Genomic DNA, 55,065 nt, shown 5'->3' with positions numbered 1-55,065 from the left:
TTGCAACCGCAGGTTTGTCACCGGGTCTTGCTGCCTTGCTTGTCGGCGGCGTGCTGATTGCGGCAGCCGCGTGCCTGCTGGCTGCGGCCAGAGCACGTCTGAATGGCAAGGCGCTTCTGCCCACGCGCACCATCCGCAGCGTCCAACGGGATGCAGCCAGCATTAAGGAGGCCACTCATGACCGGCACTGACAGGCTCGAACAGCAGGCCGAAGAAAACAGGCGCCGCTTGGCAGCTTCTCTGTCCGGGCTGACCGGCGCCTTGTCGCCTCGCCATGTCACAGACCAGCTAGCAGCAACGGCCCATGGGTATGGCGGCCAGCTGGGTCAGGAGGCAATGTCTGCCGCCAAACGCAACCCGGCCGCGCTGCTGCTTACCGGCGCTGGACTTGCGCTGATGTTCACGGGCACGGGCAGCCGCCCGCAGGCGGCGGCCTCAGAAACCTCTGCGGTTCCGCCGGAAAAAGCGTTCACCGGCTTCGATGACCGTGTTGCCGCGGCGGATGCCGCCATGAAACAGGAGATGACAGGGATGAGCGACGAAAACGTCCGCAGCAGCAAGATGCGTGAGACTTTGCATGCTGGGCTGGATGCCCTGCCCGATGCCGCCCGCAAACGCGTTCTCAAGGCGCGCACCGCCGCATTGCACGCCCAGGAAAAGATCGAAGCACAGGCCGCCCGCGCAGCTGCTCAGGGCCGGACCTTCTATGACCGGAACCCGCTGGCCGCCGGTGCCATTGCGCTTGGCCTGGGTGCGCTGATCGGTTCGCTCCTGCCGCCGACCCGCCGCGAAGACGAACTGCTGGGGTCACACCGGGATGCCCTGGCAGCCAAGGCAGAAGCGGCCCTGCGGGAGGAGATGGACAAATTGTATCACAAAGCTAGCGCCAAGCTGGATGGAGAAGACAGCGGGCTACCGCGGCAGACCGCTGCACGCTGACGGTCATGCCCGGGTTCCTGAAAACTGCCCTAAGCGGCCGGGGGGTCCGCGTGATGCTGATGATCCTGACGGTCATCAGCATCACCGCTGCCTTGCAACTGGCACAGCAGATCCTCGCACCGATGAGCTTTGCGCTTGTGCTGGGTGTAGTGGTGTCACCGCTTGCGGACAAGCTGGCGCGCGCCGGTGTGCCGCGGCTGGCCATTGCTTTGACGCTGCTTCTGCTGTGCACGCTGTTTGTGGCGGTCATCCTTCTTTTGATCGAACCTTTGATCAACGTGCTGATCGACGAATTGCCCCGCATAAAGTCGGTTATGGCCGGGTTGATCGACCGCGCCTCTTCTCTGCTGCGGGGCATTGAAACAATCAGCCAGGAAATCGAAGAAAGCGTTGGCGCCGAAGCTGTGGAACCGCAAACTGCGATCCCTTCGGTCGGCGATGCGCTGTGGCTGGCACCGAGCTTTGTCTCCCAGGTGTTCATCTTTGTGGGCACGTTGTTTTTCTTCACGCTGACCCGCAACGATCTCTACCGGCTGACAGGATCGATGGCGCCCCGGCTGAAGCACGCGGATACCGTTGTTGCACGCTACTTTGCCGCAATCACGCTGGTGAACACTGGACTGGGGGCGGTCACGGCAGCCGCAATGATGGCTCTTGGTGTTGAATATGCTCTTCTGTGGGGTTTGGCGGCAGGGCTGCTGAACTATGTTCTGTACCTGGGCCCGCTGCTGATAACTGTGAGCCTGGCCATTGCCGGGATGCTCCAGTTCCATGGCATCTATGCCATCCTGCCGCCGGCAGCTTTCTTGCTGATCAATCTGGCAGAGGCCAATATTGTGACGCCCTTGGTCGTGGGCCAGCGCATGGCGATCAATCCCCTGCTGATCTTCGTGGCAATTGTCTTCGGCTTGTGGCTGTGGGGGCCGGTTGGCGCCTTCGTGACTTTGCCGCTGCTTCTTTGGCTTGGCGTTCTGCTGGAACCGCAGCCGGAGGAGAAAGGACGCGCCGAAGAAGATCCGCTCCGCGAAGTCCTGTAAAACCATACATTGCCCGCGCAGTTTGCGTGTCTGCTGTCACTCCACCTGCTGCTGATCGTCCAGCAGGTTCTCTCCGCCATCGAGCCCCTTGCGTTCCCGTTCCGCAGCCTCTGCACCGGCAGGTTCTGACCTTGCGGGATCCGCGGCCTCTGGCAAATCGGCGGGTTCGGGTTTGGCCGGGCGTCTTGTGTCAACCGGCTCCTCGGAGGACGGTACAGCCGCCTGAGCACCATCAAGACGCACACGGTAGATCGGCTCCGGCAGACCGAAGCCAGCAGCCTCCAGCGCCAGCTTGGCGGACCGGATCGCTTCGCCCCGCGCCTTGGCAAAATCCACCTTGGTCTGATCCACCCAGCCGGTGAAGGTCAGGACCACGTTGGAATCCCCGACCTCGCTGATCCAGGCACCGACTTCCGGCTCCTTCAGCACAAAGGGCTGCGCCTCCAGCGCGGCAACGGCCGTGGCCAGCGCCGCCGCCAGATCCGCATCCGCGTCGACCCCCAGGTTAAATCCGAAACGGCGCCGGGGATCACGGGTGAAATTCACGATACGGCCCTTGTACACGGTGGCATTCGGAATGCGGATGTGGTTGCCCTCGGGCGAGATCAGGATGGTCGCACGCGACGTCAGCCGGGCGACTGTCCCCTGGTCCCCCTGGATGTCCACAAAGTCATTGGGCCTGAACGGCTGGCGCAGGCTAAGCAGGATGGACGCAATGAAGTTCTCCACCGTGTCGCGCACCGCAAAGCCAAGTGCCAGCCCAACAACACCAGCAGCGCCCAAAACAGCGCCGATCAGCGCGGTTGCGTTGAGAATATCCAGAGCCAGCACCAGCCCCGTCAGGATGAACAGGATGCGCGCCACGGCCCGGTAGACATCAGCGATAAAGGCGTTGGGAGCCAGCCGGGTCCAAATACCGATCCGCGTGGTCAGTAGCCAGCCCCCCGCCGCGACCACAAGAAAAGCCGTCAGCGCCACAAGAAAAATCGGTCCGTTTGCCAGCAGGTTACGTGTCCTTGCTGCGATCCGTTCCATCGCCGGGGCCAGCCGTTCCTCCAGGGATCCGCTGATCTCAGTCTCATTTTCGATCGCAACCACGCCCTCTACCCGGTTGATGATCTGGTTCAGCCTGTCCTGCGCTGCATTGTCGATCACGTGCCCGGTAATCCTGACAACACCTTCAGAAACCGACACGTTCACGGCGGCGAAACCATCAATCTGCGCCAGAAGCTTTTCGATCCGGTTGAGGATCTCACTATCGCGCACGGCCTCGGCGCCCACTTCGATCTGGCCGTCTGTCTGAACCGGACCGTCTGCGGATTGCGCCAGACTGCCGGCAGCAGTGAAAGAAAGCACCGCGGCTGCCATCACAGCTAGAACCGAACGCAACAGAACGCGGCTTAGGCTTGCAGTTCTCTCTGTTCCCCGTTCCTGCCCCAACTCAACTTCCTCCTCAGAGCAATAGCGGCGTCAAAACACGCGGCCTGTAGTGCAACCAATACCCCGGTTAACGCGGCTGAACATTCCTTAAAGCAGAATAGCGGGGTTGAATATGCAGGGTGACACATCTCTGCTCCATTGAAACCGTTCGCGGAGGGATCACAATGACTGTCCGCCCTGACCGTTTCACTGGTTCTGGTCAAGAATTTCAGCGTGCCTCGGCAGGGACATTTAATCTGTGACAACTCACCAGCCAAATCATGAGGTCAGCGAAACAGTACGAAAACGGCACTTGCTCAGCTTCTGCCCTCGGCAGGTCACAACATTTGACCATCTGTAATGCTTTAAAAAACAGCAACTTAACAAGGACCATCTCGGTTCCGCGAACCGGCCCTGACAGGGCAAGATTTATTTCCGGAAACTGCAAGCTGGTATGTCATAGTTAAATGCAGTTTGGCTGGCCAAGTGGCATGGCTCCTTTTAAAACTAAGGAGACTTTATGGGCACTGAACCATGTGGTGCAGACGCACCAATTCTTATTCTGACGGAAAACGCGTTCGAAGCCCTCGACATCAGCGACTACTTGGTGCGCCGGGGACTGGGGAGCGTTGTCAGCGAAACCAAGATCGAGCACTGCGATACATTCCTGGACGACAGCGCGACGCCTCCGCGGCTGGTGTTCTTTGCGTTCTCCCTCAGTGTTCCTGCCGCGCGGAACTGGCTTCTTGCCGCGCGTGACAGGGGCTGGCGTATCATTCTGGTCAACGGGAAAACCACAGACCCGGATGTGAAAGACCTGCCAATGCTGACCCGGCCATTTGCGACCTCCCATCTGGACGCAGTCATGGACCAAATCGGGGAGTAGCCACTGCGGAACCCGTCAAGCACGTCGCCGGAAGCAGAAAGGGCCTGATGGCCCTTTCTCACTTCGCTTCCAGAGTGCAGGGCGACTTGCTCTGGCGGTCTTTTCAGAAACGAAAGGGCTTTGTCTTCGGCCTTCAGGCATCCAGCTCCGTATCCCAGTACAGGAAATCCATCCAGCTTTCATGCAGGTGGTTCGGAGGGAACTTGCGCCCGGTATTCCGCAATTCCTCAGCTCCGGGCCGGCGCGGCGGCTTGCGCAGCGACATCCCAGCCCGGTGCAGCGACTTTGACCCTTTCTTGAGGTTGCAGGGGCTGCAGGCGGCAACGACATTTTCCCAGCTGGTCACACCGCCGGCCGCCCGCGGCACCACGTGGTCAAACGTCAGCTCCCCTTTGCTGCCGCAATACTGGCAGCAGAATTCATCCCGCAAAAACAAATTAAAGCGCGTGAAGGCCACGCGCTTTTGAGGTTTCACATAATCTTTCAGAACCACCACAGACGGTATTCGGATCTCTGTACTCGGACTGTGCACCACTTCGTCATATTCCGCCACGATGGCCACCCGGTCGAGCCAGGCTGCCTTGACCGCGTCCTGCCACGACCAAAGAGACAGCGGATAATAGGAAAGCGGCCGGTAATCCGCATTCAAAACCAGTGCCGGGTGCTGTTTTAGCGCCCCCGGAGATCTGACAAACTCTGCTCTGAAATCGCCATCCATCTTTGAACGTCTTCCTCGCCCTGATCTTCCGTTTCCCGGAACCAGAGCGGGGAACCCGCCCCAGCCTAGATTTGACTATATATCGTGGTTGGCACCTGACAAGCCCCAATGACCCACAATATGTCGGGAGCAAGCTGCGCTGATTCCATGACAGGCCCATGACAGTTATCCACAGGCTGTAACAGGGACAGCCTCTTGCCCTGCCGCCCCAGTCCGCCTATTGCGCAGCCATGACCCGCCTGATCCGCTTCAACAAACCTTTTGACGTTCTGCCGCAATTCACCGACAGCGGCAGCCAGGACAGCCCGCGGCCGACGCTCAGCCGGTATATTGATTGCCCCGGCGTCTATGCGGCAGGCCGCCTTGACCGCGACAGCGAAGGCTTGATGCTGCTGACGGACGATGGCCGCCTGCAATCCTGGATCACCGACCCCAAGCACAAGATGGACAAGACCTATTGGGTCCAGGTAGAGGGCATTCCCAGCGCCGATGCACTCAGGCTGCTGGCGGAAGGCGTTGATCTGAAGGACGGCAAGACCCGGCCCGCCAAGGTGCAGGTGATCCCGGAACCGCCCGGGCTCTGGGCGCGTACACCGCCCGTCCGGGTGCGCAAGACCGTTCCAGATAGCTGGATCGCGCTCACCATCCGCGAAGGCCGCAACCGGCAGGTGCGGCGCATGACTGCCGCTGTCGGGCATCCAACCTTGAGGCTGATCCGCTACAGCATTGGCGCCTGGACACTGGACGGGCTGGCGCAGGGCGCCTGGGAGGACCTGGAGCCACCGCGTGTGCCCGGCCCGCCCAAACCCTCGCAAAAGCCGCCGCGCAGGCCCAAGGCGGCATCACCGCGCCCGGCAAAAGGTGACAGGCCCCGGCGCCGCTGATAGCCTGTCTTCATGCTGCCTCAAGCCCCTGCCCCCGATGCCATTCTGGAAGCGTCGCTTTATGTCGACAATCTGGACGCGGCTGAAGAGTTCTACGGCAGCCTGCTGGGGCTCGAATGCATCCAGCGGGTCGGCAACCGGCATGTGTTTTTCCGCTGCGGCAGTGCCGTCGTGCTGCTTTTCAATGCTGCCGAGACCGTGAAGCCGCCCGGAAATCCGCGATTGCCGGTGCCGCCGCATGGCGCCCGCGGGCCGGGGCATCTGTGTTTCTCCCAGCCGAGGGAAGCGCTGCTCCTGATGCGCGCCCGGCTGCTGGCGGCCGGCGTGGAGATCGAATCCGAATTTGACTGGCCCAGCGGCGCGCGGTCGGTCTATTTCCGCGATCCCGCCGGAAACTCGCTCGAGATTGCCGAGCCGCATCTGTGGGCCTATTGACCCACAGAACAATCCAGCTTCAATTCAGCGGCTTACAGGCTCAGCTTGTCCCGCATGAAGGCCAAGGCAACGCTCAGGCCATCCGGCGCGATTCCATGGGCAGTGCCCTTCTGGATGTGTGCAAAGACATCCTGAAAACCCGCCTCTTGCAGCGCTTCGGCGGCCTCAGGCAGTGACTGCACCGGCACCACGTCGTCCTGATCGCCATGCACCAGTAGAACCGGCATTTTGGACACCGCCTCATCCTTCAGCAGCTCCGGCGCCAGCAGACGGCCGGAAAATGCGACAATCCCGGATATTGCGTCCTCTCGCCGAGGTGCCACGTGCAGGCTCATCATCGTGCCCTGGCTGAACCCGAAGAGAACCACCTGCTCTGGCAGCACGTCCTCGTCGACCATAAGCGCATCCAGGAAAGCATTCAGGTCCTCGACCGCGGCCTGCATCCCGCGCATGCTTTCCTCTTCCGAGGAACCGTCGATCCATGGAATAGGGAACCACTGGAAGCCGAACGGCGCACCGGCGCAGGCCTCTGGCGCATCGGGTGCGACAAACAGCGTATCCGGCAGATGTTCGCCCAGCGGATCGGCCAGCCCCAGCAGGTCCGCGCCATTGGCGCCATAGCCATGCAGGAACACCACAACGGAGCGGGTTTCGCCGGAGAGCGGCTCCTTGCGGCCGGCATTCAGTACACGAGTCATCGGATTCCTTCCCTGTCCTTCGCCACCCGGTAATAGGCCCACAGAATGCGCGCCGCAACCGACCGCCACGGTGACCAGGCTTCCGCGATTTGCCGCATCTCCCGCTCCTTGGGGCGTTCAGGCAGACTGAACAGGACCCGCGCCGCCTCCTGCAGGGCCAGGTCGCCATGGGCAAACACGTCTGCGCGGCCCAGCGAAAACATCGCGTAAATCTCCGCCGTCCAGACGCCGATCCCTGGCACCTGCACCAGCGTAGCGATTACCTCCGCATCAGGAGCATTGCGCAACGCGTTGAAATCAATACGCGCCTCAGAAAGTGCCCGGGCATAGCGTATCTTCTGACGGCTGAGACCGGCTGCACGCAGATCATCGTCCGTTGCCCGCAGGATCTTGCGCGGCCCTGTCAGCTTGGCGTCCTTCATCCGTTTCCAGATCGCATTTGCAGAAGCAACGCTCACCTGCTGGCTGACAATAGCGCTCAGCAGTTCAGCGAACCCTTCGGGCTTGCGCCGCAAGGGCAGCGGACCGGTCAGTTCCAGCGCGTCGGCAAACCGGAGGTCCTGTGCCGCCAGCCATTCAGCACCCTCGGAGACGCAGTCGCCGCATTGAATGATCCGGCCCGCACCCGGCAGAAACTTCGGCTGTTCTGACGCCACGTCACCCCCCTTGGCCGCGGCAAATGGGCGGCCCTCCAGCGCGGCAAGCGTCTTGCCCCGCATGCGGTTCACCGCTACGCATCCCATATGAGCATGACCATGACCACCCCCAGCGACACGGTCGCCAAGAAAAACGTTGCCATCCTGGTGCTGGCCCAGGCAATCCTCGGTGCGCAGATGCCGATGATCTTCATCATTGGCGGTCTTGCCGGCCAATCGCTGGCCTCCAACCCCTGCTTTGCAACGCTGCCCATCTCGCTGATCGTGGGCGGCTCGATGCTGGCGGCCACGCCTATCTCAGCCATCATGCAGCGCTGGGGCCGCCGCGCCGGTTTCTTCACCGGCGCCGCCTTTGGCGCAATGGGGGGCCTGGTCGGCGCCTACGGGCTCTATCTCGGCTCCTTCCCGGTCTTCCTGCTCGGCAGCCTGATGACCGGCGTCTACATGAGCGCACATGGCTTCTATCGTTTCGCAGCCGCGGACACCGCCTCTGAAGCATTCCGCCCCAAGGCGATTTCCTATGTGATGGCCGGAGGCCTTGCAGCTGCGCTGATCGGCCCGCAACTGGTCAAGCTGACCAGCCAAGCTTTTGTTATTCCGTTTCTTGGCACTTATCTGACCGTGATTGCCGTCAATGTGTTCGGCGCAGCGCTGTTTCTGCTTTTGGATATTCCCAAACCACCAGCGCCCAGTCATGACAGCCCCAAAGGGCGCAGCCGTCTCGAACTGCTGAAAACGCCAGTTATTGCCGTCTCGGTAATCTGTGCAATGGTTTCCTACGCATTGATGAACCTAGTCATGACATCGACCCCGCTGGCCGTGGTAGGGTGCGGTTTCACTCAGGGCAATGCCTCCGATGTGGTGATGTTCCACGTTTTAGCGATGTATGTGCCGTCCTTTTTTACCGGGCACCTGATTGCCCGCTTCGGCGTGGAAAAGATCGTCGCCGCAGGTCTGGTCATTCTTGCCGGCGCCGGCGCCGTTGCGCTGCAAGGCGTTGATCTGGAAAACTTCTTCATCGCGCTTGTATTGCTCGGCCTTGGTTGGAACTTCGGTTTCATTGGTGCAACCACCATGCTGGCCGGCGCCCATGACAGCCACGAAAAAGGCCGGATGCAGGGATTGAACGACCTGCTGGTATTTGGCGGCGTCACCATGGCGTCACTGGCCTCCGGCGGGTTGATGAACTGCTCCGGCGGCAATCCGGTGGACGGCTGGAACGCGGTCAACATGGCGATGGCGCCGTTCCTGGTGCTGGCAGGCGGAGCGCTGATGTGGCTGGTGATGCGGCCCAAGGAAGCCTGACCGTTTCTGCTTGAAAGCTAGAGTAACAAAGGCGCCCAAACGGGCGCCTTTGTTGTTTCATCGAAGTACTTTACCAGCGCCCGGTGACTGCACGCCGCATCAGCCCCATCCGGCGCCGGAACTCACTTTGACCAAGAGCACCCTGCGCCACCCGGTCAGGCTGCCGGATGGCCTGTTTCAGAACCGCCTCAGCCTGCCATCCCGCCAGCAAAGCAACTCCTGCAGCTTTCGAAACATCGGCTCTTCGCACTCTCGCTTTACTCAGCTTTTCCAGCCCCTTGCGCGCCAAAGCTTGCACACCTTCCAAGGTGCCGTCGAGCAGCGGGATCCGTTTCTGCGCTTCCAGTTCAGGGATTGCGCGCAGCCAGCTGGCAATACCTGCGCCATAGCCGAAGTCCCGGACCACAGACTCATCCGCCTCCCCCAAAGACCTTGCTGCCATCCACATCAGCGATCCGCTGGTCCGGTCGATATAGCCGTCAAACTCCGCCTGATCCTCAAAGGGATCCTTGTAAATATCCCAACGCCGCGCCTCGGCCATACCGTCGATACAGGCCGCCAGTTCAGGCTTCAGCAGCTTGGAAAGCGGCGTCGCAACATAGTGGCGGCGGACCGGCTTGACCTCGGCGATCTCCGCCCCCACGTCGCGCCACCATTGCACCCGCATTTCGGCAATCATGCTTTCCTGGCTGGCCCACGGCGCCCGCGCCAGCTCGACATTGAAGGCATAAAGCGCAAACAGCAGCGGCCGCGCCTGGACCGGCGCCGCCATGGTCGACAGAAAACGGTCCGGGTCGCTCTTCTGAACCAGCTCCGCGCAGGCCGTCAGGTCGGCGTCAAACTGCATCCGCCTGCCCGGCCCCGCTATCATGGATCAGTTTCCAGCGGATGGCGTCCAGCAGAGCCTCGAAGGAGGCGTCGATTATGTTCGCGCTGACCCCGACAGTGGACCAGCGATGGCCCTGGCTGTCTTCGCTGTCGATGATGACCCGGGTAACGGCCTCGGTACCGCCCTGGGTGATCCGCACCTTAAAGTCCACAAGCCGCATGTCCTCCAGCTGCGCGGAGTAGCGCCCCAGATCCTTGCTCAGCGCCCGCGCCAGCGCGTTGACCGGGCCGCGGTCGCTGCCGGTTTCGTCCAGCGATTCACTGACCGACAGGCGTTTCTCGCCGTCAACCTTCACCACCACCACAGCCTCGGACAGGCTGACCATGCGGTTGTACTTATTCTTGCGCCGCTCGACGGTCACCTTGTAGCGCTTGACCTCGAAAAAGTCCGGCAGCTGCCCCAGTTCCTTGCGCGCCAGCAGCTCAAACGACGCCTGCGCGGTGTCATAGGAATATCCTTCGGCTTCGCGGTCCTTGATCCGCTCCAGGATCCGCGCCAGCGCCGGGTTGCCGTTTTCAACACTCAGCCCCGCATCGGTCAGGCGCTTGCGCAGGTTCGACTGCCCGGCCTGGTTCGACATCGGGATCACCCGCGCATTGCCGACCGTGCCCGGCTCGATGTGTTCATATGTGGCCGGATCCTTCAGGATCGCGCTGGCGTGCAGACCCGCCTTGTGGGCAAAAGCCGAAGCGCCCACATAAGCCGCCTGCCGCACCGGTACCCGGTTCAGGATGTCGTCCAGCATCCGGCTGGTCCGGGTCAGACCCGCCAGTGCCTCCAGGCTCACCCCGGTCTCGAACGTGCTGGCATAGGGCTCTTTCAGCAGAAGTGTCGGGATCAGTGCGGTCAGGTTGGCGTTGCCGCAGCGCTCCCCCAAACCATTCAGCGTGCCCTGGATCTGCCGTGCTCCGGCGTCGACTGCTGCCAATGAACAAGCTACGGCATTTTCCGTGTCATTGTGAGTGTGTATGCCCAGTTTCTCACCCGGAATTCCGGCCGCAACAACTTCACTGACGATCCGATGAACCTCTGCCGGAAGCGCGCCGCCATTGGTGTCGCACAGCACCACCCAGCGCGCACCAGCCTCCAGCGCCGCGCGGCAGGCGGCCAATGCATAGTCCGGATTGTCCTTGTAGCCGTCAAAGAAATGCTCCGCGTCAAACAAAGCTTCCCGCCTCTGCGCAACGATATGGGCGACCGAGGCGCGGATGTTTTCGAGGTTTTCCTCCAGTGTGATCCCCAGCGCATGAGTCACATGGTAGTCATGGCTCTTGCCGACCAGGCAGACGGCTTGGGTGCCCGCGTTCATCACCGCTGCCAGCACTTCGTCATTTTCCGCCGAGCGGCCCGCCCGCTTGGTCATTCCGAAGGCGGTCATGGTGGCGCGGGTGTCCGGCGCCTCCCCGAAAAAGGCGCTGTCGGTTGGGTTGGCGCCCGGCCAGCCGCCCTCGATGTAGTCGACGCCCAGCCTGTCCAGCGCCAGCGCGATCTGCTTCTTCTCTTCAGAGGAGAACTGCACCCCCTGGGTCTGCTGCCCGTCCCGCAGGGTTGTGTCATAAAGATAGAGGCGTTCCTTTTGCATCAGGCTAGCTCTCTTTCTGCATAGGACAGAAATCGTTCTTGAATTCCAGAAGGTTCCCCGGAACAAATCACGTTGCGCCAGTACCCCTTCGCGTCTAGCTCAAATTCTAGGTTGCGAGCATCGGCTTCGCTGTTCAACTCAGCTACGCTCATGGTTAGCTTTCCATCCAGAACTGGACGGGATAAGGCCAGCCAGCCGAGAGCTTCATGCTCAAAACTTACACGCCAATCAGTTCCTTGCCCATCTTCCACCACAACGCCGGCCATATTCAAAAACCCGCGAATAGCATCGGCTTTTGCCCATTCTTTCTGTGCACGTGCAGTCATTCTGGCAGAGACGAGGCTGTTGATACGTTCCTCGAATTCCTCGTCGGCTTCAGGTTGAGTTGCCCATGCACCCATCTCTTCCCTTAGCAGGCCCATCATCTGGGCCGAGGACAGCAGCCCGGCAGCATCGCCGGATGCCGCCAGCTTGTGCAGCTCAGAAATCGCTCCGGCAGAATTCAGGTCATCCGCCAGCGCGTCCAGGACCGCGGCAGCAGCGCTGGGCGCGGGTTCGATGCCCGCGGTCAGCGCCCGCCACTTGCGCAGCGTGGCTTCGGCTTCCTTGGCCTTCTTGTCGGTCCAATCCATCGGCTTGCGGTAATGGGTCTGCAGGAACACCAACCGGATCACCTCACCCGGATAGCCCTGATCGAGCAGATCGCGGACAGTAAAGAAGTTGCCCAGGGACTTGGACATCTTCTTGCCCTCCACCTGCAGCATCTCATTGTGCAGCCAGAAACGCGCAAAAGTATCATCGCCATTGGCGCAGCAGCTTTGCGCAATTTCGTTTTCATGGTGCGGGAACATCAGGTCGTTGCCGCCGCCGTGGATATCGAAGGTCTCGCCCAGCAATTCGTAAGACATCGCCGAGCATTCGATATGCCAGCCCGGCCGCCCGCGGCCCCAGGGGCTGTCCCAGCCCGGCAGATCATCGCTGGAGGGCTTCCACAGCACAAAATCCATCGGGTTCTTCTTATAAGGCGCAACCTCGACCCGGGCGCCTGCAATCATGTCATCAACCGACCGGCCCGACAGCTTGCCATACAGCTCTTTCCAGCTGTCGACCGCAAACAGCACGTGGCCTTCGGCGGCATAGGCGTGGCCCTTGGCAATCAGCTCCTCGATCATCGCCACCATCTGCGGGATGTACTGGGTCGCGCGCGGCATGTGGTTGGGCTCCAGCGCGCCAAGCTCGCCCATGTCATCCAGGAACCATTGCGTCGTCTCAGCGGTAATATCGCCAATCGGCCGGCCGCTCTCCGCCGCGCGGGCGTTGATCTTGTCATCTACGTCGGTGAAGTTCCGGGCGTAAGTCACTTTATCTGCGCCATAAACCTCGCGCAGAAGCCTGTAGAGAACATCAAACACCACCACAGGGCGTGCATTGCCCAGATGCGCCCGGTCGTAAACCGTGGGGCCGCAGACATACATCCGCACGTTTTCGGCGTCGATCGGCTTAAAGACCTCTTTCTTGCGGGTCTTCGTGTTCTGCAGCTTGATCACTCTGTCCATGGTTCCCATGCCCGGTTCCTTTCGCATGCCCAGCCAACAGCGGCAGGCACTACCCTTTGCGCGCAGCGCGGGCTTAGCAACTTGTCAGGAAAATGAAAACGACAGAAACCAGCCCGCTGATATGTCAGCAGGTAATGCAGCAGATAATGGTGGCGCATTTTTGGTTCATGCAGGCTGCTTAGCACGCAGATGCTGGTCCGCCAAGCATTTTGGCGGCTGCAAACAGCAAAAGCCGCCCGGTTTGCCTTGGGTGCAGACCGGGCGGCCAGCAGCGCGGCGGAACAGGCGGGCCGCGCTGGTACTCATATCAGTTTAGAACTTGTCAGTTTAGAACTTGAAGGACGCGCGCAGCGACACGGATGTCGCATCAGCGCCGACGCCCGAGGTGCCGAACTGGTCGAAGTCATGTTCCAGCACTTCGCCGCCGACCTGCCACTGGTCGGTCACCTGATAAGCCAGGCCAACACCGTAAAAGTCGCCGGTTTCGCTGCCCAGCGAGCTGTCAGCCTCGGCCACACCGCCAGTCACATAGGCCAGCACCCGGCCAAAGTCATAGCCGGCTTTCAGCTTGGCGCGCGCCACGGAGTCAACAGTTGCGCCACCGCCCAGATCCAGGTCGGTGGAGTCATAGTCAAGTTCACCGCCCAGCACGAAACGGCCAAAATCGTGATTGTAGCCGCCGTGGATACCGTATGCGGTATCATCACCCGAGGCACCATTGCTGGCATCCGCGTCCAGCTGGCCCACCTGGCCACCCAGATAGAACCCGGTCCAATCGCCGCCCTCATTGACCACAACCGGCGCCGGAGCCGGCGCGGCTTCGACCACCGGCTCAACCAGGTTGCCGGCAAAGGCCGCACTGCCCATTACGGTTGCGATGGCTGTCATAGCTACGAAACGAGTCATTCAGACTTCTCCTTTTGCAGTCCCGGCGCAGGCTGTGCGCCGTTGACGCTTACAAAAGGTCTTTGCCTGGCAGTTTCCAGTGCCGCCCGGTTCACAAGCTTTGACTTGGCGGTGAGTGGCCGAAATCCAGGATTCAGCCGCGCTTTTCCGCCGGAATCCGCAAGCGGAAATCCGCCAAACTATTGAAAGAAAGAAAAGCTTTTCCTAGAGCCGGGGAAAGCGCCTGCCGCCGTGCGTCTAAAACCGGAACGCAGCACCAACAGCCAGGGTTTCGCCGCGCGGGCTTCCACTGCCATCCCTTGGGCCCGCCTCATGATGCAGCAACTCCCCGGTCAGCTGAAGCGCACGGTTCAAGGAAACCCTCATGCCGAACCCGAACAGCGTTCCGTGGCGCCTGCGGCCCGAGTCTTCGGCCTGAAGGCCGCCAACAGTTACAAAGCCGGTGGCGGACCCAAAGCCGTATCCGGCATGCAAGCGCAGCTGGTGGGTTTCATCCGCCTGCAGAACCCGTGTGAGCGGCCCGGTCTGCCCGGTTGCCACACTGCCCCCCAAGATCAGCCCTTCAGATCCATCACCATACCCGAAAGCAAATGAAGGCCCTTGCCCCCCTGGAATGCTGTAAGCAAACGGATCTGAACCGTTATTAGCAGAGCGTCCGTGATCCTCAGCCGAACCCGATTGCCCATGCAGAACGGCAATGGAAAAAACCGCAGCGAACGTTTGGCAGAGTTTGGTTATCCTAACCATCGGCATGTGGTTTTGCCTTTTTGCAGTGCGCCGTTCAGCGCGTCATCCCCCCAGGACCCCATTTATACGCATTAATGCTTAATATTTCGTTCCAAGACTGCCCGAAATCCGCCTTCGCAAGAAGCGTTAAAAGATGCAGTTTAACCATAAAAAGCACTGAAATTTTTCAACTATTCACGCTCACCTCCGCCCTCCGAAGGGGGTGATGAAAAAAATGTCGCATTTTTCACCAAGGTCGTTATCGTGCTAGAAACTTCGCAAATGCATGCCAAACTGCCGCGAAGATAACAGGAGACCGCATGCAGGAAGAACGCAGCCTTCTTAACCTCATCAGCCGCACCATTGGCGCGGCACGGGGACGCGCCGCCAGAGGCCGGCCGTACTGAGTTGAAATAAAACACATTTCAACTCTCACCCCTGAAAGGCTCCCAATATGAACGACCAAGCCTCCCCTGCCCGCGCCACCCGCAGCGGCGGGCGTAATGCGCGCCGTGCAGCCCGTGCTGCCGCCCTGCCAGATCATCTGCGTCCGGTCCGCCCCGGCATGGAATCCACCGCGCTCAAAATACTAAGCCAAGCAGACATGGAAAAGATCCATGAAGCCGCCCTCACCGCGCTGGAAGAGATCGGCCTTGCCGACGCTCCGCAGAGCGGGATCGACTATCTGACGGCCGCGGGCTGCTCACTTGGCGACGACGGCCGAATCCGCTTCCCTCGCGCACTTGTGGAAGACACAATCGCCAGGGCAAACCGCTCCGTCACCCTTTTCAGCCGCGATGGCAAAAACGATCTGCAGCTGTCAGGCGGCCGCGTGCACTATGGCACCGCTGGCGCCGCGGTCAGCGTTGTCGATGTGCAAGGCAGGAACTACCGCGATTCCACCGTGCAGGATCTGCATGACGCAGCCCGCATCTGCGACCAGCTGGACAACATCCATTTTGTTCAGCGCCCGATGGTTTGCCGCGACATCCCCGACAATTGCGAGATGGACCTGAATTCCATCTACGCCTGCACTTCCGGCACCACCAAGCACGTTGGCGTGTCTTTCACGGAACCCGGATTTGTGAAACCCGGTCTGGAACTGCTGCACATGATTGCAGGCGGCGAAGACAAATGGCGAGAGCGCCCGTTTGTTTCCAACTCCAACTGCTTCGTGGTTCCGCCCATGAAGTTTGCCACAGAGTCCTGTGAAGTGATGGAAGAATGCATCAAAGGCGGCATGCCTGTGCTTCTTCTGTCCGCAGGCATGGCTGGCGCCACGGCCCCTTCGACCATTGCCGGGGCCATCACCCAAGCGGTTGCCGAATGCCTGGCTGGACTGGTTTATGTAAATGCCGTAAAGCCTGGCGCTCCCGCAATTTTTGGCACCTGGCCCTTTGGCCTCGACCTGCGCACCGGCGCCATGACCGTTGGCTCAGGCGAGCAAGCCCTGCTGACCGCCGGCTGCGCCCAGATGCACAAGTTCTACAATCTGCCGGGTGGTGCCGCAGCCGGGGCCTCCGATTCCAAACTTCCGGACATGCAGGCCGGCTGGGAGCAGATGTGTTCCGCCGTCATGGCGGGTCTTTCGGGCCTCAACATGGTCTATGAGGCCGCTGGCATGCACGCCTCTCTGCTTGGCTTCTGCCTGGAATCGCTGATCCTGGACAATGACCTGCTGGGCCAGGCGCAGCGCTGCGTCCGCGGTATTGAGGTTAACGACGAAACCCTCGCGCTCGACCAGATGCGCGCCACCTGCCTGGGCGGGCCGGGTCATTACCTGGGCACCGATCAGACGCTAGGCCGGATGCAGGTGGATTACGTGTACCCGGATCTTGGCGACCGCACCTCCCCCAAGGAATGGGCTGAGCGCGACAAGCCCGACCTGATCGAGAAAGCGATCGCCAAAAAGGAAAAGATCCTGTCGGAACGCGCTGCTGCCCGGTTTGACGCTGAAACCGACATGGCAATCCGTCAGGAATTCAACATTCATCTGCCCGCCTGACGCGGACCTGTATGATCTTGGAGCGGGCCGGGTTTTCCGGCCCGTTTTTCTTTGGCCAGCGGCTTCGGCACCGCATATGCACCTCGATTTCCATTTCCTAAATTTTTCTTAACTTCAACCTTGAGGTTCCCTGGGCTAGCACTTAACCTGTTGTAAAGACGCCAGGAAATGCAAAACGAAATGATGCATGGCGTAAAATACCCTGCAAAAAAAGCGACGTCAGAAACGCAAAACTAAAATGCATAATTGCAATATGCGCCAACTTCGATGGGACTGGTGTTCATTTGCATTGCAAAATTGCAGGACACATTGTGGAAACTGATCCGAAACTTGTGATCTGCATTTCTGCAAGGCAATCTCCTTGCTTGTCGTAAACAACCACCACTTTTTGCAAGGCCCGAAACGCGCGTTGACTCAAAGCCCGCTTGTACCGCGATGTCCGCTGCGAAAACTGCGGCATCAGGTTGTCAAATCATTAACAGGAGCCCTGCGCCTCAAAACCACTTCGGGCGAAGCGGATAGCCCGGAACTCTTTGCAAAATTCCCAGCAAGAACGAGGGTTGCAAAAACGCTAATCCATCCTGCAAAAATGCAGCGCGGAACGGTCTCCGCGCTGCGACCCGGCTATCAGAAGAAGGCCTGCAAACCGGTCTGCGCGCGCCCCAGGATCAGTGCATGCACGTCGTGTGTCCCCTCATAGGTGTTCACGGTCTCCAGGTTCACCATGTGGCGGATCACGTTGAATTCCAGGCTGATGCCATTGCCGCCGTGCATGTCACGGGCAATCCGGGCAATCTCCAGCGCCTTGCCGCAGTTATTGCGCTTGATGATGGAAATCATCTCAGGCGCGGCGTTTGCTTCATCCATCAGCCGGCCAACACGCAGGGACGCCTGCAGGCCCAGGGTGATTTCGGTCTGCATGTTCGCCAGTTTCAGCTGAAACAACTGGGTGTTGGCCAACGGCCGGCCGAACTGAGTGCGGTCCAGGCCGTATTGGCGTGCCGCGTGCCAGCAGGCTTCCGCTGCGCCCATGGCGCCCCAGCTGATGCCATAGCGCGCACGGTTAAGGCAGCCGAACGGCCCTTTCAGCCCTTCAACATGCGGCAGCAGCGCTTCCTCGCCGACTTCAACGCCGTCCATCACGATCTCGCCGGTAATGGAGGCCCGCAGCGAGGCTTTGTTTTCGATCTTCGGCGCACTCAGGCCCTTCAAGCCCTTCTCCAGCACAAAGCCGCGGATCTTGCCGCCATGCGCCTCGGACTTTGCCCAGACCACAAAAACATCGGCGATCGGGGCGTTGGAGATCCACATCTTGGACCCCTTAAGCCGATATCCGCCTTCAATTTTTTCCGCGCGGGTTTTCATGCTGGCGGGGTCTGACCCGGCATCAGGTTCGGTCAGGCCAAAGCAGCCGATCCACTCGCCGGAAGCCAGTTTCGGCAGATATTTCTGACGCTGCTCCTCAGTGCCATAAGCATAGATGGGATACATCACCAAAGAGCTTTGCACCGACATCATCGAGCGGTAGCCGCTGTCGACCCGCTCCACCTCGCGGGCCACCAGGCCATAGGACACATAGCCGCCGCCAAGCCCGCCGTATTCTTCGGGAATTGTGGTGCCAAGGAGACCCATCTCACCCATTTCGCGGAAGATTTCCGGGTCCGTTTCCTCGTTTTCATAGGCACTTAGAACGCGGGGCTGAAGCTTCTCCTGCGCATAGGCGCGGGCTGAGGCGGAGATCATGCGCTCGTCCTCTGTCAGCTGATCCTCAAGCCGCAAAGCGTCTTCCCAGTTGAAACGGCCCAGATCCGGGGCATCCTTGGCGCGCAGGGCGGGTTTATCGGTCATCTTGTCACCTCAGTGGTTCGCTATTTGGCCAAACCCTAACGGGAGGTGAACGAAAAAAATAGCGAGACTTTGGCAACAAAGCATGACAATAACTCATGCATGATTGTTCCACGCAAATTCCTGCCGTCCATCTCCTCCTTGCGCGCCCTGGAGGCCCTGGACCGGCTTGGAAGTGCCTCAGCCGCGGCAGATGAACTGGCGCTGACGCAGGGCGCAGTCAGCCGTCAGCTGCAAACTCTGGAGCGGCAGCTGGGCATGGAGTTGGTGCAGCGCGATCAGAAACGGCTGTCCCTGACCACCGAGGCGCAGGATTACGCCGCCGAGATCCGCCAGGCCCTGAACCAGATCGTGCAGTCCACCCTTCGTTTGCAGGCCGCGCCGCTGGCCGGAACGCTCAATCTGGCCATTCTGCCAGCCTTCGGCATGCGCTGGCTGATGCCACGGCTGCCGGAATTCGCCCGGTTGCACCCGGATGTGACCATCAACATGGCCACCCGGCTGGAGCCTTTCAATTTCGCCACAGAACCCTTTGATGCTGCAATACATTTTGGCGATGCGTCCTGGCCGGGCACGCAATCTCTGCTACTGAAGCACGAGCAGCTGCTGCCCGTCTGCGCTCCGGAACTGCTGAACGGGCGCAGGGTTGATGAGCCGACGGATATCTTGAAGCTGCCTTTGCTGCACATCCAGACCCGGACAACGGCCTGGAAGGATTGGTTCGAAAAGCATGGTATTGAGGCTGGCGCGGATCTGAGCGGCACGATCTATGACCAATTCGCAACCATCACCCAAGCCGCACTGCATGGATTGGGGGTCGCGCTGATGCCGGATTACCTGGTGGAGCAAGACCTGGCCACCAGCCGCCTGGTTGCGCTGCATCCGGAGCCGGTGGAGACCGCAGGTGCCTATTACCTGGTCTGGCCAGAGCGGAAATCAGACGCGCCGGCTCTGATGAAATTCCGCGGCTGGCTGGCCGGCAAGGCGCAGCCGGAGGATCCGCTGCCGCGATGAAAGTCAGGGGGTGACATGCGTGCACCCCCTGTACACCCTTTTGTGCACCCCCCGGTGCCGTTTCTGCCAGGTTTCAGCCCAGGGCGTAGCCGGCGCCGCGCACGGTGCGGACGGGATCTTCGCCGCCGTGCTGAGTCAGCGCCTTGCGCAACCGGCCGATGTGAACGTCGACGGTGCGGGTATCGACATAGATGTCGCGGCCCCAGACCCGGTCCAGAAGCTGCTCGCGGCTCCAGACACGGCCCGGCTTCTCGATGAAGGTGGAAAGAAGACGGAATTCGGTCGGACCGAGCTTGAGCTGATTGCCCGCCCGGCTGACCTTGTGGGTTTCAGCGTCCAGCACGATGTCTTCGTATTCCAGACGCACGCCGACGGTGGAGGGCCGCACCCGGCGCAGCTGGCTCCGCACCCGGGCCATCAGCTCCACCACCGAATAGGGTTTCACCACGTAATCATCGGCGCCGGTTTCCAGGCCGCGCACCTTGTCCACTTCCTCGGACCGGGCGGACAGCATGATCACGGGGATATTCCGGGTTTCGGCCCGGGTCTTGAGGCGGCGGCACACTTCGATGCCGCTGAGGTTGGGCATCATCCAGTCGAGGATGATGATATCGGGCATGTCCTCCTCGACCACCAGCAGCGCTTCCTCGCCATCCTTGGCCTTGAGCACGCGGAAGCCGTCAGCTTCGAGATTATAGGCCAGCACTTCCCGCTGCGCCATTTCGTCTTCTACAACCAGAACGGTGGGCTGGTCGGCAGCCATCGGTCAGATCTCCTGCGGTGTGGTCGAGGTCGTGTCGGCTTTCTTGCGGTCTTCTTCCGGCTTTTCGCCGGTGACCAGATAGATCACCTGTTCGGCAATCGCAGTCACATGATCACCCATGCGCTCGGTATTTTTTGCGATGAAATGCAAATGCATACAGGCCGAAATGTTGCGCGGATCCTCCATCATGTGGGTCAGGAACTCGCGGAACAGGGCGTTGTACATCTGGTCCACGTCGCGGTCGCGCTCGATCACATCGCGGGCAAGTTCCACGTCGCGCTGGATGTAGGAATCAAGCGCGTCCTTCAGCATCCGCTCCACCTCGCGGGCCATGCGGCGCAGGGCAGAGGTGCCTTCGCTGATGTTCGGCCCCTGGGCCAGAACGCCGGTGCGCTTGGCCATGTTTTTCGCATAATCGCCAATGCGTTCCAGGTTGCCGGCAATCTTCATCACCGACAGCACCAGCCGCAGGTCGGAGGCCGCCGGCGCACGCAGAGCGATCAGCCGGGCGGTTTCCTCGTTGATCAGCTCTTCCAGCCCGTCGATGGCCTTGTCGCCCTGGCGCACTGTCAGTGCCAGTTCCTCGTCGCGGGTTTCCAGTGCCTGGGCGGCTTCGCGGATGGCGTCCTCGACCAGGCCGCCCATTTTCATGATACGGGCCTGAATTGCCTCCAGATCGCGGTCGAAAGCAGATGCAATATGCTGTGCAGTCATTTGATTTTCCTTGAAATCAGCCGATCCGGCCGGTGATGTAGCTTTCGGTGCGCGGGTCGTTGGGATTGGTGAATATCTGGCCGGTGGGGCCGAATTCCACCAGGTTGCCGAGGTGGAAGAAGGCGGTCTTCTGGCTGACGCGGGCGGCCTGCTGCATCGAGTGGGTGACGATCACCACGGAATACTGGCTGCGCAGCTCGTCGATCAGTTCCTCGACCTGCGCGGTGGCGATCGGGTCAAGCGCCGAACAGGGTTCGTCCATCAGCAGCACCTCGGGTTCGGTCGCAACAGCGCGGGCGATGCACAGGCGCTGCTGCTGACCGCCTGAAAGGCCGGTGCCGGGGGCATCCAGGCGGTCCTTCACCTCATCCCAGATGGCACCACGGCGCAGGGATTTTTCCACGATTTCATCGAGTTCCGCCTTGTTTCTGGCAAGACCGTGGATGCGCGGGCCATAGGCCACGTTGTCGTAGATCGACTTGGGGAACGGGTTCGGTTTCTGGAACACCATACCGACCTTGGCACGCAGCTGCACCGGATCGACGCGCTTGTCATATATGTCCTCACCGTCCAGCAGGATGTCACCCTTTACGCGGCAGATGTCGATGGTGTCGTTCATCCGGTTCAGGCAGCGCAGGAAGGTTGACTTGCCGCAGCCGGAGGGGCCGATGAAGGCGGTGACGGTCTTGTCCTCGATCTCGACGTTCACGTCTTTGATCGCGTGGCTGTCGCCGTAGAAGACGTTCACATCCTTGGCAGCGATTTTGATGTTCTGGGTTTCCACGGTCTTATCCATCACGGTCATGTCGTTCATTGCACTATGCCCCTTTTACCAGCGGCGTTCAAAGCGGCGGCGCAGGATCACGGCCAGCGTGTTCATGGTCACCAGGAAGATAAGAAGGATGATGATGCCGCCCCAGGCGCGTTCGTAGAATGCAGGGTCGGCACGTTTGGCCCATTCGTAGATCTGGGCGGGCATGGCGGAGTTCGGCGCCAGCAGCCCGTCTGCCAGAGTTTCCGGCGCGTTGGACGCGATGAAGCCAACCATGCCGATCAGCAGCAGCGGCGCGGTTTCCCCCAGCGCCTGCGCCAGCCCGATGATGGTGCCGGTCAGGATGCCGGGGGCGGCCAGCGGCAGCACGTGGTGGAATACCGCCTGCATTTTCGACGCACCGACGCCCAATGCTGCGTCGCGGATCGACGGCGGCACCGATTTCAGCGAGGCGCGGGTGGAGATGATGATGGTCGGGAGCGTCATCAGCGTCAGCACCAGACCGCCCACCAGCGGCGCCGAGGTCGGCAGGTGCATGTAGTTGATGAAGACCGCCAGGCCCAGGATGCCGAAGACGATGGAGGGAACGGCTGCGAGATTGGAGATGTTCACCTCGATCATGTCCGTCAGCCAGTTCTGCGGTGCAAACTCCTCTAGGTAGATCGAGGCGGCCACGCCGATCGGCAGCGCCAGCGCCAGAACCACCAGCATCATGAACAGCGAGCCCAGCATGGAGACGCCAATACCGGCCGCCTCCGGGCGGGCGTCGGAGGCATCCGCGCCAAAGATGAAGTCGAGGTTGAAGGTCTTCTCCAGAACTCCGGCAGCCGCCAAAGCGTCAACAAGGTCAAGCTGTTCGGCAGAGATGTTCTTGTCGTTGAGGATGCTTTCCCGGGTGACGCGGCCCTTCAGGTAGCCATCGACACGGCTGGAGGCGAGGAAGCGGAACTCCACCGTCTGGCCAATCTGGTCCGGGTTTGCGATCACATAGTCGCGCAGCTGGGCCGCGACGTCCTTGGACAGGATGCCGGCCAGTTCCTTGGGTTTGAGGCTGGTCTCGATGCCCAGCTCCTCAATTGCAGCTTCCATCGCGCCCTTGATGATCGGGGCGTAACCGAAGGTGGTGACCTTCTTGATGTCCTCGATGTTGCGCTCGCCCTTCTTGTCGAGCTTGGCTTCGAGCAACTCCACATTCAGCGTGACAAAGGTCTGCTGAAAGGCACCGGTGCCCTTGCCGACGATAGTTGTCACCAGCACCAGCAGCATGATCAGGCCGGCGGTGATGGCGGCGATGCCGTATGCCTTGAACCGGGTCTCAGCGGCATTGCGTTTGCGGGTTTGCGCGGATTTCTCCAGCAGCGAGCCGCCGTGTTTACGGGGCGCAGCACCTGCGGGATTTTGGCTGAGGTCAGTCATTATTCGTACTGCTCCCGGTATTTGCGCACGATGTAGAGCGCCAGGACATTCAGGCCGAGGGTCAGGACAAACAGGGTCAGGCCCAGGGCAAAGGCAACCAGCGTTTCCGGGCTGGCAAAATCGGTGTCGCCGGTCAGCTGGCTGACGATGCGGGTGGTGATGGTGGTCATCGACTCCAGCGGGTTGGCGGAGAACTTGGCAATCGCCCCTGCCCCCATGACCACGATCATGGTCTCGCCGATGGCGCGCGACGCGGCCAGCAGCACCGCGCCGACGATGCCCGGCAGCGCGGCCGGCATCACCACCTGGCGCACGGTTTCGGACTTGGTGGCGCCCAGGCCCAGCGAGCCGTCGCGCATCGCTTGCGGCACCGCGTTGATGATGTCATCGGACAGCGACGAGACGAAGGGGATCAGCATGATACCCATCACGAGGCCCGCGGTCAGGACCGAGGTGGCGCCAGCCATCCATTCGACACCCAGGAGGCCGCCCTTGCCAAAGAGATCCGCCAGCGCGGGGCCGACGGTCAGCAGCGCAAACAGGCCGTAGACGATGGTGGGGATGCCTGCGAGGATTTCCAGCAGCGGCTTGGCAAAGGCGCGCACCGCGCCGCTGGCGTATTCCGACAGGTAGATGGCAGCAAACAGGCCAACCGGCACTGCGACCAGCAAGGCGATGAAAGAGATATAGAGCGTGCCCCACAGGAGCGGCAGGATCGACAGTTCACTGCCGCCGCGGAAGTTGGGCGCCCAGGTAGAGCCGAAGAAAAAGTCGGTCCAGGAATGCAGGCCGAAGAAGTTTCTGGTTTCGAACAGCATCGACAGAACGATGCCGATGGTGGTCAGGATCGCCAGTGAGGCGGCCAGGATCAGCAGCGCCAGCACCGCGCGCTCCACCACGTTGCGGGCGCGGAAATCCTTGTGGGTGCGGCTGCAAGCCCAGCCAAGGCCGCCAAGCGCCAGCAGCGCGACAACCACAGTCATTGTGGTGCGGCCGGTGTTCGAGAGGTTGCGGTAGGCCTGCGCGGCCTCCAGCACTTCAGGGCGCACGTCGTCGCCCAGGGCCACGCCCACTTCGCCCATCAGCGCGCGGACGTCCTGGCCGCTGTCAGCGACATTGCGGGCCTCGCGGGTGGTCAGCAGCCCCTGCTCCACCGCCAAATCCAGGCCTTCGGCCACGCGGCGCACGTCGCTCATCACCAGCCCGATGGTAGAGCTTTCCGGGACCGCCTCCGCCGGGATCATGCCGGAGACGCGGGTCTCGACAAACATGGGCTGGGCCAGCAGCCAGATCGCCAGCGCGCCGATGGCCGGCACAAAGGCCGCAAGCGCCACGTGGTAGCCATAATATGACGGAAGCGAATGAAGATCTTTGACGTTGCCTGCAGCGGTGGCGATCGCGCGGCGGCGGCCGCCGTAGAAGCCCGCGGCAGAAAGCGCAAGCAGGAGGGCAACAAGCCAGAAAGTGGGCATGAAAAGCTCCGGTTTTGGCGGTGGCGTATCAGCTGCGGCAGCCCTGCCGCGGAAAGACTGTGCCGGGGCGGATGTCTCCGCCCCGGCCAGGATCATTTCGAACGCGGGGCGATCAGGAGTTGCCACCCATCACGGCTTCGTTGGAAACGGCTTCCTGAGTGTCGGACAGCTCCGGGTCAGCCACCAGGCCATACTCGGCCAGCGGGCCGTCGGGGCCTGCAACTTCGTCCGCGACAAAGAATTCAGCATATTCTTTCAGGCCCGGGATCACGCCGATGTGGGCTTTCTTCACGTAGAAGAACAGCGGGCGGGAGACCGGGTATTCGCCGGTTGCGATGCTCGCGGTCGAGGGCACAACGCCAGACATGGTGGCAACCTGCAGCTTGTCGGTGTTGTTCTCGTAGAAAGCCAGGCCAAAGACGCCGATGCCGTCCTTGTTGCTTTCGATGCGGGCCAGGGTCTCGGTGTAGTCGCCGTCGATGTCGACCGATTTGCCATCTGTGCGGAGCGCGATACAGGCTTTCTCAGCCGCTTTTTTCTTGGCTTTGTCGCTGTCGCCTTCGGCGTGGGCCAGCAGGTGCTCAAACGCGCCGGTGGCTTCGCAGCCAGCCAGGATCACCTTGTCTTCGAACACTTCGCGGGTACCATGCTTGGTGCCCGGAACGAAGGCCTGGATGTCGACCGCCGGGAAGTCTGCGTTCACGTCGGCCCAGGTCTGGTTCGGGTTGTCGACCAGCTCACCGTCAACCATCACTTTGTCGGACAAGGCCAGGAACCAGTCGGTCGGCGTGAATTCAAAGGCGTTCGCGTTGATGTCGGAGGCAAACACGATGCCGTCGTAGCCGATGCGCACTTCGATGATGTCGGTCACGCCGTTTTCGGCGCAGGCTGCAACTTCCTTGTCCTTGATACGGCGCGACGCGTTGGCAACGTCGATGGTGTTTTCACCCACGCCCTCGCAGAAACGCTTGAGGCCCGCGGAGGAGCCGCCGGATTCCACAACCGGGGTCGGGAAGTCGAAGTTCTCGCCAAAGGCTTCTGCCACGATGGAGGCGTAGGGCAGAACGGTGGACGAACCGGCAACCTGCACCTGGTCGCGCGCAGCAGCAGCTGTTGCGGAAACGGCGGCGATTGCCAGGGTGGATGCGGTCAGTTTCACAAAGGACATTTGTGTCTCCAAGAGTTTCAAAGGTCGATCACCCCCTCGATGATCTTGCCGCCTCTCCTATGGGGTGGTGATGAGGCTTTTGTGACAGGTGTGTAACAGCCGTATGACAAAGCCGGTTTGTGGCGAAAAATTTCCGTCACAAACGAAAAGCTGCCGGTCATGCGACCGGCAGCGGTTTTGAACAGCCTGATAGTTGGCGCAGCAGCCTATTCAGGAAGAATAACTGTGAAAACAGCCCCTTGCCCCAGATCGCTTTCAACACGAAGCCGTCCGCGGTGGCGGTTGATAATGTGTTTGACGATTGCCAGACCCAGACCGGTGCCGCCCAGTTCGCGGGAGCGGTGGCTGTCGGCGCGGTAAAAGCGTTCCGTCAGCCGCGGCAGGTGAACGGGATCGATTCCCGGGCCATTGTCGATCACAGCGACACGCGCGGCAGGCGCCCGCACCGACGGGTCGCGCTCAGTATGCGTCAGCACAACCCGCACCTGATCGCCGCCGTATTTCACCGCGTTCTCCACCAGGTTGGTGAACACCTGCTGCAGCTGATCCGGGTCGCCGGTGACACAGACCGGGTTTTCCGGCGCCTCCAGCACCATTGCGGCGCCGCGCGCCTCAGCCACCGGTGCCAGTGTCTTGAGGGTGGAGGCCAGATGCGCGGTCAAATCCACCTGCTGCTTGGGACGGACCCGTTCTTCGCTTTCCACCCGGTTCAGCGACAGAAGATCCCCGACCAGGCGGTTCATCCGGCTTGCCTCGCCCTCCATGATCGTGAGGAAGCGGTCACGCGCAGCGGCATCATCCTTGGCCGGGCCGCGCAGGGTTTCGATGAACCCGATCAGCGCCGTCAGCGGTGTGCGAAGCTCATGGCTGACATTGCCGACGAAATCGCGGCGCATCTGGCTGGCCTGCTCGCGTTCCGTGATGTCGTCAAAACAGGCCAGCACTGCGCCGCCGCCCACCGCCCCGATGCCGGGCACATAGCGCAGTGTAACCGTGTAAGTGGTGTCCTGCGCGCCATCATTGGACAGGTGCCGGGCGGTGCGCGCGTCCTTGTCGTGCAGGCAAGCCTCGATCGCGGTGGCAACGCTGGGCTGGCGCAGGATGGTGGCGAAATGGCGGCCCTTGATGCCCTGCCCCAACAGCGCCTCAGCACCGCTGTTCGCGGCAATGAAACGCTCGGTCTGGTCCACCATCACCGCCGGCAGCGGAATGGCCGCCAGAAATCCTTCTGTCAGATCGGTCGTCATCTGTTCCCCGCTGTTGACCAGTCCGGCCTGCCTAATGCCGCAGTGTAAACCTGGTGTGGCAGCAACCGTTCAAGCAGCGCAAAACCGCCCGGCTGCCGCCGGTTACAGCGGTTTCAGCTCCGCCCGGAAACGGCGCATGTTGTCCTGGTAAAGGAGCGCGCTTTGCGTCAGCTTTTCAGCCAGCGCCGCATCCACCTCACGCACCACCTTGCCGGGGCTGCCCATCACCAGGGAGTTGTCGGGGATTTCCTTGTTCTCCGTGATCAAGGCCCCGGCCCCGATCAGGCAGTTCTTGCCGATCTTGGCGCCGTTCAGGATGGTGGCCCCCATGCCGACAAGGGAGTTCTCGCCTATGGTACAGCCGTGCAGCATCGCCTTATGGCCGATGGTGCAGTTCCTGCCGATGGTCAGCGGATAGCCTGCATCAATATGCATGATCACGTTTTCCTGCACGTTGGTGCCTTCGCAGATGCGGATTTCCTCGTGATCGGCGCGGATGGTAACGCCGAACCAGACAGAGGACCCCACCTCCATCACCACCTTGCCGATCAGGTTGGCATCGGGGGCCACCCATGTGTCTTCATGGATCTGCGGCTGGTCAGCGCCAAGAGCGTATAGGGTCATGACTGTTCCTCAAACTGGGTTTGCAGGGCGCGGACGTGATCCTGCAGTTTGGGCTGCTGGATCCGGCGCATGCGCTCCGCCTCGACGATGGTCTTCAGCTTGGCCTCGGTCTCGTCCAGGTCGTCGTTGACCAGCACGTAGTCATAATAGCCCCAGTGGCTGATCTCGTCCCAGCTTTTCATCATCCGCTTGGAGATCACGTCAGCGCTGTCCTGCGCCCGGGTTTCCAGACGGCGGCGCAGTTCGGTGATCGAGGGCGGCAGGATGAAGATCGACAGCGCGTGCTTGCCCAGGTCGGAGTTGCGGATCTGGATCTCGCCCTGCCAGTCAACGTCGAACAGCACGTCCTGGCCGGCCTCGATGGTGTCCTTTACCGGGCCTGCAGGCGAGCCGTAGAAGTTGCCGAAGACATGGGCGTGCTCCAGCATGCCGCCCTCGGCCACCTTCTGTTTGAACTCGTCTTCGGACAGGAAGTAATACTCACGGCCGTGCTCCTCGCCGGGGCGCGGGGCGCGGGTGGTGGCAGAGACCGAGAACGCAAGCCCCGGGTCCCAGGCCATCAGGCGGCGGGCCAGCGTGGATTTGCCTGCGCCCGAAGGCGAAGAGAGGATGATCAAAAGGCCGCGGCGGTCCGCCATCAAAGCACTCCTTATTTATTCTATGTTTTGCACCTGCTCGCGCATCTGGTCGATCACGGTTTTCAGCTCAAGCCCCACTGCCGTCAAGCCGGCATGCTGCGCCTTTGAGCACAGCGTGTTGGCCTCGCGGTTGAACTCCTGCATCAGGAAATCGAGCTTGCGTCCCACGGCGCCGCCCTTGACCAGCAGATCGCGGGCCGCCGCGACATGGGCGCCAAGGCGGTCCAATTCCTCGGTCACGTCGGCCTTGACCGCAATCAGCGCCAGTTCCTGTGCCACCCGGTCGGGGTCGGCCCCATCGGCGTTGTCCATCACCCGCGCCAGATTGGCGGTCAGCGTTTCAGCCATCTTGGCCTTACGTTCTTCGGCGCGCTCCGCGGCCTGGGCGGTCAGGGCTGCGACCTGCTCCAGCTGGGCGTTAAGGATTACGGCAAGCGCGGCGCCTTCGGCCTCGCGCATCTGCACGAAGTCTGCCACAAGGTTTTCCAACTCCTTACCAAGCGCGGCAACCAGCGGCGCCGGGTCGTCGTCGCCCGCGGATTGTTCCAGCACCCCCTTGAAGGACAAAAGCTCCGCTGCGGAGGCCGGGCGGACCTCCACCCGGTTCTGCTTGGCAAGCGACTGTGCCTCTCCCAGCGCCTTGACCACAGACTTCAGAACCGCGGCGTTTACCTGCACCAGTCCGGCGCCCTCCTCAGTCCTGGTGATCCGGAGTGTCAGCGAGACATTGCCCCGCGCCAGCGCTTTGGACAGGGCGGAACGGGTCAGGTTTTCAAGGCCTTCCAGCCAATCCGGAACCCTAAGCCGTATATCCAGCCCCTTGGCATTGACCGACCTGAGCTCCCAGCTCCAGCTGTGCTGATCAGAGCTGCCCTGTGCCGAGGCAAAAGCGGTCATGCTGCGGATTGTCATTGAAAAGCCCCCTGAACGCTGGTGATTGGACTGCTCTACTGTCATGAAACTACAAGGTGCAAGCGCAATTGCAAAAACAGGCGCAGGCGAAGGCGTTAACCATTGTTTAAAGAAGTAGTCCAAATTTGAATTAGATTGTGTCATCTTAACTTCAGGGTAACCAAACCGGCCCTAAGTCTTAAGGCAGCAAGGAACTGCGCAGGACCTCAGGATGTCTGGTGTTGCAGGGGATTACGAGATGATTTTTGGCAGCCGCAGCGGAGAAGGCCAGTCTGACGGACCGGGCAACGTAGTATCTATGAACCGTTTCCGCAAAGGCGGGGCGCTGTCGCCGCTGCGCCAGGCTGAGGCCTACTGGACGGCGCTGCGCCGCGGCGACGATGTGCCGAGCCGTTCGCAGATCGATCCGCGCGGGCTGGAAAACATTCTGAGCAACACCTTCATTCTGGAACGGATTGCACCGGGCATCGCCCGTTTCCGGCTGGCGGGTTCCCAGGTCAATGAAATGGCGGGCATGGAAGTGCGCGGCATGCCGGTGACGGCATTTTTCACCGCGGATGCGCGCAAGCAGCTGAGCAACGCGATGGAGCACATGTTCGACACGCCCGCGGTCGTTGAGCTGGAGCTGCAAATCCTGGCGCCGCGTCTCAGCACTCCGCGCGAAGCCCGCATGCTGCTGCTGCCGCTGCGCAGCGATCTGGGCGATATCAGCCGGGTGCTGGGGGTACTGGTGGCGGATGAGGTAACGTCAGTCACATCCCAGCGGTTCTCGATCTCCTCGATCGAGATGCGCGCCGTTGGCAAAGCCGAGGCCTCCGCCGAATTCAAAGCCAAACCGCGTGCAGAGGCCGCCGAGGCCAAGGAGGCCCCTGTAGACGTGAACCAGCCCAATCCGGGCTTTGCCGAGACCCAGGCGCGCTTCAAGCCGGAACGCTCGCTGCTGGACGAAGCCAAGGCTATGCTTGAGCGCAGCCGGGCCGGCAAGACCGAAGAGCCGACCGATCCAGCCCCTGCCAAGCGCAAGGGTGCGCCGCATTTGCGCCTAGTGGTCAGCCGCGACTGATCCGGGACCGGCATCAAGCAAATTCAAAGTTCAAGTACAAGGTCATAGCTGCTTGAATTGACTACGCCCCGGAGGAGAACCTCCGGGGCGCTTTTTTATTCGCCAATGGCTCTTAAAGCTGGCCTCAGCCAGCCTGGCGGGCGCTTTGCTCCGCGCGCAGGGCAGACAGCTCTTCCGCCACCAGGAAGGCCAGTTCCAGCGACTGGCTCGCATTCAGGCGCGGGTCGCAGGCAGTGTGGTAGCGGTCGCTCAGGTCTTCTTCGGTCACCGCACGCACGCCGCCGGTGCATTCGGTCACGTCCTGGCCGGTCATCTCGAAATGCACGCCGCCGGGGATGGTGCCTTCAGCCTTGTGCACTCCGAAGAAGTCACGCACCTCGCGCAGCACGCTGTCGAAGGGCCGGGTCTTGTAGCCGGTGGAAGATTTGATGGTGTTGCCGTGCATCGGGTCGCAGACCCAGGTGACATTGGCACCTTCTTCCTTCACCGCCTTGACCAGGCGCGGCAGATGCTCGCCCGCTTTGCCCGCGCCGAAGCGGGCGATCAGGGTCAGTTTGCCCTCTTCGTTGTCCGGATTCAGGCGGGACATCAGCACCTTGAGGTCCTCGGCTGTGGTGGTCGGGCCGCATTTCAGGCCGATCGGGTTCAGCACGCCGCTGCAGAATTCCACATGGGCACCGTCCGGCTGGCGGGTGCGATCGCCGATCCAGATCATGTGGCCGGAGCCTGCCAGCCATTTTCCGGAAGTGGAATCAAGACGGGTCAGCGCCTCCTCGTATTCCAGCAGCAGGCCTTCGTGGCTGGTGTAAAAATCGACGGTGGAGAATTCGTGAGTGGAGTCGGCAGTGATGCCGGCCGCGGCCATGAAATCGATAGAGTCCTGAATTCGGTTTGCGATCTCGCTATACTTCTGGACTTCCTGTTCATCAGTGAAGCCCAGGGTCCAGGAGTGCACCCGGCTCATGTCGGCAAAGCCGCCGGTGGAGAACGCGCGCAGCAGGTTCAGGGTTGCAGCCGCCTGGGTATAGGCCTGCAGCATCTTCTGCGGGTTCGGGATGCGGGCCGCGGCGGTGAAGTCCAGTTCATTGATGATGTCGCCGCGGTAGCTGGGCAGCTCGACGCCGTCGATGGTCTCGGTCGGCGCGCTGCGCGGCTTGGCAAACTGGCCCGCCATGCGGCCAACCTTCACCACCGGCACCTTGGCGCCATAGGTCAACACCATCGCCATCTGCAGCATAACCTTGAAGGTGTCGCGGATCGCGTCGGCGCTGAACTGGTCAAAGCTTTCGGCGCAATCGCCGCCCTGCAGCAGGAACGCCTCACCCCGGCCGGCTGCACCCAGATGCTGCTTCAGACGGCGCACCTCACCGGCGAAGACCAGCGGCGGGTACTTGGAGAGCTGGGCCTCGACAGCGTTCAGCGCTGCGGCATCGGTGTAGTCCGGCATCTGCACCCGCGGCTTGTTGCGCCAGTCCGATTTTTGCCATTCGTTCATGACTTTATCTCCGCATCAGAGGTCTTTAGAATATGTTGGGTGCTCTATACAAAATCCGCCCGGGAGAGGCCAGTTTAGAATTGCGGCCACTTGACCCGGGGTCCAAGCTGTGAGCACGGTTTTCCGACTTGCCGCGGAGCGTGCTCTCGCGGCCCGACTTGTTTCGTGAAGGACCCGCCATGCAGACGCCACGCAAGCCTGCTGTTTCTGGAACCGCCGCCGGCCAGCCGAAGAGGTTTGTATTCGTACTCCTCGACAAATTCACCCTGCTTTGCTTCTCGGCCGCGATGGAGTCGCTCCGGATCGCAAACCGGATGGCAGGCAAGGAGTTGTACACTTGGTCCGTGGTCGGCGAAGGCGGCGAGACGGTTACCTGCTCGGCAGGAACTGTCTTCCAACTCGATTCGGATCTGGACGAGCTGCAGCGTGACGACACCATCATGCTGTGCGGCGGTATTGATGTTCAGGACGCCTCCAGCAAGAAGATCCTGTCCTGGCTGCGCCGCGAGGCCCGCAAGGGGCTGATGGTCGGCGGGTTGTGCACGGCGTCCTACACACTGGCCAAGGCCGGGCTGCTGGACGGCAAGCGTGCGACGATTCACTGGGAAAACGCCGACAGCTTCAACGAGGAATTCGACGAGGTTGAGCTGGCGAAATCAGTCTTTGTCATCGACGGGAACCGGTTGTCGACGGCTGGCGGCACCTCCTCCATCGACCTGATGCTCAAACTGATTGCCAATGACCATGGTGAGGATCTGGCCAATGCGGTGGCGGATCAGCTGATCTATTCCTCGATCCGCACCGACCAGGACACCCAGCGTCTGTCGATCCCGACCCGTATCGGGGTGCGCCATCCCAAGCTGTCGATGGTAATCCAGATGATGGAAGCCAATATCGAAGAGCCGATCAGCCCGTCGATCCTGGCGCAGGATGTGGGCATGTCCACCCGCCAGCTGGAGCGTCTGTTCCGCCGCTACCTGAACCGCTCGCCCAAGCGCTATTACATGGAACTGCGGCTTCAGAAGGCGCGAAACCTCTTGATGCAGACCGACATGAGCGTGATTAACGTGGCGCTGGCCTGCGGCTTTGCCTCGCCGTCACATTTCTCCAAATGCTACCGGGCCCATTACGACACCACCCCCTACCGCGAGCGCGGCAGCAAGGCGGCGGCGTATAAGGCCTGAGCTCCGGCCCTGGCGGTTGGCTATCTCGAAATCCTGAAAACCGCCCCTTCGCTCTCTGACGCGAACCAAATGCTGCCATCGGGCGCTTCTTGCACATCGCGGATGCGCCCGGTTGCTCTGCCGCGCAGCTGCTCGGCCTCCTTCAGCGGCGCACCGGAAAGCCGTGAGATATAGTCGAACTTGAGCGAGCCGACGAAAATATCCCCGCGCCACTCAGGCCACATCCGCCCGGAATAGATCATCATGCCTGACGGCGCGATAGAGGGGTCCCAATACCACTCTGGTTGCTCCATGCCTTCTCTGGCAGTTCCCTCGCCGATCTTTGCGCCAGAATAATGACGCCCATAGGAAATCACCGGCCAACCGTAGTTCGCCCCCTTGCGGACCAGGTTCACCTCATCGCCGCCTTTGGCGCCATGTTCCGCCACCCAGAGATTGCCCTGCAGATCAAGCGCCATGCCCTGCGGATTGCGGTGGCCGTAGGACCAGATTTCCGGCTGCGCATCCTTGCGGCGGGCAAAGGGATTGCTGGCAGGCACGGAGCCGTCCCTGTTAATCCGCACCACAGACCCCTGATGCAGCCTCAGGTTCTGGGCGCTGGGCCGGTCTCCGCGCTCCCCTAATGAAACGAACAAGCTGCCATCCCCTGCTTCCACAACGCGAGAGCCGAAATGGCGTCCGCCGGTGGCACCGGGTACCGCTTCGAACAGTACATGCAAATCTGTCAAAGCGCTGTTATCCGCGCTGAGGCGGCCTGCGGCCAGGGCAGTTCCTGCACCGCGCCCCTGACGCTTGGCAAAGGTCAGGAAGATCTCCCGGCTGGTTACGAAATCGCGCGGCACCATCACGTCCAGCAAGCCGCCCTGCCCCTCGGCCGCCACCGCGGGCGTGCCGCTGATGCGATTCTTTTTTCCGTCCCGCACATGGAAAAGCGCGCCCTCCCGTTCCGTCACCAAAAAACTGCCGTCCGGCAGAAAAGCAAAGGCCCAAGGCACATCGAAGCTGCCTGCCATCCTCGTCACGCGAAGCTGGCCCAGGCTGCTGTTCATCCTATCTGCCTGAACTGACGTGGAAAACGGCAACAGCAGAAGCGCAGCCGACAAAATGAGTAACCGGTGCAACATTTTTGCTTCCCCCTTTGTTACTTTAAGCTTAAACTAAATTCAGCTCCGCAGAACATAAACTGAAAATAGCGGAGAAAAACGGGACGGACTCTTTGCTATCTCACGCCTCAACGGGACTTTTCTTTTCCAAACGGCTTGCCTAGGGTCCGATGTGAACATTTTTGTTCCAACAATGGGAGTTCTCAAATGAAGAAACTGCTGATGGCCACCGCGGCCGCTGCGCTGACTGCTGGCACCGCTTATGCCGGCGGCCACGCCAAGGAAGTGAAACTGGGCGTGCTGTTCGGCTTTACCGGCCCGATTGAATCGCTGGCTCCGGCCATGGGCGACGGCGCCGAGCTGGCCATGGAAGAAGTCACCAAATCCGGCAAGCTCTTGGACAGCGCCACCGTGACCCCGGTCCGCGCAGACACCGGCTGCATCGACAACGGCCTGGCCGTGGCAAACGGCGAAAAACTGGTTGCTGAAGGCGTGAACGGCATCATCGGCGGCGACTGCTCCGGCGTGACCGGCGCGATCCTGCAGAACGTGGCGATCCCGAACGGCATGGTAATGATTTCGCCCTCCGCAACCTCGCCCGGCCTGTCGACCATGGAAGACAACGGCCTGTTCTTCCGCACCTCGCCGTCAGACGCACGCGAAGGCCAGGTGATGGCAGACATCCTGAAGGACCGCGGCATCAACTCGATCGCCCTGACCTACACCAACAATGACTACGGCAAGGGCCTGGCGGACGCGATCCAGTCCTCGTTCGAAGCCGTTGGCGGCGAAGTCACCATCGTGACCGCGCATGAAGACGGCAAGGGCGACTATTCCGCCGAAGTCGGCGCGCTGGCATCCGCTGGCGGCGACATCCTGGTGGTTGCGGGCTACCTGGATCAGGGCGGCCTGGGCATCATTCAGGGTTCGCTGGACTCCGGTGCGTTTGACACCTTCGGCCTGCCCGGCGGCATGATCGGCGACAGCCTGCCTGCAAACGTTGGCGCTGACCTCGACGGCTCCTTTGGCCAGATCGCGGGTTCCGACAGCAAAGGCGCGGAAATCTTTGCTGAAATGGCAAAAGAGCGCGGCTTTGACGGCACTTCGGCCTATGCGTCTGAATCCTATGACGCAGCAGCGCTGTTCCTGCTGGCAATGCAGGCCGCCAACTCCACCAACCCGGCGGATTATGTCGGCAAGATCCTGGACGTGGCAAACGCCCCGGGCGAGCCGATCAACCCGGGTGAGCTGGGCAAGGCGCTGGAAATCCTCGCCGCCGGCGGTGAGATCGACTATCAGGGCGCAACCGGCGTTGAGCTGATCGGCCCGGGTGAGAGCGCAGGCTCCTACCGCGAGATCGAAGTGAAGGACGGCAAAAACGAAACCCTCCGCTTCCGCTGATAAGCATCTGAAAAGCAACCAAGAAAGGCCAGCCCGGGTTCCGCCCGGGCTGTTCTGAATTAAAAGCGCCGCCATAACGGCGCTAGGGGATGAAATGACATGATCGTCGTCGAGGACTTGCACAAGCACTTCGGCGGGTTCCACGCGGTTGACGGCGCCTCGCTGGAAATCGCCAAGGGGTCCATAACCGGTTTGATCGGCCCGAACGGGGCTGGAAAAACCACTCTTTTCAACGTTATCGCAGGTGTTCTGGAACCGACCTCCGGCCGGGTCACCATGGACGGTGAGGACATCACCGGCCTGCCGCCGCACGAGCTTTTCCACAAGGGGCTCTTGCGCACCTTCCAGATCGCGCATGAGTTCTCTTCGATGACGTGCCGGGAAAACCTGATGATGGTGCCGGGCGCGCAATCAGGCGAGACGCTGTGGAACACCTGGTTCGGCCGCAAGCGGATCGCTGACGAGGAACGCGCACTGCGGGCCAAGGCCGATGAGGTGCTGGAGTTCCTGACCATCAGCCACATCGCAGACCTGAAGGCAGGCCAAGTGTCCGGCGGCCAGAAAAAGCTGCTGGAGCTGGGCCGCACCATGATGGTGGACGCCAAGATCGTCTTTCTCGACGAGGTTGGCGCCGGCGTGAACCGCACCCTGCTTTATACCATCGCCGATGCGATCAAGCGCCTCAACGAGGAGCGCGGCTATACCTTCGTCGTCATCGAACACGACATGGAGTTCATCGGCCGCCTCTGCGATCCGGTAATCTGCATGGCCGAGGGCAAGAAGCTGGCCGAAGGCACCCTGGACGAGATCAAAGCCAATGAGCATGTGATCGAGGCCTATCTGGGCACCGGACTGAAGAACAAAGACAAACTGGAGGCGGACGCATGAGCGACAACCCCTACCAGGACGATCACGGCAACAAGGATGCCTCGATCACCAACACGAAAGGCATCGGCACGATGCAGCCCGCTCATCTGAAAAGCGGCCCCACGCACAAGGTCGAGGGCGGCCCGTTCCTGATCGGCGACACCATGACCGGCGGCTACGGCAAGGGGCCGGACATTCTGCACGACTGCACCATCGCCGTCGACAAGGGCGAGATCGCGGTGATCGTCGGCCCCAACGGCGCCGGCAAATCAACCGCGATGAAGGCGGTGTTCGGGATGCTGAACGTGCGCTCCGGCGCCGTGCGTCTGGACGGCGAGGACATCACCCAGCTCACTCCGCAGGACCGGGTGATCAAGGGCATGGGCTTTGTGCCCCAGACCAGCAACATCTTCACCTCGATGACGGTGGAGGAGAACCTGGAGATGGGCGCCTTCATCCGCACCGATGATTTCCGGGACACGATGGAGCAGGTCTATGATCTGTTCCCGATCCTGCGCGACAAGCGCAACCAGCCGGCGGGCGAGCTGTCCGGCGGCCAGCGCCAGCAGGTGGCTGTGGGCCGCGCGCTGATGACCAAGCCCAAGGTTCTGATGCTGGACGAACCGACGGCCGGCGTCTCCCCCATCGTGATGGATGAGCTGTTCGACCGCATCATCGAGGTCGCCCGCACCGGGCTGCCGATCCTGATGGTGGAGCAGAACGCCAAGCAAGCGCTTGAGATCGCGGACAAAGGCTATGTTCTGGTGCAGGGGCGCAATGCCTATACCGGCACCGGCAAGGAGCTGCTGGCCGATCCCGAAGTGCGTAAATCTTTCCTGGGGGGGTAAAGAATGAAAACTCTATCCCGCTCCGTATTTGAGGTGGTAGCAGGGGCCAAATTGGCGGCTCTGCTCGTACTTCCGTTGCCCAGCTTCGCAGCGACTAACGAATGGACCTGCGTTTCCTCGCATGGCTGTGTAGCGACGACCCCATGCGCTGAGAAGCGCTTCAACTATTCGATTAGCCGCATCGGTGAGACCGTTCATTTTGCATCGGTTGACAGCAGTTTTGACCTGAGGGCGCTTAAGTCGGCAGATGGCGCTATTTTGCGTGCCTATGGACAGCCGATCGAAGGCCAAGGCGTAAGTTCACTAACGTTGTTTGATGATCTCACGTTTGTCTATTCGGGCCATGTCTCAGTCAAAACAAACCCAGAAACTGGTCAGTACATGGGGCTTGCTGCTTCCGTGCTTGGCACCTGTGAAATGGTGAGGTCGTAATGGATCTTCTCAACGCCCTTGTGGCGCTAACCAACTTTGTACTTGTCCCCGGGCTGGCCTATGGCAGCCAGCTGGCGCTTGGCGCGCTGGGGGTGACGCTGATCTACGGGATCCTTCGGTTCTCGAATTTTGCCCATGGCGACACCATGGCGTTCGGCGCGATGGTCACGATCCTGATCACCTGGGCCTTTCAGGCGGCCGGGATCAGCTTTGGCCCGCTTCCGACGGCGCTGCTGGCCCTGCCCTTTGGCATTTTGGGCGCCATCTCGCTGGTGCTGCTGACCGACCGGACCGTTTACCGGTTCTACCGCGAGCAGAAGGCAAAGCCTGTGATCTTCGTAATGGTCTCGCTGGGTGTGATGTTCATGATGAACGGCATCGTGCGTTTCATCATCGGCCCCGGCGACCAGCGGTTTGCCGATGGCGAGCGGTTCATCATCAAGGCACGCACCTTCAAGCAGATGACCGGGCTTGACGAAGGCCTGGCAATCAAGACCACCCAAGGCATCACCGTGATCACCGCGATCATCGTGGTGGCGGTGCTGTTCTGGTTCCTGAACAAGACCCGCACCGGCAAATCCATGCGGGCCTATTCGGATAACGAGGATCTGGCGCTGCTGTCCGGCATCAACCCGGAGCGCGTGGTGATGTACACCTGGATGATCGTCGCGGCGCTGGCGACCATTGCCGGGGTTCTCTATGGCCTCGACAAATCGTTCAAACCCTTCACCTATTTCCAGCTGCTGCTGCCGATCTTTGCCTCTGCCATCGTGGGCGGCCTTGGCAATCCGATTGGTGCCATTGCCGGCGGGTTCATCATCGCCTTCTCCGAGGTGACGATCACCTATGCCTGGAAGAAGGTGCTGACCTACGGCCTGCCAGAAGCCCTCGCGCCTGACGGGCTGGTTCAGCTCCTCAGCACCGACTACAAGTTCGCGGTCTCCTTCGCGATCCTGATTGTCGTCCTCCTGTTCAAGCCTACCGGCCTTTTCAAAGGGAAAGCGGTATGACCGAGACCATGAAACATACCCTTCTTTTCGCCTTTGTGGGCGTAATGATCCTGGCTGAGGGCGCGACCGACTTCCTGTTCTTCTCCGGCTCCTGGAACTCGGCTCTGGTGATCCTGAACATGGGGCTGATCTCGGCCATCATGGCGATCGGAGTGAACATCCAATGGGGCTTTGCCGGACTGTTCAACGTCGGCATCATGGGCTTTACCGCGCTTGGCGGTCTGGCTGTGGTGCTGGTGTCGACCCCGGTGATCCCCGAGGCCTGGTCGTCAGGCGGTGTCAGCATCGTGATGGCGCTGGTGATGGGGGCGCTGACGGTGGTGACTGCCGTGATGATCACCAAGTTCCTGCCCGCAGGCAAGCTGCGCATGCTGGTGCTGTCGGCAGTCATGATCGTGGGCTTCATCGTCTACAGGGCAATCTTCGATCCGGCGGTGGGTTCGGTTGAGGCAATCAACCCCGCCCTTCAGGGCAACATCGGCGGCCTGGGCCTGCCGGTGCTGCTGGCCTGGCCCGCTGGCGGCCTGCTTGCCGCAGGCGCGGCATGGCTGATCGGCAAGACCGCGTTGGGCCTGCGCTCCGATTACCTGGCGATTGCCACGCTGGGGATTGCAGAGATCATCATTGCCGTCCTGAAGAACGAGGACTGGCTGTCGCGCGGCGTGAAGAACGTGGTCGGTCTGCCCCGCCCGCTGCCTTATGAAGTGGATCTGCAAGCCGATCCGTCCTTTGTGGAGCGCGCGGCCAGCTGGGGCTTGGACCCGGTCACCGCCTCAACCATCTATGTGAAGGCGGGCTATGCGCTGATGTTCACCGTAGTGCTGCTGGCGCTTCTGTGGATGGCGCAGATGGCACTGAAAAGCCCCTGGGGCCGGATGATGCGCGCGATCCGCGATAACGAGGTTGCGGCAGAGGCGATGGGCAAGGATGTGACCCGCCGCCACCTGCAGATCTTTGTGCTGGGGTCCGCCATCTGCGGCATTGCCGGGGCGATGATGACCACGCTGGACAGCCAGATGACCCCGGGTACCTACAACCCGCTGCGCTTCACCTTCCTGATCTGGGTGATGGTGATTGTCGGCGGATCCGGCAACAACTTCGGCGCGGTGCTGGGCGGCATGCTGATCTGGTTCTTCTGGATCAAGGTGGAGCCGATGGGCATCCTGCTGATGGAGCTGGTGACGGCTGGCATGGCAGAAGGCAGCGCACTGAAGGCGCATCTTCTCGAAAGCGCCTCGCACATGCGGCTGTTCACCATGGGGCTGATCCTGCTTCTTGTGCTTCGGTTCAGTCCCCGCGGGCTGATACCCGAAAAATAATGCAGCATGGGCCCGGACCAGCACCCCCGGTCCGGGCCCGGCTACCGGCTCCGCCCTTCCTTGCCTTCCTGAGCGCCGGAATACCGGCACCCAAAAACGCCTCAGCATTGCCCCAGAACGGCGAAAGTGGCGCCTTAATTATTTGTTTTTGTGTGGCTGATACTGCTCAGAAGAGCGCAATGAGGCCGGAAGCCATGCACATCGTTTTGAAATCCTTTGCCGCCATCGGCACACTTGCGGCTTTGACCGGCTGTGTTTCCCCTGAACAATTCGAAACCGCTCCGGTCCAGCTGAGGACCAGCAAGGGCATTGTCACATGCCAGCTTTATACCAAGGAACGGGTCCTGTGGGACCGCTCGATCGACCGGCCCGCGTCGATGACGGTCCAGGAAGCTGATGACATCTGCAAACGCGAAGGTTACAGGCAGAAGATCGAGGGCTGACGCGAGCCCTGATCCCCAATGCCGGTTTCTGCTCAGCGGCCCTTGAACAGGCTTCCCAGAATGCCGCGGACGATCCGGCGGCCGGTTGTGCCCTTCAGTTCCTTGATGACTGCTTCTGACATTGCAGAGGTAAAACTGTCCTTCTGCTTGTAAGAGCGTGAAGACGAACGGCTGACCCGTGATCCTGAGTAGCGGCGTGCGGCATTGAACTCCCGCGCCATCGGTTCTGGCGCAGCCTCAGCAGTTTCCTCGGCGGCTTCAGCCGCCTGCGCTGCGGCCTGCGCCCGCTGGGCCAGGATTTCAAAGGCCGACCTGCGGTCCATCGGAGTGTCGTATTTCCCAGCCATGTCAGAGGTTTTCAGCATCTTCTTGCGCTCCTCTGCCGTGATCGGCCCCAGCTGCGTGCTAGGCGGACGGATTAGTGTCCGTTCGACCACGCCAGGCACGCCCTTCTTCTGGAGCATCGACGTGACCGCTTCCCCCACGCCAACCTCGCGAATGGCATCTTCCGTCGAAAACCGCGGGTTCTCCCGATAGGTTTCGGCCGCCAGCCGCAGATTTTTACGGTCCTTGGCGGTGAACGCGCGCAGCGCATGCTGGATGCGGTTGCCAAGCTGGCCCAGAATGTCCTCTGGCACATCGGCGGGATTCTGGCTGACGAAATAAACTCCGACACCCTTGGAACGGATCAGGCGGGCCACCTGCTCCACCTTGTCGACCAGCGCCTTGGGTGCGTCTTCGAAAAGCAAATGCGCTTCGTCAAAGAAGAACACCAGCCGCGGTTTGTCGGGGTCGCCAACTTCCGGCAGTTCTTCGAACAATTCGCTGAGGAGCCACAGAAGAAAGGTTGAGTACAGTCCCGGTGCCGCCATCAGCTTGTCCGCGGCCAGAATATTGACCATGCCTTTGCCAGCCGCATCGCAACGCATCAAATCGCTTAGAGCCAGGGCTGGTTCGCCGAACAGCCCGGCGCCGCCCTGGTTCTCCAGTACCAGAAGGCGGCGCTGAATGGCACCGATCGAGGCCGTTGACACATTCCCATAGCGCAAAGACAGCTGGCTGCGGTTCTCTCCGATCCAGACCAGCAGCGCCTGCAGGTCCTTCAGGTCCAGCAGCGGCAGCCCCTCTTCATCGGCGAGCCGGAAGGCAATGTTCAATATACCCTCCTGCGCCTCGCTCAGCTCCAGCAAACGCGCCAGCAGCAGCGGGCCCATCTCCGCAACTGTGGTGCGCACCGGATGGCCCTGTTCGCCATAGAGATCCCAGAAAGTGACCGGGCAGGCATGATAGGAATACTCCGCAAAGCCGATTTTGGCGGCGCGGGAGGTGAAAGCCTCGTGCAGTTTGTGGCGTGCCGAGCCCGCCTTAGCCAGCCCCGACAAATCGCCCTTCACATCCGCAAGGATCACCGGCACGCCGGAATTGGAAAACCCCTCAGCCAGGATCTGCAGGGTCACTGTCTTGCCTGTTCCGGTGGCGCCCGCGATCAGGCCATGGCGGTTGGCGTATTTCAGGTCCAGCCCCTGCTGCTCGCCGTATCCTTCTCCACCGCCGCCGAGAAATATTCTGTCTGACATGCTCGCCCTGCCTGTTCTTTTTCCTGTGGATAACAATACAAAGTTAACTTTTGGATGCGATAGTTAATCTTGCCCGCCCCTGCAAAAGCGGTTGCCGTGGCGGACATTTCCTCCCTGTCAGACTGGCCGTGCCTCGTGCACGGCCTTCTTTTTGGGCAATGACTGCCTGTAAAACGGGCATATTCCCCTGTCCACTCAGCCCAAAGTCTTCAATTTTCATGAAATGCGGCCAGCCTGGTTTTTTTTTGAACTTGGATGTTGACCGATGGCCAGCCCTTTCGTAACGTCCTACGCAATAACTAAGTCGGCCAGTCCGACGGGGAGATGCAAACGCGAGAAAGGGGACCAGCCGGTTCCCTTTTTTGCATTTTTTCAGAGACTTCTGCAACTGAGTTGCGGTGCGCGGAATTCCCCGCCAATCCCGCGTAATGGGCCTGACACCGTCTGGGCGGCGTGCTACATGCGTTGGCAGCGTCTTTAAAAAAATGAGGCATTCATGTTGAAGTCCCTGACCCCGATCACGCTTGCCGCGATGCTGGCCATGACCGCGCCGCTGGCGGCGCAGGAAGCGACCACAGAAGACACGAGCACCACGGAACAGGCCGCAGAGGCGGAAACCGCGGAGCAGGCAGAGCAATCGGGATCGACTGCAGATCAGCTGCTGGACCTGGGCGAACCGGTAAATGACGGCCCCAGACTGGGCGACCGCTACTCCAAGGAAAAACACGGCGACTGGGATCTTGCCTGTATCCGGACCGAACAGGAAAACGACCCCTGCTCGCTGTTGCAGGTTCTGGCCGGGCCGCAGGGCAACCCGATGGCTGAGGTGTCCCTGTTCCGTATCGAACAGCAAGGCGGCCAGGCGGTTGCCGGCGCAACTGTGATCGTACCGCTGGAAACCCTGCTGCCGGCAGCGCTGACCATCTCCATCGATGGCGCGCCTGCCAAGCGCTACAACTATTCCTTCTGCAACCCACTGGGCTGCGTCGCTCAGATCGGGCTGACCCAGAGCGACATCGATGCCTTCAAAAAAGGCAAAGAGGCCGTTCTGTCGCTGCGCCCGGCACCGGCACCGGACCAGGTTGTCGAGATGAAACTGTCGCTGAGCGGCTTTACCGCCGGCTATGACGTGGTTGACGTCGTCAAACAGTAACGTCTGATATCAGCCAAACATTACGCCGCGCGCCCAAGGGCCGCGGCGTTTTTTGTTTAAGCTCATCAGACCTTGCGCAGTGCCAGAACCGCGTTCAATCCCCCAAAGGCAAAGGCGTTGGACAAGGCCACCTCAACCCTGGCTTCACGTGCTTCGTTCGGGACGACGTCGAGCGCACACTCCGGATCGGGCTCCTCATAGCCGATGGTCGGTGCAATCACCCCGTCGCGCAGCGCCATGATGCAGGCCAGAAGCTCCACCGCGCCGGTGCCGCCGATCAGGTGGCCGTGCATGGACTTGGTGGAGGATATCATCAGGCTGTCAGCGTGCGGCCCGAACACATCCGCGACCGCAGCGCATTCCGTCTTGTCATTGGCCGCCGTACCGGTGCCGTGAGCGTTAATATAGCCGACCTCTGAGGCGTCGATGCGGGAATCCTGCAGCGCGCCCGCAATGGCCCGCGCTGCCCCCTGCTTGCTGGGCATAACAATATCCGCTGCATCCGAAGACATGGCAAAGCCAATGACCTCGCATAGGATTTCGGCGTCCCTCGCCTTGGCGTGCTCATACTCTTCAAACACGAAAATGCCAGCGCCTTCACCCTGCACCATGCCGTTGCGGTTGGCGCTGAACGGGCGGCAGGCGTCCTTGGACATCACCCGCAGGCCTTCCCAGGCTTTCACTCCGCCAAAGCACAGCATGGATTCCGATCCGCCTGTGATCATCACCGGGCTCATTCCGGAGCGCACCATTTGAAACGCCTGCGCCATCGCATGATTGGAAGACGCGCAGGCCGTGGATACGGTGAAACTCGGCCCCTTGAGATTAAACTGCATCGACACATGGCCGGCCGCTGCATTGTTCATCAGTTTGGGCACGACAAACGGATGCACCCGGTTCTTGCCGTCCTCGTAAACGCTGCGGTAATTTTCATCCAGCGTCTGCATGCCGCCGCCGGAATTGCCCAGAACCACACCGGCCTTGGCTGACAGCTCGCCATGGAACTCCAATCCGGACTTTTCAATGGCTTCCTTGGCAGCGGTCAGGGTGAACTGGGTGAACCGGTCATAGAGGCTCATCTGCTGGCGGTTGAAACGGCCCTCGGCCTCAAAGCCGCGGACCTGGCCGCCGATTCTGATGGCCAGCCGCTCTACATCGCGGAAGTCCAATTCACCGATACCGCAACGGCCCTCGCGCATGGCAGCTAGCGTGTCGGGCACCGAATGGCCCAGGGCATTGATGGTTCCAGCCCCGGTAATAACGACACGTTTCATGAAGCTTTACGCTTTTTCCAGAACCAGCTTGTCGATCCCGGCAACAATGGCCGCGACATTGGAGATATCGAAGTCGCTTTTCTCCGGCTCATTGGCATTGAAGGGGATCGAGATGTCGAACTCCTCTTCGATCGCAAAGATGCTCTCGACCACGCCCAGGCTGTCGATTCCCAGATCCGCTAGCGTGCTGTCGAGGGTCACATCCGACGGTTCCAGAACCGCCTGTTCGGCAATGATTGCAATGACCTTATCCTGCGTGCTCATGTAAAGATCCCCGATGTTCTGCCTGAGGCTGATGTAGGTATTCGACGGTTACTTGAAAACAGCCTTTTTTAACAATTCGATGTCACGCATCAGACGCGGCAGGCGGCGCTGTGCTTTATACATCTCGGTGTTGGTCTCCATCTTGACAGCCGGGTAGCCCATGATGACCCGGCCAGCGGGCACATTGGACAGGATCTTGGTGCCGCCCCCGGCAATCACCCCGTCACCGATGAAGATATTGTCGACCACGCCGCACTGGCCGCCCAGAACAACGTTGTTGCCAATGTCCACCGACCCGGAGATCCCGGTCTGGCCGCACAGCAGGCAGTCATTGCCAACGCGGGTGTTGTGGCCCACATGCACGAGGTTGTCGAGCTTGCTGCCATCACCAATCACCGTGTCGCGGATGGTGCCATTGTCGATGGTGCAATTGGAACCAACCTCCACATCATCACCAATTGTGACCGCGCCCAGCGAATGAATACGGATCCAGGATTGCGCCTTGGCCTCGCCCTGGTCGCCCAGGGTCTTGCGCACGTTTTCCGCGCCGGACACTTCGGGCGTGACATAGGAAAACCCATCGCCGCCAATCCGCGCCCCCGGCTGAGCGCGGAAACGGGCGCCGATGGTTGCACGGGCGGAGATGGAAACCATTTCGCGCAGGTATGCGCCGTCGCCGATAACAGCATCCGCACCGACATAGCAGTGCGGGCCAATGACGGACCGAGCGCCGATTCTGGCGCCCGCCCCGATCACGGCCAGCGGCCCGACAGAGACATCTTCACCCAATACCGCTGAAGGATCGATAACGGCAGAAGGGTGGATGCCCGGCGGAAAACCCTGACCGCGGTCCAGCATTGCCGTCACACCTGACATGGCCATGCGCGGACGCGGGGCAAAGATTGCCGCCTTCAGCCCGAACGATTGCCAATCCGCGCCCTCCCAAAGAATGGCTGCCAGCGCCTGGCCTTCCTTCAGGCCGTCGGCATACTTCGGCGCCATTGCCATGGCCAGCTGGCCGGCCTGCGCATCCTGAGGCTCTGCCGCCTGTGCAACTTGCAGGTCGAGGTCGCCCTCGGCATCCGCGCCCAGAGACTCGGCAATCTGGCGGATTGTGAACATGTCAGGCCCTCTCAGAATATCCTGTATGGGCCTGACATTTACCCCTGAACGCTGGGCAGCACCACCCCTGCCCGTTCCAGCGCAGCCCAGACCTTGGCGTCGCGGCCATAGACATCCCGGCGGAATTCGGCGCGGCCTTTGCCGGACACCACAGCGGTCCGGTAAATGATGTGCACCGGCACCTTCGTCTCAAGCTCGACCTTGGTTTCCTTGCCGGAATTCAGAATGCGGTGAAAGAAATCCTTGGGGTTTTCGGTCTGCTTGGCCAGCAGCGCATAGGCAAATTCGAACGGCTGAGCCAGACGGATACAGCCGTGCGAAAAGGCGCGCACCTCACGGGCAAAAAGGCTCTTCTGCGGGGTGTCGTGCAGATAGATATTGTATTTGTTCGGGAACATGAATTTGACCAGACCCAGCGCGTTGCTGCGGCTGGGGGGCTGACGCATGGAGAACGGAAAATTCCGCGCCGTATATTGCGAGAAGTCTGCAGAACCGCGGTTCACCACCCGGCCGCGGCTGTCGGTGATCTGGATGTGGCCAACGGCATTCGGGTTGTTCTGCAGCTTCGGCAGGTATTCCTTGGTGATGATCGAGCGCGGCACATACCAGCTCGGATTGATCACCATATGCTCCATCTCGTCTGAGAACTCCGGGCTGCGGCGGTCGTGGGTGTTCTTGCCGATCACCGAGCGGGTTTCAAAAGTCACGTCACCATTGTCGACGATCTTGGCGGTGAAATCGGTCTGATTGACCAAAATATGGCGTTCGCCGCGCTCCGGCGTCAGCCAGCGCTCCCGCTCCATCGCGATGATGATGGACTTCAGCCGGGCACTGACCGGTTTGTTGATCTCATCAATGGTGCCAGCTCCTGCCACACCATCTGTTTCCAGACCATGATCGGACTGGAAGCTTTGCACGGCCTTCTCCATTGCCCCGTCATAGGTCCGCGCAGCGCTGCGCGGCAGATAGCCCATCAGCATCAGGCGGTTGCGCAATGCAACCACTGCCGGCCCCTGATCGCCGCGCTCCAATTTCTTGGCGTTCACAGCCGGACCCCAGCCGCCAGCAGCCATGACCTGCTCCAAACGCAGTTTTTCCCGCATAAGCCCGCGGTATTGCGGCGATGCCGGAACCAGGCTGCGCAAATAAGAATATGGCTGGGCGTCGCGGATCCCCGCCAGGAATGTTGCCCCGTCAACGGAATGTTTCTTGCGCACCATGCCGTCGTCGATCTGCGAAGGAACCAGCAGTCCGGTCTGCAAATCTGTGGCATATTGGACCAGTGCCCGGCTCAGCGCGGCCTCAACGTTGCCGATGTCACGCGTCGTGCGCACATTGCGCATCTGCTCGATCAGCGCGCTGACCTCGGCAGAGCGGTCCGGCAAGCCATGGGCCTGGGTGTCGCCCAAGGCTGCCAAAAGGGCATTGCGGCGCTGAAGAGAGGCGTCATCCTGGCCGGTCCAGATCGCCTGGTACCCGTTTTTCCGGTAGAATTCCGCGACGGCGTCGCTGCCGTAAGCCGCCTCGGCGACCGCTTGGCGGAAAGCTGCCGAAACTTCAGCCTGTGCTGACCCGGAAACAGACCCGGCGGCCAAACCGCCCAGTGCCAGGGCAAACAGCCCTGCTTTGATCCCTGGCAAGACGCTTCCTGCAATCGCACGAGTCATAATTTCCGGTCCTTGCGCCGATTTTTGTCAATTCTGGCAGTGCCTAACTGAAATTCTGGTAAATGCCAGCCGCTGTTGTCCATTCACAATTGCGAAAAGTCAGCTTTGATGCAGCAATGCCGCGTCTATGAAACCCCGTTGCAACAGTCGCGGGGAAAAGTTCCCTCGCCCTCCCCTTATGCGCAAAAATTCGCCGAAAAACGGGCTATCCGTTACAGCGCGGCAAAGAAATGTTGGATCAGGATTCTCTGTGTGCCATACATGCCGCACGTTAACTGAGATCGTTAACGTGCCCGTAACATCGGGCAATAGGCAGGACTAAAAGCGTACGGGACGGCGCAGTGACAATGGCAAAAACCACGGGCACGGGGATTTCCCGGCGTTCTCTTTTGGGTGTATTTGCTGCAACCGCAGTGGCAGCAGCCCCGACTTTCTCCAATGCAGCAGGCTTCCTTCGCGGCGGCGGTGATATCCGCCGGATCCGCATGTATTCGGGCCGCACTGGCGAGCGCCTGGACATGGTGTATTGGATCGACGGTGACTACATCAAAGACGCCGTCAAGGAAATCAATCACTTCATGCGGGACTGGCGTACCGATGAAGTCAAGAACATGGACCTGCGGACCATTGACATCATGGCGGCTTCCCACAATCTGCTGGATGTGAACGAGCCCTATATGCTGTTGTCCGGCTATCGCAGCCCCAAAACCAATGCCATGCTGCGCAGCCGTTCCCGCGGAGTGGCGAAAAACTCGCTGCATATGCGCGGCCAGGCTGCCGATCTTCGCTTGGCCTCCCGCTCGGTTTCACAGATGGCGCAAGCGGCTGAGGCATGCCACGCCGGCGGTGTTGGTAAATACCAACGTTCGAATTTTGTGCATATGGATTGCGGCGTTGTCCGCTCATGGCGCGGATAACGCCATCAGCCATTGCAAGAATGCAAGCCTGCCCACCCGGTGCAGGCTTTTTCTTTTGCACGCTGCCATGCCGTTCACGCCTGATCCGCTGAATGGCAGGAAATTGGAAACAGGCGGTTTTTCCCGTTGCAGAGGCAATCAAGCGCGGGTATACCCCGGCTTAACAACGCACCTGTAGCTCAGCTGGATAGAGCGCTGCCCTCCGAAGGCAGAGGCCAGAGGTTCGAATCCTCTCAGGTGCGCCACTTTTTCCCCATTCTGCGAAACCTTCCTCTACTGCACATGGTGTGTCAGTGCGTCTGAAAGCGCGGAAAGAAGGGTTTTTTGCCGCGGAGATTTACCGAGGCTCGGCGGCCAGGTCAGCCAATAACCGTCAATCGTGGCCAATTCGGCGGCAGGCAAACAGATCAATTGCCCGGTCAGCAACAGATTGGCAGCCAGCGCCCTGGATCCTAAAACCACCCCCATTCCAAGCCGGGCGGCCCGGAGGGCATGCGCCATGGAATCCACCGAAACCGGGCCGGCCTCAGGCGCCGGCTCTCCGGTCACCCGTGCCCACTCGCTCCAGCCTGGCCGTTCTCCGCGCAACTCAATCGCCGGCAGTTGGCGCCAGTTGGCTCTATGACCTGGGGCCGCCATCGGTTGAAGAACCTCATTTGCCAGCAGGACACCGTCGCGGCCCTGCCAGTTGCCGCGCCCATATCTGATATGCAATGCACCGTCCGCCGCTTCGAAATCCAACCGTTTCGGCACGGTTTCCGTGACTAGACGAAGCTCAGGATGACTTTCGGAAAACGCTGTAAGCCTCGGCAGTAAAAGCATTTCCAGATGCGATGGCTGAGCGGCGATCCGCAACTCCCGAACACTGTGCCCAAACAGGTTTTCGGTACCCTGCTCCAGGGCACGAAGGGAATCATGGACCAGCGGCAGGTAGCTTTCGCCATCTACTGTCAATGTCACGCCGCGAGCCGACCGGATGAAGAGTTGCCGCCCCAGCCAGGATTCCAGGTTGCGAATCCGCTGACTGACGGCGGCCTGGGTTGACCCGAATTCCTCAGCCGCAGCGGTGAAACTGCCATGGCGGCCGGCAGCCTCAAAAACCTTGAGCCAATCAAGCGGCGGCAAGCCCTGTTTGGTCACTTTCTTAGACATTAGAAAACCTAACTCTCAAACCCCAATTTCCGTCGTTCTCTTGATGGCTGAGCGGCGGTAGCAAGGCAAGAAAGAACAAGGCCAACCGGAGAGACCCTCATGCCCCGTTCCGTATCCGCCGACGCATCCGGCAGCTTTCTGACCCTGACATTCGAAGACGGCAGCGATAGCCGCTTTCATGCGGTCTGGCTGCGTGACAACGCGCTGGACCCTGAAACCCGTTCACCGGGGAACGGTCAGCGGCTGATTACCATCGGCGACATTCCAGCCGACACCAAGATCAGCACCGCACTGGTGGAAGACGGATCTCTGACCGTCACCTTCGCTCCGGAAGGAAAGACCGTGACTTTCCCTGGCACCTGGTTGAAGGAGCACGCCTATGACATTGACCGGGCGACGGAATTCGGCCGCATGGCACCAGGCATCGAGACTTGGAACAGCAGCCTGCCTGCCCCTGTGTTCGACTGGGAGGAGGTGCTGTCCGACCCCAAAACCAAACGGGACTGGCTCGACGCAATTGCCCGCTTGGGATTCGCCAAACTGGTGAACGGCCCCGTTACCGAAGGCGCGCTGATTGAGAATGCCGGGATGTTCGGTTTCGTCCGGGAGACGAATTACGGCAAGTATTTCGAAGTGCGTACCGAAGTGAATCCGACCAATCTGGCTTATACAGGTCTCGGCCTGCAGGCCCACACCGACAACCCCTACCGTGACCCGGTGCCCAGCTTGCAGATTCTCTATTGCCTGGAAAACTCGGCCGAGGGCGGCGACAGCATCGTTGTGGACGGTTTCCGCGCAGCCGAGCGCCTGAAAGAGGAAAACCCAGAGGGCTTTGCCCTTCTGGCAGGATACCCGGCCCGGTTTGAATACAAGGGGTCCGACGGTGTGCATCTGCGCTCCCGTCGGCCGATGATCGAGCTGTCACCTGATGGCGAGATGATCGGGATGCGCTTCAACAACCGGTCCTCCGCCCCGTTTGTCGACATTCCCTTTGACAAGATGGAAGCCTACTACGCCGCCTACCGGCGCCTGGCTGAATTCATCGACGATCCTGACATGGGCGTTTCCTTCAAGCTGGAGCCGGGCGAAAGTTTCATCGTCGACAACACCCGCGTCATGCATGCGCGCCTGGGGTATTCCGGGTCTGGCTCACGCTGGTTGCAGGGCTGCTACGCCGACAAGGACGGGCTGCAGTCGACCCTGAACGTGCTGAATGCGCAGCTGGAGGGCTGAGAGAGATGAGCAAACCAGACGTCAGCCAGCTGAACCGGGACAATATCGTCGACTTCATCGGCGGCATCTTTGATCGCCGCGGTGACGAAGAATACCTGGGCGAGCCAGTCACCATGGCCGAACACATGCTGCAAGGCGCCACCATCGCCGAACAGAACGGCCAGCCGGAAGAGATCATCGTGGGGGCGCTTCTCCACGATATCGGCCATTTCACCAGCGAGTTCGGCACATTTTCCATGGATGACACAGAGGACCGCTATCACGAGGAGGCCGGAGCCGAGGTTCTGGAGCAGTTCTTCCCGTCGGTGATCACCGACTGCGTCCGCTACCATGTGGCTGCCAAGCGTTATCTGTGTGCCACCAAACCGGAGTATTTCAACCGTTTATCAGAGGCTTCGATCCACTCCCTGAACCTGCAAGGCGGGCCGATGAATGCGGAGGAAGTGGCGGAATTCGAGAAGAACCCGAACCTCAAGCAGATCATTGCGGTGCGTTACCTGGACGAGGCGGGCAAGCGCGATGACATGGACACCCCGGACTACTGGCATTTTGCGCCGATGGTGCAGCGGATGGTAGATAAGCACATGGGAACGGGAGTTTCCGCAAGATGAGCGCGCCTGAGTATATCTTTGAGGCCAGCACCAAACCCTCTCTGCCCTGGCATGAGGTGCCGCTGATCAGGGCGACCGATGAAAGCGTCAAGGGGTACGGCTGCCTGGTGGACGATCCGGAGAATTTCGAGATCGAAATCGTGCAATGGCCTGCTCAGGGCTGGCGGCCGATCGACGAGGGCACCGGCGACGAGGCCGGATGGGTCGAGGGCACTTTCCGCGGCGACTGGCGCGGTGATGTGCTCTATGGCGAGAACGAAGCGGTCAACGGCAACTATGTACTGGGCTGGTCCACCGACCCGCAAAAGGCACAAGTTGAAGCGCAGACCGCGCCCCGCGACCAAGTTCTGCTATGGCACATGAACTATCACCCCGACGGCGGCCAGCTGTTCTATCCGCTGGACAACAAGCCCTTTATCATTCCCGCAGCCTTGCCGGGGGATGATCTGAAGCCTGAAAAGGTCGTGGCGTTCTGGTGTGACGGGTCCAAGGGGCTCTATATCCACCCCAATATCTGGCACGAGGGGATCTTTCCGGTGGACGACAGCCAGCGTTTCCTCGACCGGCAGGGCAAGGTGCATGCCCGGGTCAGCTGCGACGTTGGCAAGGAGTTTGGCGTTTACCTGTCCTGCCCGCTGCGCGAAGACAAGATCCAGGGCTAAAGGCTGAGAGAACAAGAAAAAACGGCGCCTCCACGGGCGCCGTTTTTTTGTCAGGTGAAGAGCTTAAGCAAACAGCTCATGCGCCAGTTCCAGCGCGTCGACCAGCGTGTCGACCTCTTCCTTGGTGTTGTAGAGTCCAAAGGACGCGCGGCAGGTGGCGGATACCCCAAGATGGTCCATCAGCGGCCCGGCACAGTGATGGCCGGCGCGCACCGCGACACCCTTCTTGTCGAGGATGGTAGAGATGTCATGCGCATGCGCCGCACCCTCCATGGTGAAGCTGAAAATCGCTGCTTTACCAGGCGCTTGGCCCTGCACATTGATCCAGTTCAAGCCAGTCAGCCGTTGCATCGCGTAGTCACGCAGGCCGCCCTCATGCTTGGCAATGTTGTCCATGCCAAGCTCCATCATATACTCCAGCGCCACACCCAGTCCGATGGTCTGGACGATACCCGGCGTGCCGGCCTCGAATTTCATCGGCGGATCGTTGTAAATGATCTGGTCCTTTGAGACTTCCTTGATCATGTCGCCGCCGCCGATGAAGGGGCGCATCTCCGCCATGCGCTCGGGCTTGATATAGATCGCGCCTGAGCCGGAGGGGCCATAAAGCTTGTGGCCGGTGATTGCGTAGAAATCGCAGCCGATGTCCTGAACGTCGACCGGCATATGCACCGCACCCTGCGAACCATCTACCAGCACTGGCACACCTTTGGCATGGGCGCCCTGAGTGATCGCCTTTACATCCACAACGGTGCCCAGCACGTTAGAGCACTGGGTGACGGCCACCAGCTTGGTCTTGGGGCCAATCGCATCAATGACCTCCTGCGGGTCGAGGCTGCCATCCGCAGCGGTATCCACCCATTTCAGCACCACGCCCTGACGTTCGCGCAGGAAGTGCCAGGGCACGATATTGGCGTGGTGTTCCATCACCGACAGGACGATCTCGTCGCCGGCCTCGAACCGCGGCATTGCCCAGCCGTAGGCAACCAGATTGATGCCCTCTGTGGTGCCGGAATTCAGCACGATGGTGTTTTCATCGCCTGCATTCAGGAACCGCGCAATGATACCGCGCACGGCCTCGTACTTCTCGGTTGCGAGGTTAGAAAGAAAGTGCAGGCCGCGGTGGACGTTGGAATATTCCTCAGCATAGGCTTTGGTGATGGCATCAATCACTACCTGCGGTTTCTGCGCCGATGCGCCGTTGTCGAGATAAGTCAGCGGCTTGCCGTTCACCTCCCGCGAAAGGATCGGAAAGTCGGCGCGGATTTTGTCCAGGTCATACATTGTTGGGAAGTCCCAGATTTGCTGGGCCGATCAGACCCACAATAAAGAGAAGGGCAAAGACCAGGATCATACTGGCCATCAAAACCACCCCCAGCGAGCGCCACACGGAGCCAAACCGGTGCGCCGCGTTAACAAAATGCAGGAGGATGAAGAACACAAGGATATTGGCCGCAATATTCAGCAGTGCAGCCAGCGAAGGCATCACAAGGAACGCAACCACAATGGCACCGTTCAGTCCCGCCTGCAGAAGTTGCAGCCAGGTCACAAGGGCCAGTAATTCATGTAAGTTGCCCTGCCCGCCCAGCCAGCGGCCGGTTGAGGAGAGCATCGCAATGAAACAGAGCTGAAGCGCCAGCACCATTGCGAAATAAACGCCCGGTGTGAAGCGCGGCAGCAGGACCTCAGGCGGCAGCGGGAACAGGATTTTCTGCACTGTGTAAACGCAGGTATTCACCACAACAGATAGCAGGAAGGCGGTCCAAAGTGCCTCCCGCGGCCAATCCCGCGCCAGGATCTGCTGCGCAGCATCGCGCGGTGACTTCAGCGTCAGCAGGGCAAAGGCGGCCAGCTCATTCATGGTTTGGCCCAGTATCCCTGGATCATGCCGGACACCCAGAACCAGAGGAACACGGCGCACCACAGGATGCCCACCAGTGTCAGGGCCGGACCCTGGCCGATGAAGCCCGCCACCAGGCCATTCAACAGCATCAGCGGGCTGGCCGCCAGAAACGCCCAGAACAGCGCCAGCCGGGCGCGATAGGCGTCGCCGTGACCGCCCATTGCTAGGGCAATCCAATGGGCCACCAGCGCCAGAACATACAGCAGCAGCGGCGCGATAAAGACCAGCGCCAGCAGCGAACCGCCCAGCAGCATATTCAGCTCCTGGCCGGTCAGATGTGCCTCGCGCGCCAGTTTCGGCATCTGCGCGACAAAGGTCAGCACGCAGCCTGCAAGCAGAAACACCAGCAGACGGTCCTCGCGGGCGCCCATGCTCAGAAGCCGCGCAAACACCTTGCGCGGCCCCTTGTAGGTTGCCGGGATATCCGTTGTGACGGACATCAGCGGCGCCGGGCCAGCCAGCCTTCGAGGCGGGAGACGATGTCGGCGGCGATTTCCGCGTCCTCGATCTCATCCACCGCTTCGGCCAGGAAGGCCAGAGTCATCAGGTCGGTCGCCTCGGCGTGCGGAACACCGCGGGAGCGCAGGTAGAACAGGCCCTCCTCGTCGATGGCACCAGAGGTGGACCCGTGCGAGCAGGCAACGTCGTCGGCATAGATTTCCAGCTCGGGCTTGGCCAGGAACTGGCTGTCGCCGTCCAGCAGCAGCGACTGGGAAATCTGATACCCGTCAGTCTTTTGCGCGCCTTCCTTCACCAGGATCTTGCCCTGGAACACGCCGGTGGCGCCGTTGCGCAGCACCTTCTTGAACACCTGACGGCTTTCGCAGTTCACCGCGTCATGGGTGATGAACACGGTGTCGTCGTGGTGGAAATCGCCATCGCCGACGCAGGCGCCTGCGATATGGGCCACGGCGTCGTCGCCGGTCAGCTCAATCACCGCCTCGTTGCGTGTCAGCACGCCGTTCACGGTCAGGGTGAAGGACTTGAACACCGACTCGGTGCCGAGACGCGCAAACAGATGGGTCGCCGCACGGCGTTCGTGGTCGCGGCCTTGGGCCCGCACCAGATGCATCGTGCCGCCATCGGCAATGTCGATCTCCATGCATTTGTTAAAGCGCGAGGCAGCCGGGCCGTTCTCC

The 55,065-nt window shown here is 60.8% G+C and carries 55 protein-coding genes and 1 tRNA gene (2 of these 56 running past the window's edge); 25 read left to right on the top strand and 31 right to left on the bottom strand.

Annotated elements, in window-relative coordinates:
- The 3 genes in view from K3725_RS08405 to K3725_RS08395 are tightly spaced (at most 59 nt apart) and all read left to right on the top strand, a layout consistent with a single transcriptional unit that may run on beyond the window.
- On the top strand, nt 1-191 hold the 3' portion of the coding sequence (locus tag K3725_RS08405) for a phage holin family protein (protein ID WP_260018330.1). It extends 211 nt beyond the left edge of the window; only the last 191 of its 402 coding nucleotides appear in the window; its start codon lies off the left edge, out of view; the stop codon is at nt 189-191.
- Nucleotides 178-939, top strand: a complete 762-nt coding sequence (locus tag K3725_RS08400) for a hypothetical protein (RefSeq protein ID WP_260018329.1) — start codon at nt 178-180, stop codon at nt 937-939. The genes K3725_RS08405 and K3725_RS08400 overlap by 14 nt, the downstream gene beginning before the upstream one ends.
- A gap of 59 nt (nt 940-998) precedes the next feature.
- Nucleotides 999-1,976, top strand: a complete 978-nt coding sequence (locus tag K3725_RS08395) for an AI-2E family transporter (RefSeq protein WP_260018328.1) — start codon at nt 999-1,001, stop codon at nt 1,974-1,976.
- A 36-nt stretch (nt 1,977-2,012) separates the two neighbouring features.
- Here the strand turns inward: K3725_RS08395 and K3725_RS08390 are convergent, their stop codons facing one another.
- Nucleotides 2,013-3,365, bottom strand: a complete 1,353-nt coding sequence (locus tag K3725_RS08390) for a mechanosensitive ion channel domain-containing protein (protein WP_260018327.1) — start codon at nt 3,363-3,365, stop codon at nt 2,013-2,015.
- 550 nt (nt 3,366-3,915) lie between these two features.
- On the opposite strand from K3725_RS08390, the gene K3725_RS08385 reads away from it, so the two are divergent.
- Entirely contained in the window at nt 3,916-4,281 is a 366-nt protein-coding gene (locus tag K3725_RS08385; RefSeq protein ID WP_260018326.1) for a hypothetical protein, read from the top strand.
- 133 nt (nt 4,282-4,414) lie between these two features.
- Here K3725_RS08385 and K3725_RS08380 read toward each other — a convergent pair whose 3' ends face one another.
- On the bottom strand, nt 4,415-4,999 hold the full coding sequence (locus tag K3725_RS08380; protein ID WP_019297838.1) for an HNH endonuclease: 585 nt from the start codon (nt 4,997-4,999) through the stop codon (nt 4,415-4,417).
- Nucleotides 5,000-5,229: 230 nt separating this feature from the next.
- On the opposite strand from K3725_RS08380, the gene K3725_RS08375 reads away from it, so the two are divergent.
- Nucleotides 5,230-5,883 carry a pseudouridine synthase gene (locus K3725_RS08375; RefSeq protein WP_260018325.1) on the top strand — a complete coding sequence of 218 codons (654 nt, stop codon included), beginning with the start codon at nt 5,230-5,232 and terminating at the stop codon, nt 5,881-5,883.
- 12 nt (nt 5,884-5,895) lie between these two features.
- The gene (locus K3725_RS08370) at nt 5,896-6,318 is read left to right on the top strand and encodes a VOC family protein (RefSeq protein WP_260018324.1); all 423 of its coding nucleotides are present in this window, start codon (nt 5,896-5,898) and stop codon (nt 6,316-6,318) included.
- Between the two features lie 32 nt (nt 6,319-6,350).
- Here K3725_RS08370 and K3725_RS08365 read toward each other — a convergent pair whose 3' ends face one another.
- Nucleotides 6,351-7,016 carry an alpha/beta hydrolase gene (locus K3725_RS08365; protein WP_260018323.1) on the bottom strand — a complete coding sequence of 222 codons (666 nt, stop codon included), beginning with the start codon at nt 7,014-7,016 and terminating at the stop codon, nt 6,351-6,353.
- Nucleotides 7,013-7,735, bottom strand: a complete 723-nt coding sequence (locus K3725_RS08360; RefSeq protein ID WP_260018585.1) for a DNA-3-methyladenine glycosylase — start codon at nt 7,733-7,735, stop codon at nt 7,013-7,015. The genes K3725_RS08365 and K3725_RS08360 overlap by 4 nt, the downstream gene beginning before the upstream one ends.
- 24 nt (nt 7,736-7,759) lie before the next feature.
- Between K3725_RS08360 and K3725_RS08355 the strand changes: the two genes are divergently transcribed.
- Complete coding sequence (locus K3725_RS08355; protein WP_260018322.1) at nt 7,760-8,977, top strand: MFS transporter; 1,218 nt, start codon at nt 7,760-7,762, stop codon at nt 8,975-8,977.
- Nucleotides 8,978-9,047: 70 nt separating this feature from the next.
- On the opposite strand, the gene K3725_RS08350 is transcribed toward K3725_RS08355, so the two are convergent.
- The 4 genes from K3725_RS08350 to K3725_RS08335 all read right to left on the bottom strand — a co-directional run bounded on the left by K3725_RS08350 (nt 9,048) and on the right by K3725_RS08335 (nt 13,910).
- On the bottom strand, nt 9,048-9,824 hold the full coding sequence (locus K3725_RS08350; RefSeq protein WP_260018321.1) for a squalene/phytoene synthase family protein: 777 nt from the start codon (nt 9,822-9,824) through the stop codon (nt 9,048-9,050).
- Nucleotides 9,814-11,448: a citramalate synthase gene (gene cimA / locus K3725_RS08345; protein WP_260018320.1), complete on the bottom strand. Its 1,635-nt coding sequence runs from the start codon at nt 11,446-11,448 to the stop codon at nt 9,814-9,816. The genes K3725_RS08350 and cimA overlap by 11 nt, the downstream gene beginning before the upstream one ends.
- Nucleotides 11,448-13,013 (bottom strand): cysteine--tRNA ligase, encoded by a 1,566-nt coding sequence (gene cysS / locus K3725_RS08340; RefSeq protein ID WP_260018319.1) that lies wholly within the window; start codon nt 13,011-13,013, stop codon nt 11,448-11,450. Before cysS ends, cimA begins: the two co-directional genes overlap by 1 nt.
- A gap of 318 nt (nt 13,014-13,331) precedes the next feature.
- Entirely contained in the window at nt 13,332-13,910 is a 579-nt protein-coding gene (locus K3725_RS08335; protein WP_260018318.1) for an outer membrane protein, read from the bottom strand.
- 312 nt (nt 13,911-14,222) lie between these two features.
- Here K3725_RS08335 and K3725_RS08330 point away from each other — a divergent pair, with 312 nt between their 5' ends.
- On the top strand, nt 14,223-14,504 hold the full coding sequence (locus K3725_RS08330; RefSeq protein WP_260018317.1) for a hypothetical protein: 282 nt from the start codon (nt 14,223-14,225) through the stop codon (nt 14,502-14,504).
- Nucleotides 14,505-15,090: 586 nt separating this feature from the next.
- Nucleotides 15,091-16,641, top strand: a complete 1,551-nt coding sequence (locus K3725_RS08325; RefSeq protein ID WP_260018316.1) for a trimethylamine methyltransferase family protein — start codon at nt 15,091-15,093, stop codon at nt 16,639-16,641.
- A 627-nt stretch (nt 16,642-17,268) separates the two neighbouring features.
- Here the strand turns inward: K3725_RS08325 and K3725_RS08320 are convergent.
- The gene (locus tag K3725_RS08320) at nt 17,269-18,489 is read right to left on the bottom strand and encodes an acyl-CoA dehydrogenase (RefSeq protein WP_260018315.1); all 1,221 of its coding nucleotides are present in this window, start codon (nt 18,487-18,489) and stop codon (nt 17,269-17,271) included.
- 99 nt (nt 18,490-18,588) lie between these two features.
- Between K3725_RS08320 and K3725_RS08315 the strand changes: the two genes are divergently transcribed.
- Nucleotides 18,589-19,500, top strand: coding sequence for a LysR family transcriptional regulator (locus K3725_RS08315; RefSeq protein WP_260018314.1), 912 nt, complete (start codon nt 18,589-18,591; stop codon nt 19,498-19,500).
- Between the two features lie 73 nt (nt 19,501-19,573).
- Here K3725_RS08315 and phoB read toward each other — a convergent pair whose 3' ends face one another.
- The 10 genes from phoB to K3725_RS08265 all read right to left on the bottom strand — a co-directional run bounded on the left by phoB (nt 19,574) and on the right by K3725_RS08265 (nt 29,226).
- The gene (phoB, locus tag K3725_RS08310; RefSeq protein ID WP_260018313.1) at nt 19,574-20,263 is read right to left on the bottom strand and encodes a phosphate regulon transcriptional regulator PhoB; all 690 of its coding nucleotides are present in this window, start codon (nt 20,261-20,263) and stop codon (nt 19,574-19,576) included.
- Between the two features lie 3 nt (nt 20,264-20,266).
- Nucleotides 20,267-20,977 (bottom strand): phosphate signaling complex protein PhoU, encoded by a 711-nt coding sequence (gene phoU / locus K3725_RS08305; protein WP_260018312.1) that lies wholly within the window; start codon nt 20,975-20,977, stop codon nt 20,267-20,269.
- A gap of 16 nt (nt 20,978-20,993) precedes the next feature.
- On the bottom strand, nt 20,994-21,791 hold the full coding sequence (gene pstB, locus K3725_RS08300) for a phosphate ABC transporter ATP-binding protein PstB (RefSeq protein WP_260018311.1): 798 nt from the start codon (nt 21,789-21,791) through the stop codon (nt 20,994-20,996).
- 15 nt (nt 21,792-21,806) lie between these two features.
- Nucleotides 21,807-23,165, bottom strand: a complete 1,359-nt coding sequence (gene pstA / locus K3725_RS08295; RefSeq protein ID WP_260018310.1) for a phosphate ABC transporter permease PstA — start codon at nt 23,163-23,165, stop codon at nt 21,807-21,809.
- Nucleotides 23,165-24,637, bottom strand: a complete 1,473-nt coding sequence (gene pstC / locus K3725_RS08290; protein ID WP_260018309.1) for a phosphate ABC transporter permease subunit PstC — start codon at nt 24,635-24,637, stop codon at nt 23,165-23,167. The genes pstA and pstC overlap by 1 nt, the downstream gene beginning before the upstream one ends.
- Before the next feature lie 112 nt (nt 24,638-24,749).
- Nucleotides 24,750-25,805 carry a substrate-binding domain-containing protein gene (locus K3725_RS08285; protein WP_260018308.1) on the bottom strand — a complete coding sequence of 352 codons (1,056 nt, stop codon included), beginning with the start codon at nt 25,803-25,805 and terminating at the stop codon, nt 24,750-24,752.
- A 206-nt stretch (nt 25,806-26,011) separates the two neighbouring features.
- On the bottom strand, nt 26,012-27,052 hold the full coding sequence (locus K3725_RS08280; protein WP_260018307.1) for a cell wall metabolism sensor histidine kinase WalK: 1,041 nt from the start codon (nt 27,050-27,052) through the stop codon (nt 26,012-26,014).
- 102 nt (nt 27,053-27,154) lie between these two features.
- On the bottom strand, nt 27,155-27,676 hold the full coding sequence (locus K3725_RS08275; RefSeq protein ID WP_260018306.1) for a gamma carbonic anhydrase family protein: 522 nt from the start codon (nt 27,674-27,676) through the stop codon (nt 27,155-27,157).
- Nucleotides 27,673-28,314 (bottom strand): guanylate kinase, encoded by a 642-nt coding sequence (gene gmk / locus K3725_RS08270; protein WP_260018305.1) that lies wholly within the window; start codon nt 28,312-28,314, stop codon nt 27,673-27,675. Before gmk ends, K3725_RS08275 begins: the two co-directional genes overlap by 4 nt.
- A gap of 15 nt (nt 28,315-28,329) precedes the next feature.
- A complete protein-coding gene (locus K3725_RS08265; protein ID WP_260018304.1) occupies nt 28,330-29,226 on the bottom strand; it encodes a YicC/YloC family endoribonuclease in 897 nt (298 codons plus the stop codon).
- A 238-nt stretch (nt 29,227-29,464) separates the two neighbouring features.
- On the opposite strand from K3725_RS08265, the gene K3725_RS08260 reads away from it, so the two are divergent.
- Entirely contained in the window at nt 29,465-30,289 is an 825-nt protein-coding gene (locus K3725_RS08260) for a PAS domain-containing protein (RefSeq protein WP_409201598.1), read from the top strand.
- A gap of 124 nt (nt 30,290-30,413) precedes the next feature.
- Here K3725_RS08260 and K3725_RS08255 read toward each other — a convergent pair whose 3' ends face one another.
- Nucleotides 30,414-31,784, bottom strand: a complete 1,371-nt coding sequence (locus tag K3725_RS08255; RefSeq protein ID WP_260018302.1) for a class II 3-deoxy-7-phosphoheptulonate synthase — start codon at nt 31,782-31,784, stop codon at nt 30,414-30,416.
- Nucleotides 31,785-31,963: 179 nt separating this feature from the next.
- On the opposite strand from K3725_RS08255, the gene K3725_RS08250 reads away from it, so the two are divergent.
- Nucleotides 31,964-32,968: a GlxA family transcriptional regulator gene (locus K3725_RS08250; RefSeq protein WP_260018301.1), complete on the top strand. Its 1,005-nt coding sequence runs from the start codon at nt 31,964-31,966 to the stop codon at nt 32,966-32,968.
- A gap of 20 nt (nt 32,969-32,988) precedes the next feature.
- Here the strand turns inward: K3725_RS08250 and K3725_RS08245 are convergent, their stop codons facing one another.
- Complete coding sequence (locus K3725_RS08245; protein WP_409201593.1) at nt 32,989-34,092, bottom strand: PQQ-dependent sugar dehydrogenase; 1,104 nt, start codon at nt 34,090-34,092, stop codon at nt 32,989-32,991.
- Nucleotides 34,093-34,278: 186 nt separating this feature from the next.
- Between K3725_RS08245 and K3725_RS08240 the strand changes: the two genes are divergently transcribed.
- The 7 genes from K3725_RS08240 (at nt 34,279) to K3725_RS08210 (ending at nt 40,391) form a co-directional block, all read left to right on the top strand.
- The gene (locus tag K3725_RS08240; protein WP_260018299.1) at nt 34,279-35,472 is read left to right on the top strand and encodes an ABC transporter substrate-binding protein; all 1,194 of its coding nucleotides are present in this window, start codon (nt 34,279-34,281) and stop codon (nt 35,470-35,472) included.
- A 99-nt stretch (nt 35,473-35,571) separates the two neighbouring features.
- Complete coding sequence (locus tag K3725_RS08235) at nt 35,572-36,360, top strand: ABC transporter ATP-binding protein (RefSeq protein ID WP_027237606.1); 789 nt, start codon at nt 35,572-35,574, stop codon at nt 36,358-36,360.
- Entirely contained in the window at nt 36,357-37,187 is an 831-nt protein-coding gene (locus tag K3725_RS08230) for an ABC transporter ATP-binding protein (RefSeq protein ID WP_260018298.1), read from the top strand. Before K3725_RS08235 ends, K3725_RS08230 begins: the two co-directional genes overlap by 4 nt.
- 3 nt (nt 37,188-37,190) lie before the next feature.
- Nucleotides 37,191-37,619: a hypothetical protein gene (locus tag K3725_RS08225; RefSeq protein ID WP_260018297.1), complete on the top strand. Its 429-nt coding sequence runs from the start codon at nt 37,191-37,193 to the stop codon at nt 37,617-37,619.
- Nucleotides 37,619-38,629 (top strand): branched-chain amino acid ABC transporter permease, encoded by a 1,011-nt coding sequence (locus tag K3725_RS08220; RefSeq protein WP_260018296.1) that lies wholly within the window; start codon nt 37,619-37,621, stop codon nt 38,627-38,629. The genes K3725_RS08225 and K3725_RS08220 overlap by 1 nt, the downstream gene beginning before the upstream one ends.
- On the top strand, nt 38,626-39,948 hold the full coding sequence (locus K3725_RS08215; protein ID WP_260018295.1) for a branched-chain amino acid ABC transporter permease: 1,323 nt from the start codon (nt 38,626-38,628) through the stop codon (nt 39,946-39,948). The genes K3725_RS08220 and K3725_RS08215 overlap by 4 nt, the downstream gene beginning before the upstream one ends.
- A 179-nt stretch (nt 39,949-40,127) precedes the next feature.
- Nucleotides 40,128-40,391, top strand: a complete 264-nt coding sequence (locus K3725_RS08210; RefSeq protein ID WP_260018294.1) for a hypothetical protein — start codon at nt 40,128-40,130, stop codon at nt 40,389-40,391.
- 32 nt (nt 40,392-40,423) lie between these two features.
- Here the strand turns inward: K3725_RS08210 and K3725_RS08205 are convergent, their stop codons facing one another.
- A complete protein-coding gene (locus K3725_RS08205; protein ID WP_260018293.1) occupies nt 40,424-41,968 on the bottom strand; it encodes a DUF853 domain-containing protein in 1,545 nt (514 codons plus the stop codon).
- A gap of 496 nt (nt 41,969-42,464) precedes the next feature.
- On the opposite strand from K3725_RS08205, the gene K3725_RS08200 reads away from it, so the two are divergent.
- Nucleotides 42,465-43,121, top strand: a complete 657-nt coding sequence (locus tag K3725_RS08200; protein WP_260018292.1) for an invasion associated locus B family protein — start codon at nt 42,465-42,467, stop codon at nt 43,119-43,121.
- 65 nt (nt 43,122-43,186) lie between these two features.
- Here K3725_RS08200 and K3725_RS08195 read toward each other — a convergent pair whose 3' ends face one another.
- Genes K3725_RS08195 through K3725_RS08180 form a run of 4 tightly spaced genes read right to left on the bottom strand, consistent with a single transcriptional unit; the run spans nt 43,187 to nt 47,448 of the window.
- The gene (locus K3725_RS08195) at nt 43,187-44,395 is read right to left on the bottom strand and encodes a beta-ketoacyl synthase (RefSeq protein WP_260018291.1); all 1,209 of its coding nucleotides are present in this window, start codon (nt 44,393-44,395) and stop codon (nt 43,187-43,189) included.
- Between the two features lie 6 nt (nt 44,396-44,401).
- A complete protein-coding gene (locus K3725_RS08190) occupies nt 44,402-44,659 on the bottom strand; it encodes an acyl carrier protein (RefSeq protein WP_260018290.1) in 258 nt (85 codons plus the stop codon).
- A 48-nt stretch (nt 44,660-44,707) separates the two neighbouring features.
- A complete protein-coding gene (lpxD, locus tag K3725_RS08185; protein WP_260018289.1) occupies nt 44,708-45,781 on the bottom strand; it encodes a UDP-3-O-(3-hydroxymyristoyl)glucosamine N-acyltransferase in 1,074 nt (357 codons plus the stop codon).
- Between the two features lie 38 nt (nt 45,782-45,819).
- Nucleotides 45,820-47,448, bottom strand: a complete 1,629-nt coding sequence (locus tag K3725_RS08180; protein WP_260018288.1) for a murein L,D-transpeptidase — start codon at nt 47,446-47,448, stop codon at nt 45,820-45,822.
- 347 nt (nt 47,449-47,795) lie between these two features.
- On the opposite strand from K3725_RS08180, the gene K3725_RS08175 reads away from it, so the two are divergent.
- Together K3725_RS08175 and K3725_RS08170 are read left to right on the top strand one after the other, a co-directional pair.
- Nucleotides 47,796-48,365, top strand: a complete 570-nt coding sequence (locus K3725_RS08175) for a DUF882 domain-containing protein (protein WP_260018287.1) — start codon at nt 47,796-47,798, stop codon at nt 48,363-48,365.
- A 168-nt stretch (nt 48,366-48,533) separates the two neighbouring features.
- A tRNA-Arg gene (locus K3725_RS08170) sits at nt 48,534-48,610 on the top strand.
- Nucleotides 48,611-48,638: 28 nt separating this feature from the next.
- On the opposite strand, the gene K3725_RS08165 is transcribed toward K3725_RS08170, so the two are convergent.
- The gene (locus tag K3725_RS08165; RefSeq protein WP_260018286.1) at nt 48,639-49,517 is read right to left on the bottom strand and encodes a LysR family transcriptional regulator; all 879 of its coding nucleotides are present in this window, start codon (nt 49,515-49,517) and stop codon (nt 48,639-48,641) included.
- A gap of 99 nt (nt 49,518-49,616) precedes the next feature.
- Between K3725_RS08165 and K3725_RS08160 the strand changes: the two genes are divergently transcribed.
- From K3725_RS08160 to K3725_RS08150, 3 genes are read left to right on the top strand one after another with little or no spacing between them, the layout of a single operon-like run.
- Complete coding sequence (locus K3725_RS08160; protein WP_260018285.1) at nt 49,617-50,750, top strand: gamma-butyrobetaine dioxygenase; 1,134 nt, start codon at nt 49,617-49,619, stop codon at nt 50,748-50,750.
- A gap of 5 nt (nt 50,751-50,755) precedes the next feature.
- Nucleotides 50,756-51,361 (top strand): HD domain-containing protein, encoded by a 606-nt coding sequence (locus K3725_RS08155; RefSeq protein ID WP_260018284.1) that lies wholly within the window; start codon nt 50,756-50,758, stop codon nt 51,359-51,361.
- A complete protein-coding gene (locus tag K3725_RS08150; protein ID WP_260018283.1) occupies nt 51,358-52,023 on the top strand; it encodes an ureidoglycolate lyase in 666 nt (221 codons plus the stop codon). The genes K3725_RS08155 and K3725_RS08150 overlap by 4 nt, the downstream gene beginning before the upstream one ends.
- 63 nt (nt 52,024-52,086) lie before the next feature.
- Here the strand turns inward: K3725_RS08150 and K3725_RS08145 are convergent, their stop codons facing one another.
- The 4 genes in view from K3725_RS08145 to K3725_RS08130 are tightly spaced (each overlapping or abutting the next) and all read right to left on the bottom strand, a layout consistent with a single transcriptional unit that may run on beyond the window.
- Nucleotides 52,087-53,307, bottom strand: a complete 1,221-nt coding sequence (locus K3725_RS08145; RefSeq protein WP_260018282.1) for a cysteine desulfurase — start codon at nt 53,305-53,307, stop codon at nt 52,087-52,089.
- Nucleotides 53,300-53,884, bottom strand: a complete 585-nt coding sequence (locus K3725_RS08140) for a YIP1 family protein (protein WP_260018281.1) — start codon at nt 53,882-53,884, stop codon at nt 53,300-53,302. Before K3725_RS08140 ends, K3725_RS08145 begins: the two co-directional genes overlap by 8 nt.
- Nucleotides 53,881-54,366: a YIP1 family protein gene (locus K3725_RS08135; RefSeq protein WP_260018280.1), complete on the bottom strand. Its 486-nt coding sequence runs from the start codon at nt 54,364-54,366 to the stop codon at nt 53,881-53,883. The genes K3725_RS08140 and K3725_RS08135 overlap by 4 nt, the downstream gene beginning before the upstream one ends.
- Nucleotides 54,366-55,065, bottom strand: partial view of a SufD family Fe-S cluster assembly protein gene (locus tag K3725_RS08130; RefSeq protein ID WP_260018279.1) — the 3' portion only. The gene runs 581 nt beyond the window's last position; 700 of the gene's 1,281 nt are visible here — the last part of the coding sequence; its start codon lies beyond the right edge, outside the window; it ends in the stop codon at nt 54,366-54,368. The genes K3725_RS08135 and K3725_RS08130 overlap by 1 nt, the downstream gene beginning before the upstream one ends.

It is taken from the genome of Leisingera sp. S132 (assembly GCF_025144465.1).
Lineage (GTDB): Bacteria > Pseudomonadota > Alphaproteobacteria > Rhodobacterales > Rhodobacteraceae > Leisingera.
This window is presented reverse-complemented; position numbering and strand designations above follow the sequence as displayed.

Bases quoted from the DNA above. Each gene is read 5' to 3' on its own strand.
- K3725_RS08400 (WP_260018329.1), top strand. From the start codon at position 178: ATGACCGGCACTGACAGGCTCGAACAGCAGGCCGAAGAAAACAGGCGC.
- K3725_RS08395 (WP_260018328.1), top strand. From the start codon at position 999: ATGATCCTGACGGTCATCAGCATCACCGCTGCCTTGCAACTGGCACAG.
- K3725_RS08385 (WP_260018326.1), top strand. From the start codon at position 3,916: ATGGGCACTGAACCATGTGGTGCAGACGCACCAATTCTTATTCTGACG.
- K3725_RS08380 (WP_019297838.1), bottom strand. From the start codon at position 4,999: ATGGATGGCGATTTCAGAGCAGAGTTTGTCAGATCTCCGGGGGCGCTA.
- K3725_RS08375 (WP_260018325.1), top strand. From the start codon at position 5,230: ATGACCCGCCTGATCCGCTTCAACAAACCTTTTGACGTTCTGCCGCAA.
- K3725_RS08370 (WP_260018324.1), top strand. From the start codon at position 5,896: ATGCTGCCTCAAGCCCCTGCCCCCGATGCCATTCTGGAAGCGTCGCTT.
- K3725_RS08365 (WP_260018323.1), bottom strand. From the start codon at position 7,016: ATGACTCGTGTACTGAATGCCGGCCGCAAGGAGCCGCTCTCCGGCGAA.
- K3725_RS08360 (WP_260018585.1), bottom strand. From the start codon at position 7,735: ATGCGGGGCAAGACGCTTGCCGCGCTGGAGGGCCGCCCATTTGCCGCG.
- K3725_RS08355 (WP_260018322.1), top strand. From the start codon at position 7,760: ATGAGCATGACCATGACCACCCCCAGCGACACGGTCGCCAAGAAAAAC.
- K3725_RS08350 (WP_260018321.1), bottom strand. From the start codon at position 9,824: ATGCAGTTTGACGCCGACCTGACGGCCTGCGCGGAGCTGGTTCAGAAG.
- cimA (WP_260018320.1), bottom strand. From the start codon at position 11,448: ATGCAAAAGGAACGCCTCTATCTTTATGACACAACCCTGCGGGACGGG.
- cysS (WP_260018319.1), bottom strand. From the start codon at position 13,013: ATGGGAACCATGGACAGAGTGATCAAGCTGCAGAACACGAAGACCCGC.
- K3725_RS08335 (WP_260018318.1), bottom strand. From the start codon at position 13,910: ATGACTCGTTTCGTAGCTATGACAGCCATCGCAACCGTAATGGGCAGT.
- K3725_RS08330 (WP_260018317.1), top strand. From the start codon at position 14,223: ATGATGCAGCAACTCCCCGGTCAGCTGAAGCGCACGGTTCAAGGAAAC.
- K3725_RS08325 (WP_260018316.1), top strand. From the start codon at position 15,091: ATGAACGACCAAGCCTCCCCTGCCCGCGCCACCCGCAGCGGCGGGCGT.
- K3725_RS08320 (WP_260018315.1), bottom strand. From the start codon at position 18,489: ATGACCGATAAACCCGCCCTGCGCGCCAAGGATGCCCCGGATCTGGGC.
- K3725_RS08315 (WP_260018314.1), top strand. From the start codon at position 18,589: ATGATTGTTCCACGCAAATTCCTGCCGTCCATCTCCTCCTTGCGCGCC.
- phoB (WP_260018313.1), bottom strand. From the start codon at position 20,263: ATGGCTGCCGACCAGCCCACCGTTCTGGTTGTAGAAGACGAAATGGCG.
- phoU (WP_260018312.1), bottom strand. From the start codon at position 20,977: ATGACTGCACAGCATATTGCATCTGCTTTCGACCGCGATCTGGAGGCA.
- pstB (WP_260018311.1), bottom strand. From the start codon at position 21,791: ATGAACGACATGACCGTGATGGATAAGACCGTGGAAACCCAGAACATC.
- pstA (WP_260018310.1), bottom strand. From the start codon at position 23,165: ATGACTGACCTCAGCCAAAATCCCGCAGGTGCTGCGCCCCGTAAACAC.
- pstC (WP_260018309.1), bottom strand. From the start codon at position 24,637: ATGCCCACTTTCTGGCTTGTTGCCCTCCTGCTTGCGCTTTCTGCCGCG.
- K3725_RS08285 (WP_260018308.1), bottom strand. From the start codon at position 25,805: ATGTCCTTTGTGAAACTGACCGCATCCACCCTGGCAATCGCCGCCGTT.
- K3725_RS08280 (WP_260018307.1), bottom strand. From the start codon at position 27,052: ATGACGACCGATCTGACAGAAGGATTTCTGGCGGCCATTCCGCTGCCG.
- K3725_RS08275 (WP_260018306.1), bottom strand. From the start codon at position 27,676: ATGACCCTATACGCTCTTGGCGCTGACCAGCCGCAGATCCATGAAGAC.
- gmk (WP_260018305.1), bottom strand. From the start codon at position 28,314: ATGGCGGACCGCCGCGGCCTTTTGATCATCCTCTCTTCGCCTTCGGGC.
- K3725_RS08265 (WP_260018304.1), bottom strand. From the start codon at position 29,226: ATGACAATCCGCAGCATGACCGCTTTTGCCTCGGCACAGGGCAGCTCT.
- K3725_RS08260 (WP_409201598.1), top strand. From the start codon at position 29,465: ATGATTTTTGGCAGCCGCAGCGGAGAAGGCCAGTCTGACGGACCGGGC.
- K3725_RS08255 (WP_260018302.1), bottom strand. From the start codon at position 31,784: ATGAACGAATGGCAAAAATCGGACTGGCGCAACAAGCCGCGGGTGCAG.
- K3725_RS08250 (WP_260018301.1), top strand. From the start codon at position 31,964: ATGCAGACGCCACGCAAGCCTGCTGTTTCTGGAACCGCCGCCGGCCAG.
- K3725_RS08245 (WP_409201593.1), bottom strand. From the start codon at position 34,092: ATGTTGCACCGGTTACTCATTTTGTCGGCTGCGCTTCTGCTGTTGCCG.
- K3725_RS08240 (WP_260018299.1), top strand. From the start codon at position 34,279: ATGAAGAAACTGCTGATGGCCACCGCGGCCGCTGCGCTGACTGCTGGC.
- K3725_RS08235 (WP_027237606.1), top strand. From the start codon at position 35,572: ATGATCGTCGTCGAGGACTTGCACAAGCACTTCGGCGGGTTCCACGCG.
- K3725_RS08230 (WP_260018298.1), top strand. From the start codon at position 36,357: ATGAGCGACAACCCCTACCAGGACGATCACGGCAACAAGGATGCCTCG.
- K3725_RS08225 (WP_260018297.1), top strand. From the start codon at position 37,191: ATGAAAACTCTATCCCGCTCCGTATTTGAGGTGGTAGCAGGGGCCAAA.
- K3725_RS08220 (WP_260018296.1), top strand. From the start codon at position 37,619: ATGGATCTTCTCAACGCCCTTGTGGCGCTAACCAACTTTGTACTTGTC.
- K3725_RS08215 (WP_260018295.1), top strand. From the start codon at position 38,626: ATGACCGAGACCATGAAACATACCCTTCTTTTCGCCTTTGTGGGCGTA.
- K3725_RS08210 (WP_260018294.1), top strand. From the start codon at position 40,128: ATGAGGCCGGAAGCCATGCACATCGTTTTGAAATCCTTTGCCGCCATC.
- K3725_RS08205 (WP_260018293.1), bottom strand. From the start codon at position 41,968: ATGTCAGACAGAATATTTCTCGGCGGCGGTGGAGAAGGATACGGCGAG.
- K3725_RS08200 (WP_260018292.1), top strand. From the start codon at position 42,465: ATGTTGAAGTCCCTGACCCCGATCACGCTTGCCGCGATGCTGGCCATG.
- K3725_RS08195 (WP_260018291.1), bottom strand. From the start codon at position 44,395: ATGAAACGTGTCGTTATTACCGGGGCTGGAACCATCAATGCCCTGGGC.
- K3725_RS08190 (WP_260018290.1), bottom strand. From the start codon at position 44,659: ATGAGCACGCAGGATAAGGTCATTGCAATCATTGCCGAACAGGCGGTT.
- lpxD (WP_260018289.1), bottom strand. From the start codon at position 45,781: ATGTTCACAATCCGCCAGATTGCCGAGTCTCTGGGCGCGGATGCCGAG.
- K3725_RS08180 (WP_260018288.1), bottom strand. From the start codon at position 47,448: ATGACTCGTGCGATTGCAGGAAGCGTCTTGCCAGGGATCAAAGCAGGG.
- K3725_RS08175 (WP_260018287.1), top strand. From the start codon at position 47,796: ATGGCAAAAACCACGGGCACGGGGATTTCCCGGCGTTCTCTTTTGGGT.
- K3725_RS08165 (WP_260018286.1), bottom strand. From the start codon at position 49,517: ATGTCTAAGAAAGTGACCAAACAGGGCTTGCCGCCGCTTGATTGGCTC.
- K3725_RS08160 (WP_260018285.1), top strand. From the start codon at position 49,617: ATGCCCCGTTCCGTATCCGCCGACGCATCCGGCAGCTTTCTGACCCTG.
- K3725_RS08155 (WP_260018284.1), top strand. From the start codon at position 50,756: ATGAGCAAACCAGACGTCAGCCAGCTGAACCGGGACAATATCGTCGAC.
- K3725_RS08150 (WP_260018283.1), top strand. From the start codon at position 51,358: ATGAGCGCGCCTGAGTATATCTTTGAGGCCAGCACCAAACCCTCTCTG.
- K3725_RS08145 (WP_260018282.1), bottom strand. From the start codon at position 53,307: ATGTATGACCTGGACAAAATCCGCGCCGACTTTCCGATCCTTTCGCGG.
- K3725_RS08140 (WP_260018281.1), bottom strand. From the start codon at position 53,884: ATGAATGAGCTGGCCGCCTTTGCCCTGCTGACGCTGAAGTCACCGCGC.
- K3725_RS08135 (WP_260018280.1), bottom strand. From the start codon at position 54,366: ATGTCCGTCACAACGGATATCCCGGCAACCTACAAGGGGCCGCGCAAG.